This window comes from Pseudomonas reactans (assembly GCF_013387025.1).
In the GTDB taxonomy this organism is placed as follows: domain Bacteria; phylum Pseudomonadota; class Gammaproteobacteria; order Pseudomonadales; family Pseudomonadaceae; genus Aquipseudomonas; species Aquipseudomonas reactans.
This window is the reverse complement of sequence record NZ_JACAQP010000040.1, coordinates 17,808-75,478: the sequence shown is the minus strand read 5'-3', so window position 1 is coordinate 75,478 and position 57,671 is coordinate 17,808. Positions and strand designations below refer to the sequence as shown.

General features: G+C 62.4%; 50 protein-coding genes (1 of these 50 only partly in view). 29 read left to right on the top strand and 21 right to left on the bottom strand.

The genetic code is table 11. The annotated features are described in order from the left end of the window. The 8 genes in view from nuoG to nuoN are tightly spaced (at most 49 nt apart) and all read left to right on the top strand, a layout consistent with a single transcriptional unit that may run on beyond the window. Nucleotides 1-433 carry the 3' end of an NADH-quinone oxidoreductase subunit NuoG gene (gene nuoG, locus HX793_RS27720; protein ID WP_177052057.1) on the top strand. It extends 2,282 nt beyond the left edge of the window, so only the last 433 of its 2,715 coding nucleotides appear in the window; its start codon lies beyond the left edge, outside the window; the stop codon is at nt 431-433. Beyond that, complete coding sequence (nuoH, locus tag HX793_RS27715) at nt 430-1,437, top strand: NADH-quinone oxidoreductase subunit NuoH (protein WP_017137518.1); 1,008 nt, start codon at nt 430-432, stop codon at nt 1,435-1,437. Before nuoG ends, nuoH begins: the two co-directional genes overlap by 4 nt. Nucleotides 1,438-1,448: 11 nt before the next feature. Then, nucleotides 1,449-1,997 carry an NADH-quinone oxidoreductase subunit NuoI gene (gene nuoI / locus HX793_RS27710; RefSeq protein ID WP_177060893.1) on the top strand — a complete coding sequence of 183 codons (549 nt, stop codon included), beginning with the start codon at nt 1,449-1,451 and terminating at the stop codon, nt 1,995-1,997. A gap of 9 nt (nt 1,998-2,006) precedes the next feature. Beyond that, entirely contained in the window at nt 2,007-2,510 is a 504-nt protein-coding gene (gene nuoJ, locus HX793_RS27705; RefSeq protein WP_016974946.1) for an NADH-quinone oxidoreductase subunit J, read from the top strand. 2 nt (nt 2,511-2,512) lie between these two features. Then, on the top strand, nt 2,513-2,821 hold the full coding sequence (nuoK, locus tag HX793_RS27700; RefSeq protein ID WP_003174727.1) for an NADH-quinone oxidoreductase subunit NuoK: 309 nt from the start codon (nt 2,513-2,515) through the stop codon (nt 2,819-2,821). Continuing rightward, nucleotides 2,818-4,671, top strand: a complete 1,854-nt coding sequence (gene nuoL, locus HX793_RS27695; RefSeq protein ID WP_177095177.1) for an NADH-quinone oxidoreductase subunit L — start codon at nt 2,818-2,820, stop codon at nt 4,669-4,671. The genes nuoK and nuoL overlap by 4 nt, the downstream gene beginning before the upstream one ends. 49 nt (nt 4,672-4,720) lie before the next feature. Beyond that, nucleotides 4,721-6,253: an NADH-quinone oxidoreductase subunit M gene (nuoM, locus tag HX793_RS27690; RefSeq protein ID WP_010209575.1), complete on the top strand. Its 1,533-nt coding sequence runs from the start codon at nt 4,721-4,723 to the stop codon at nt 6,251-6,253. A 7-nt stretch (nt 6,254-6,260) separates the two neighbouring features. After that, nucleotides 6,261-7,724, top strand: a complete 1,464-nt coding sequence (nuoN, locus tag HX793_RS27685; protein WP_016974944.1) for an NADH-quinone oxidoreductase subunit NuoN — start codon at nt 6,261-6,263, stop codon at nt 7,722-7,724. Between the two features lie 239 nt (nt 7,725-7,963). On the opposite strand, the gene tagF is transcribed toward nuoN, so the two are convergent. The 16 genes from tagF to HX793_RS27605 form a co-directional block, all read right to left on the bottom strand. After that, a complete protein-coding gene (tagF, locus tag HX793_RS27680) occupies nt 7,964-8,524 on the bottom strand; it encodes a type VI secretion system-associated protein TagF (RefSeq protein WP_177095175.1) in 561 nt (186 codons plus the stop codon). 9 nt (nt 8,525-8,533) lie between these two features. Next, entirely contained in the window at nt 8,534-12,097 is a 3,564-nt protein-coding gene (tssM, locus tag HX793_RS27675) for a type VI secretion system membrane subunit TssM (protein ID WP_177095173.1), read from the bottom strand. A 2-nt stretch (nt 12,098-12,099) separates the two neighbouring features. Then, entirely contained in the window at nt 12,100-13,371 is a 1,272-nt protein-coding gene (icmH, locus tag HX793_RS27670) for a type IVB secretion system protein IcmH/DotU (RefSeq protein WP_016974941.1), read from the bottom strand. A 15-nt stretch (nt 13,372-13,386) separates the two neighbouring features. Next, entirely contained in the window at nt 13,387-14,718 is a 1,332-nt protein-coding gene (gene tssK, locus HX793_RS27665; RefSeq protein WP_177095165.1) for a type VI secretion system baseplate subunit TssK, read from the bottom strand. Between the two features lie 27 nt (nt 14,719-14,745). After that, nucleotides 14,746-16,149, bottom strand: a complete 1,404-nt coding sequence (gene tagH / locus HX793_RS27660) for a type VI secretion system-associated FHA domain protein TagH (RefSeq protein ID WP_177095157.1) — start codon at nt 16,147-16,149, stop codon at nt 14,746-14,748. An 18-nt stretch (nt 16,150-16,167) separates the two neighbouring features. After that, nucleotides 16,168-18,129, bottom strand: a complete 1,962-nt coding sequence (locus HX793_RS27655) for a type VI secretion system Vgr family protein (RefSeq protein ID WP_177095155.1) — start codon at nt 18,127-18,129, stop codon at nt 16,168-16,170. Between the two features lie 6 nt (nt 18,130-18,135). Continuing rightward, nucleotides 18,136-20,775 (bottom strand): type VI secretion system ATPase TssH, encoded by a 2,640-nt coding sequence (gene tssH, locus HX793_RS27650; protein WP_177095153.1) that lies wholly within the window; start codon nt 20,773-20,775, stop codon nt 18,136-18,138. Then, nucleotides 20,768-21,787, bottom strand: a complete 1,020-nt coding sequence (gene tssG, locus HX793_RS27645; RefSeq protein WP_256354436.1) for a type VI secretion system baseplate subunit TssG — start codon at nt 21,785-21,787, stop codon at nt 20,768-20,770. Before tssG ends, tssH begins: the two co-directional genes overlap by 8 nt. Beyond that, on the bottom strand, nt 21,772-23,649 hold the full coding sequence (gene tssF, locus HX793_RS27640; RefSeq protein ID WP_177095151.1) for a type VI secretion system baseplate subunit TssF: 1,878 nt from the start codon (nt 23,647-23,649) through the stop codon (nt 21,772-21,774). Before tssF ends, tssG begins: the two co-directional genes overlap by 16 nt. Further along, nucleotides 23,646-24,164, bottom strand: a complete 519-nt coding sequence (gene tssE, locus HX793_RS27635; RefSeq protein ID WP_016977616.1) for a type VI secretion system baseplate subunit TssE — start codon at nt 24,162-24,164, stop codon at nt 23,646-23,648. Before tssE ends, tssF begins: the two co-directional genes overlap by 4 nt. A gap of 85 nt (nt 24,165-24,249) precedes the next feature. Beyond that, nucleotides 24,250-24,732, bottom strand: a complete 483-nt coding sequence (locus tag HX793_RS27630; RefSeq protein WP_016978511.1) for an Hcp family type VI secretion system effector — start codon at nt 24,730-24,732, stop codon at nt 24,250-24,252. Between the two features lie 22 nt (nt 24,733-24,754). Beyond that, on the bottom strand, nt 24,755-26,254 hold the full coding sequence (gene tssC / locus HX793_RS27625) for a type VI secretion system contractile sheath large subunit (protein WP_033896856.1): 1,500 nt from the start codon (nt 26,252-26,254) through the stop codon (nt 24,755-24,757). 78 nt (nt 26,255-26,332) lie between these two features. Further along, nucleotides 26,333-26,833 carry a type VI secretion system contractile sheath small subunit gene (gene tssB / locus HX793_RS27620; protein WP_016979439.1) on the bottom strand — a complete coding sequence of 167 codons (501 nt, stop codon included), beginning with the start codon at nt 26,831-26,833 and terminating at the stop codon, nt 26,333-26,335. Nucleotides 26,834-26,870: 37 nt separating this feature from the next. Continuing rightward, nucleotides 26,871-27,884, bottom strand: a complete 1,014-nt coding sequence (gene tssA, locus HX793_RS27615; protein WP_177095142.1) for a type VI secretion system protein TssA — start codon at nt 27,882-27,884, stop codon at nt 26,871-26,873. Between the two features lie 78 nt (nt 27,885-27,962). Then, nucleotides 27,963-28,988, bottom strand: coding sequence for a catalase family peroxidase (locus HX793_RS27610; protein ID WP_177095132.1), 1,026 nt, complete (start codon nt 28,986-28,988; stop codon nt 27,963-27,965). 51 nt (nt 28,989-29,039) lie between these two features. Continuing rightward, entirely contained in the window at nt 29,040-29,957 is a 918-nt protein-coding gene (locus HX793_RS27605) for an anti-sigma factor family protein (RefSeq protein ID WP_256354435.1), read from the bottom strand. A gap of 482 nt (nt 29,958-30,439) precedes the next feature. On the opposite strand from HX793_RS27605, the gene HX793_RS27600 reads away from it, so the two are divergent. After that, entirely contained in the window at nt 30,440-30,991 is a 552-nt protein-coding gene (locus HX793_RS27600) for an RNA polymerase sigma factor (protein ID WP_016979443.1), read from the top strand. A 42-nt stretch (nt 30,992-31,033) separates the two neighbouring features. Here HX793_RS27600 and HX793_RS27595 read toward each other — a convergent pair whose 3' ends face one another. Next, entirely contained in the window at nt 31,034-32,071 is a 1,038-nt protein-coding gene (locus tag HX793_RS27595; RefSeq protein ID WP_177095130.1) for an AraC family transcriptional regulator, read from the bottom strand. A gap of 203 nt (nt 32,072-32,274) precedes the next feature. On the opposite strand from HX793_RS27595, the gene HX793_RS27590 reads away from it, so the two are divergent. The 8 genes from HX793_RS27590 to HX793_RS27555 all read left to right on the top strand — a co-directional run bounded on the left by HX793_RS27590 (nt 32,275) and on the right by HX793_RS27555 (nt 39,261). Further along, nucleotides 32,275-33,216, top strand: a complete 942-nt coding sequence (locus HX793_RS27590) for a SphA family protein (RefSeq protein ID WP_177095128.1) — start codon at nt 32,275-32,277, stop codon at nt 33,214-33,216. Between the two features lie 143 nt (nt 33,217-33,359). Then, entirely contained in the window at nt 33,360-34,286 is a 927-nt protein-coding gene (ctlX, locus tag HX793_RS27585; RefSeq protein WP_177052037.1) for a citrulline utilization hydrolase CtlX, read from the top strand. Between the two features lie 16 nt (nt 34,287-34,302). Beyond that, nucleotides 34,303-35,349, top strand: coding sequence for an ornithine cyclodeaminase (gene ocd, locus HX793_RS27580; protein ID WP_016979447.1), 1,047 nt, complete (start codon nt 34,303-34,305; stop codon nt 35,347-35,349). Between the two features lie 246 nt (nt 35,350-35,595). Further along, entirely contained in the window at nt 35,596-36,375 is a 780-nt protein-coding gene (locus tag HX793_RS27575; RefSeq protein WP_177095126.1) for an ABC transporter substrate-binding protein, read from the top strand. A gap of 137 nt (nt 36,376-36,512) precedes the next feature. Further along, nucleotides 36,513-37,214: an ABC transporter permease gene (locus HX793_RS27570; protein ID WP_177095123.1), complete on the top strand. Its 702-nt coding sequence runs from the start codon at nt 36,513-36,515 to the stop codon at nt 37,212-37,214. Next, entirely contained in the window at nt 37,211-37,924 is a 714-nt protein-coding gene (locus HX793_RS27565) for an ABC transporter permease (RefSeq protein ID WP_016974877.1), read from the top strand. The genes HX793_RS27570 and HX793_RS27565 overlap by 4 nt, the downstream gene beginning before the upstream one ends. Nucleotides 37,925-37,927: 3 nt before the next feature. Further along, nucleotides 37,928-38,758: an ABC transporter ATP-binding protein gene (locus HX793_RS27560; RefSeq protein ID WP_016974876.1), complete on the top strand. Its 831-nt coding sequence runs from the start codon at nt 37,928-37,930 to the stop codon at nt 38,756-38,758. 5 nt (nt 38,759-38,763) lie between these two features. After that, entirely contained in the window at nt 38,764-39,261 is a 498-nt protein-coding gene (locus HX793_RS27555) for an Lrp/AsnC family transcriptional regulator (RefSeq protein WP_016974875.1), read from the top strand. 108 nt (nt 39,262-39,369) lie between these two features. On the opposite strand, the gene HX793_RS27550 is transcribed toward HX793_RS27555, so the two are convergent. The 4 genes from HX793_RS27550 to HX793_RS27535 all read right to left on the bottom strand — a co-directional run bounded on the left by HX793_RS27550 (nt 39,370) and on the right by HX793_RS27535 (nt 43,534). Then, nucleotides 39,370-40,200 (bottom strand): TIGR03915 family putative DNA repair protein, encoded by an 831-nt coding sequence (locus tag HX793_RS27550; protein WP_177052022.1) that lies wholly within the window; start codon nt 40,198-40,200, stop codon nt 39,370-39,372. Then, nucleotides 40,197-41,417, bottom strand: a complete 1,221-nt coding sequence (locus HX793_RS27545; RefSeq protein ID WP_016974873.1) for a putative DNA modification/repair radical SAM protein — start codon at nt 41,415-41,417, stop codon at nt 40,197-40,199. The genes HX793_RS27550 and HX793_RS27545 overlap by 4 nt, the downstream gene beginning before the upstream one ends. 177 nt (nt 41,418-41,594) lie before the next feature. Then, nucleotides 41,595-42,932, bottom strand: coding sequence for a lysine N(6)-hydroxylase/L-ornithine N(5)-oxygenase family protein (locus tag HX793_RS27540; protein ID WP_016974872.1), 1,338 nt, complete (start codon nt 42,930-42,932; stop codon nt 41,595-41,597). 119 nt (nt 42,933-43,051) lie between these two features. Then, on the bottom strand, nt 43,052-43,534 hold the full coding sequence (locus HX793_RS27535) for a sigma-70 family RNA polymerase sigma factor (protein WP_016974871.1): 483 nt from the start codon (nt 43,532-43,534) through the stop codon (nt 43,052-43,054). Between the two features lie 256 nt (nt 43,535-43,790). On the opposite strand from HX793_RS27535, the gene HX793_RS27530 reads away from it, so the two are divergent. The 12 genes from HX793_RS27530 (at nt 43,791) to HX793_RS27475 (ending at nt 57,520) form a co-directional block, all read left to right on the top strand. Continuing rightward, the gene (locus HX793_RS27530) at nt 43,791-44,960 is read left to right on the top strand and encodes an efflux RND transporter periplasmic adaptor subunit (protein ID WP_177052020.1); all 1,170 of its coding nucleotides are present in this window, start codon (nt 43,791-43,793) and stop codon (nt 44,958-44,960) included. Between the two features lies 1 nt (nt 44,961). Then, on the top strand, nt 44,962-46,932 hold the full coding sequence (locus HX793_RS27525; protein ID WP_177052019.1) for a MacB family efflux pump subunit: 1,971 nt from the start codon (nt 44,962-44,964) through the stop codon (nt 46,930-46,932). Next, complete coding sequence (locus HX793_RS27520) at nt 46,925-48,328, top strand: efflux transporter outer membrane subunit (RefSeq protein WP_177052017.1); 1,404 nt, start codon at nt 46,925-46,927, stop codon at nt 48,326-48,328. Before HX793_RS27525 ends, HX793_RS27520 begins: the two co-directional genes overlap by 8 nt. A 104-nt stretch (nt 48,329-48,432) precedes the next feature. Then, on the top strand, nt 48,433-49,176 hold the full coding sequence (locus HX793_RS27515; RefSeq protein WP_016974868.1) for an alpha/beta hydrolase family protein: 744 nt from the start codon (nt 48,433-48,435) through the stop codon (nt 49,174-49,176). Nucleotides 49,177-49,283: 107 nt separating this feature from the next. Then, on the top strand, nt 49,284-50,051 hold the full coding sequence (locus HX793_RS27510; protein WP_015884774.1) for a FadR/GntR family transcriptional regulator: 768 nt from the start codon (nt 49,284-49,286) through the stop codon (nt 50,049-50,051). 212 nt (nt 50,052-50,263) lie between these two features. Next, nucleotides 50,264-51,466 carry an ABC transporter substrate-binding protein gene (locus HX793_RS27505; RefSeq protein WP_177095121.1) on the top strand — a complete coding sequence of 401 codons (1,203 nt, stop codon included), beginning with the start codon at nt 50,264-50,266 and terminating at the stop codon, nt 51,464-51,466. 58 nt (nt 51,467-51,524) lie between these two features. Next, the gene (locus HX793_RS27500; protein WP_016974865.1) at nt 51,525-52,385 is read left to right on the top strand and encodes a branched-chain amino acid ABC transporter permease; all 861 of its coding nucleotides are present in this window, start codon (nt 51,525-51,527) and stop codon (nt 52,383-52,385) included. A gap of 1 nt (nt 52,386) precedes the next feature. Then, a complete protein-coding gene (locus HX793_RS27495; RefSeq protein WP_177060936.1) occupies nt 52,387-53,397 on the top strand; it encodes a branched-chain amino acid ABC transporter permease in 1,011 nt (336 codons plus the stop codon). After that, nucleotides 53,394-54,143 carry an ABC transporter ATP-binding protein gene (locus HX793_RS27490; RefSeq protein WP_177060937.1) on the top strand — a complete coding sequence of 250 codons (750 nt, stop codon included), beginning with the start codon at nt 53,394-53,396 and terminating at the stop codon, nt 54,141-54,143. Before HX793_RS27495 ends, HX793_RS27490 begins: the two co-directional genes overlap by 4 nt. Continuing rightward, on the top strand, nt 54,143-54,838 hold the full coding sequence (locus HX793_RS27485) for an ABC transporter ATP-binding protein (RefSeq protein WP_177095119.1): 696 nt from the start codon (nt 54,143-54,145) through the stop codon (nt 54,836-54,838). Before HX793_RS27490 ends, HX793_RS27485 begins: the two co-directional genes overlap by 1 nt. Before the next feature lie 13 nt (nt 54,839-54,851). Then, nucleotides 54,852-56,120 (top strand): Zn-dependent hydrolase, encoded by a 1,269-nt coding sequence (locus HX793_RS27480; RefSeq protein ID WP_016974862.1) that lies wholly within the window; start codon nt 54,852-54,854, stop codon nt 56,118-56,120. Beyond that, the gene (locus HX793_RS27475) at nt 56,117-57,520 is read left to right on the top strand and encodes an amidase (protein WP_177095118.1); all 1,404 of its coding nucleotides are present in this window, start codon (nt 56,117-56,119) and stop codon (nt 57,518-57,520) included. The genes HX793_RS27480 and HX793_RS27475 overlap by 4 nt, the downstream gene beginning before the upstream one ends. The last annotated feature ends 151 nt before the right edge of the window (nt 57,521-57,671 follow it).

The following is a 57,671-nucleotide window of genomic DNA, read 5'->3' as shown; positions in this document are numbered from 1 at the left end:
GAACAAGTTCCAGGACGAAGTCGGTGGTCACATCCGTGCTGGCGACCCGGGCACGCGCCTGATCGAAAGCACCGGTGATTCGCTGAACTGGTTCTCTGCTGTACCGCGTCCGTTCAACCCGGCCCAAGGCACCTGGCAGGTTGTGCCGTTCTTCCACCTGTTCGGCAGCGAAGAAAACTCTTCCAAAGCCGCACCGGTGCAAGAGCGCATCCCAGCCGCCTACGTTGCCCTGGCCAAGTCCGAAGCCGACCGCCTGGGCGTCAACGATGGTGCCCTGCTCAGCCTGAACGTGGCCGGCCAGACCCTGCGTCTGCCGCTGCGCATCAACGATGAGCTGGGCGCTGGCCTGGTTGCACTGCCGAAGGGTTTCGCTGGCATTCCAGCGGCGATCTTTGGCAAAACCGTTGACGGTCTGCAGGAGGCAGCGCAATGACTTGGTTCACGCCGGAAGTAATTGACGTGATCATTTCGGTGGTCAAGGCCATCGTGATCCTGTTGGCCGTGGTCGTCGCGGGCGCCCTGCTCAGCTTCGTCGAACGTCGCCTGCTGGGCTGGTGGCAGGACCGTTACGGTCCGAACCGCGTTGGCCCATTCGGTATGTTCCAGATCGCGGCCGACATGCTGAAAATGTTCTTCAAGGAAGACTGGACCCCGCCATTTGCCGACAAGGTGATCTTCACCCTGGCACCGGTCGTGGCCATGAGCGCCTTGCTGATCGCCTTCGCGATCATCCCGATCACCCCGACCTGGGGCGTGGCGGACTTGAACATCGGCTTGTTGTTCTTCTTCGCCATGGCCGGTTTGTCGGTCTACGCGGTGCTGTTCGCCGGTTGGTCGAGCAACAACAAGTTCGCCCTGCTGGGCAGCTTGCGGGCTTCGGCCCAGACCGTGTCCTACGAAGTGTTCATGGGCCTCGCGCTGATGGGCATCGTGGTGCAGGTCGGCTCGTTCAACATGCGCGACATCGTCGAGTACCAGGCGCAGAACCTGTGGTTCATCATTCCGCAGTTCTTCGGCTTCTGTACTTTCTTCATTGCTGGCGTCGCCGTGACTCACCGTCACCCGTTCGACCAGCCGGAAGCGGAACAGGAACTGGCCGACGGCTACCACATCGAATACGCCGGCATGAAATGGGGCATGTTCTTCGTCGGTGAGTACATCGGCATCATCTTGATCTCGGCCCTGCTGGTCACGCTGTTCTTCGGCGGCTGGCACGGTCCGTTCGGCATCCTGCCGCAGTTGGCGTTCTTCTGGTTCTTCCTGAAGACCGCGTTCTTCATCATGTTGTTTATCCTGCTGCGCGCTTCCATTCCGCGTCCACGATACGACCAGGTGATGGATTTCAGCTGGCGCTTCTGCCTGCCACTGACCCTGATCAATTTGCTGGTGACGGCTGCCGTTGTGTTGTTGAACACGCCAGCCGGCGCGGTTCAGTGAGGATTTGACCCATGTTCAAGTATATTGGCGACATCGTTAAGGGTACCGGTACCCAGTTGCGAAGCCTGGTGATGGTTTTCGGCCATGGCTTTCGCAAACGCGACACCCTGCAATACCCGGAAGAAGCGGTGTACCTGCCGCCGCGCTATCGCGGCCGTATCGTGCTGACCCGCGACCCCGATGGCGAAGAGCGTTGCGTAGCCTGCAACCTGTGCGCCGTGGCGTGCCCGGTGGGTTGCATCTCCCTGCAGAAAGCTGAAACCGAAGACGGTCGCTGGTACCCGGACTTCTTCCGCATCAACTTCTCGCGCTGCATTTTCTGCGGCCTCTGCGAGGAAGCTTGCCCGACCACCGCAATCCAGCTGACACCGGATTTCGAGATGGCCGAGTTCAAACGTCAGGACCTGGTGTACGAGAAAGAAGATCTGCTGATCTCTGGTCCCGGTAAAAACCCTGATTACAACTTCTATCGTGTTGCAGGTATGGCCGTTGCCGGTAAGCCGAAAGGCGCCGCACAAAACGAAGCCGAGCCGGTCAACGTGAAGAGCTTGCTGCCTTAAGGAAGAAAGATGGAATTCGCTTTCTATTTCGCGTCCGGTATTGCAGTGGTGTCCACGCTTCGCGTGATCACCAACACCAATCCTGTGCACGCCCTGCTCTACCTGATCATTTCGTTGATCGCCGTGGCCATGACCTTCTTCGCACTCGGCGCACCGTTCGCCGGTGTGCTGGAAGTGATCGCCTACGCCGGCGCCATCATGGTGCTGTTCGTGTTTGTGGTGATGATGCTCAACCTGGGGCCGGCTTCGGTCGCCCAGGAACGCGTCTGGCTCAAGCCCGGCATCTGGCTCGGCCCGGTTATCCTCGCAGCCCTGCTGCTGGGTGAACTGCTGTATGTGCTGTTCGCTCACCAAAGCGGCCAGGCCATCGGCCACACCACCGTAGACGCGAAAGCCGTGGGCATCAGCCTGTTCGGCCCGTACCTGCTGGTGGTCGAACTGGCTTCGATGCTGCTGCTCGCCGCAGCCATCACCGCCTTCCACTTGGGCCGCAACGAAGCCAAGGAGCAATGACGATGCCTGCTATCCCTTTGGAGCATGGTCTGGCGGTCGCCGGCATCCTGTTCTGCCTTGGCCTGGTCGGCCTGATGGTTCGCCGTAACATTCTGTTCGTGTTGATGAGCCTGGAAATCATGATGAACGCCGCTGCACTGGCCTTCATCGTTGCGGGTGCACGTTGGGGCCAGCCGGACGGACAAGTCATGTTCATCCTGGTGATCAGCCTGGCAGCCGCCGAGGCCAGTATCGGCCTGGCGATCCTGCTGCAACTGTATCGTCGCTTCCACACGCTTGATATCGACGCTGCCAGTGAGATGCGCGGATGAACATGATCTTTCTGACTTTCGTATTCCCCCTGATCGGTTTCCTGCTGCTGTCGTTCTCTCGTGGACGCTGGTCGGAAAACCTCTCGGCCTTGATCGGCGTGGGCTCCATTGGCCTGTCGGCCATTGTGGCCGCCTACGTTATCTGGCAATTCAACGTGGCGCCGCCGGAAGGCGGCCACTACACCCTGGTGCTGTGGCAGTGGATGTCGGTGGAAGGCTTCAAGCCTAACTTCGCTCTCTATGTCGACGGCCTGTCGATCACCATGCTCGGCGTGGTGGTGGGTGTGGGCTTCCTGATCCACCTGTTCGCGTCCTGGTACATGCGCGGTGAAGCCGGTTACTCGCGCTTCTTCTCGTACACTAACCTGTTTATCGCCAGCATGCTGTTCCTGGTGCTGGGCGATAACCTGTTGTTCCTGTACTTCGGCTGGGAAGGCGTGGGCCTGTGCTCGTACCTGTTGATCGGTTTCTACTACAGCAACCGCAACAACGGTAACGCGGCACTCAAGGCCTTCATCGTCACCCGGATCGGCGACGTGTTCATGGCCATCGGCCTGTTTATCCTGTTCCAACAGGTGGGCACGCTGAATATCCAGGAACTGCTGGTGCTGGCACCGCAGAAATTCCAGGTTGGCGACTTCTGGATCACCCTGGCCACTCTGATGCTGCTGGGCGGCGCCGTGGGTAAATCCGCGCAACTGCCGCTGCAAACCTGGCTGGCGGATGCGATGGCCGGTCCTACCCCTGTTTCCGCACTGATCCACGCCGCAACCATGGTCACCGCCGGTGTCTACCTGATCGCCCGTACCCACGGCCTGTTCACTCTGGCTCCGGATATCCTGCATCTTGTCGGCATCGTCGGCGGCGTGACCCTGGTCCTGGCCGGCTTCGCCGCGCTGGTGCAGACCGACATCAAGCGCATCCTCGCCTACTCGACCATGAGCCAGATCGGCTACATGTTCCTGGCCCTGGGCGTTGGTGCCTGGGACGCGGCGATCTTCCACCTGATGACCCACGCTTTCTTCAAGGCCCTGCTGTTCCTCGCTTCCGGTGCGGTGATCGTTGCCTGCCACCACGAGCAGAACATCTTCAAGATGGGCGGCCTGTGGAAGAAACTGCCACTGGCCTACGCCAGCTTCATCGTCGGTGGTGCCGCCCTGGCCGCCCTGCCGTTGGTGACTGCCGGCTTCTACTCGAAGGACGAAATCCTCTGGGAAGCCTTTGCCAGCGGTAACCAGAACCTGCTGTACGCAGGCCTGGTGGGTGCGTTCATGACCTCGCTGTACACCTTCCGCCTGATCTTCATCACCTTCCACGGTGAAGCCAAGACTGAAGCACACGCAGGCCACGGCATTTCGCACTGGTTGCCATTGTCGGTGCTGATCGTGCTGTCGACCTTCGTCGGCGCCATGATCACCCCGCCGCTGCACGGTGTACTGCCGCAAAGCGTCGGCCATGCCGGCGGCGAAGCCCAGCACAGCCTGGAAATCGCCTCGGGCGCCATTGCCATCGCCGGTATCCTGCTGGCCGCCCTGCTGTTCCTCGGCAAGCGTCGCTTCGTGACCGCCGTGGCCAACAGTGGCATTGGCCGCTTCCTGTCGGCCTGGTGGTTCGCTGCCTGGGGCTTCGACTGGATCTACGACAAACTGTTCGTCAAGCCTTACCTGGCCATCAGCCACGTACTGCGCAAAGACCCGCTCGACCAGACCATCGGTTTGATCCCACGTGCTGCCAAGGCCGGTCACACCGCCCTGAGCCGCAGCGAGACAGGCCAATTGCGTTGGTACGCCGCGTCTATGGCTGCCGGTGCAGTTCTGGTGATCGGCGCCATTGTTGTGGTAGCGGTGTGACTATGAACATTGCCAACTTTGCGAACTTGCGAAAGGAAACGAGCCTGTCATGATTCTGCCCTGGCTAATCCTGATCCCCTTTATCGGCGGCCTGCTCTGCTGGATGGGTGAACGCTTCGGCGCCACCCTCCCCCGCTGGATTGCGTTGCTGACCATGTCCCTGGAACTCGCACTCGGCCTCTGGCTGTGGGCCCATGGTGACTATTCATTTGCTCCAGCACCGGGTGTCGATCCGACTTTCGCGCTTGAATTCAAGCACGTGTGGATCCAGCGCTTCGGCATCAACGTGCACCTGGCCCTCGATGGCCTGTCGCTGTTGATGATCCTGCTGACCGGCCTGCTGGGTATCCTTTCGGTACTCTGCTCCTGGAAAGAGATCCAGCGTCACGTGGGCTTCTTCCACCTGAACCTGATGTGGATCCTGGGCGGCGTTGTCGGCGTGTTCCTCGCCCTCGACCTGTTCATGTTCTTCTTCTTCTGGGAAATGATGCTGGTGCCGATGTACTTCCTCATCGCGCTCTGGGGTCACAGTTCTTCGGACGGCAAGAAAACCCGGATCTATGCGGCGACCAAGTTCTTCATCTTCACCCAGGCTTCCGGCCTGATCATGTTGGTGGCGATCCTGGGCCTGGTACTGGTCAACTTCAACAACACCGGCGTGATTACCTTCAACTACGCCGACCTGTTGAAAACCAAGATGTCCCTCACCACCGAATACATCCTGATGCTGGGCTTCTTCATCGCGTTCGCGGTGAAGCTGCCGGTGGTGCCGTTCCACTCCTGGCTGCCGGATGCCCACGCCCAGGCGCCTACTGCCGGTTCCGTGGACTTGGCCGGTATCCTGTTGAAGACTGCGGCCTACGGCCTGCTGCGCTTCGCACTGCCGTTGTTCCCGAATGCCTCGGCCGAGTTCGCGCCGATCGCCATGACCCTGGGTCTGATCGGGATCTTCTACGGTGCGTTCCTGGCCTTCGCACAAACCGACATCAAGCGTCTGATTGCCTTCTCGTCCGTGTCCCACATGGGTTTCGTACTGATCGGCATCTACTCCGGCAGCCAACTGGCGCTGCAAGGCGCAGTCATCCAGATGTTGGCCCACGGTGTTTCGGCCGCTGCCCTCTTTATCTTGAGTGGCCAGTTGTACGAGCGCCTGCACACCCGTGACATGCGTGAAATGGGTGGCGTGTGGTCGCGCATCGCGTACCTGCCGGCGATCAGCCTGTTCTTCGCTGCAGCGTCCCTGGGCTTGCCGGGCACCGGCAACTTCATCGGCGAGTTCCTGATCCTGATGGGTGCCTTTGTGCAAACACCTTGGATCAGTGCGATTGCTACCTCCGGCCTGGTGTTTGGTTCGGTCTACTCGCTGATCATGATCCACCGCGCCTACTTCGGCCCGGCCAAGTCCGACACTGTCCTGCAAGGGATGGATGCTCGCGAACTGATCATGGTGCTCGGCCTTGCGGTGCTGCTGATCTACATCGGCGTGTACCCGCAACCGTTCCTGGACACTTCTGCCGCGACGATGCATGGCGTGCAGCAGTGGTTCGGCACCGCCTTCTCTCAACTCGCTTCGGCCCGGTAAGAGCGCTATGGAATTCACGATCCAACACTTTATCGCGCTTGCGCCGCTGCTGATTACCAGCCTCACCATCGTGGTGGTGATGCTGGCAATCGCCTGGCGCCGCAATCACTCGCAAACGTTCCTGCTGTCCTGTGCCGGCCTCAACCTGGCCCTGCTGTCGATCATCCCGGCCCTCAAGGTCGCGCCATTGGCGGTCACGCCGTTGATGATGGTGGATGACTTCGCCCTGCTGTATATCGCGCTGATCCTGGTCGCGACCCTGGCCTGCGTCACCCTCGCCCACGCCTACATGGGCGAAGGCGGCACCGGCTACCCAGGCAACAAGGAAGAGCTGTACCTGCTGATCCTGCTGGCTGCGGCCGGCGGTATCGTGCTGGTCAGCGCGCAGCACCTGGCGGGCCTGTTCATCGGCCTGGAACTGCTGTCGATCCCGACCTACGGCCTGGTGGCCTACGCCTTCTTCAACAAGCGCTCCCTGGAAGCCGGCATCAAGTACATGGTGCTGTCGGCTGCCGGTTCTGCGTTCCTGTTGTTTGGTATGGCCCTGCTCTACGCCGAAGCCGGCAGCCTGAGCTTCACCGGTATCGGTCACGCCCTGGCCACCACCCACATGCCTGCGCCAATCGCCCAACTGGGCCTGGCGATGATGTTGATCGGCCTGGCGTTCAAGCTGTCGTTGGTGCCGTTCCACCTGTGGACCCCGGACGTGTACGAAGGCGCCCCGGCGCCGGTGGCGGCGTTTCTGGCCACCGCGTCGAAGGTTGCTGTGTTTGCGGTGATGGTGCGTCTGTTCCAGATCTCGCCTGCTGCCAACACCGGCGTGCTGAGCACCGTGCTGACCGTGATCGCCATCGCGTCGATCCTGTTCGGTAACCTGCTGGCCCTGACCCAGAACAACCTCAAGCGTCTGCTGGGTTACTCCTCCATCGCCCACTTCGGCTACCTGCTGATCGCCCTGGTAGCGAGCAAAGGCCTGGCCGTGGAAGCCATGGGCGTGTACCTGGTCACCTACGTGATCACCAGCCTGGGCGCGTTCGGCGTGATCACGCTGATGTCCTCGCCGTTCAAAGGCCGTGACGCCGACGCCCTGTACGAATACCGCGGCCTGTTCTGGCGCCGTCCGTACCTGACCGCCGTACTCACCGTGATGATGCTGTCCCTGGCCGGCATTCCGCTGACTGCGGGCTTTATCGGCAAGTTCTACATCGTCGCCACCGGCGTTGAAGCCCACGAGTGGTGGTTGGTTGCCTCGCTGGTACTGGGCAGCGCCATCGGCGTGTTCTACTACCTGCGCGTGATGGTCACCCTGTACCTGATCGAGCCAAACCTGCGCCGTGTGGACGCCGAGCTGCATTGGGAACAGAAGGCAGGCGGCGTAATGCTGCTGGCCATCGCCCTGCTCGCGTTCTTCCTGGGTGTTTACCCACAACCGTTGCTCACCCTGGTGCAGCACGCGGTGCTGGGCGTTTGATCGCTTAGCGGGATGCAGTCAACAAAACGGCGCCTTCGGGCGCCGTTTTGCGTTTCTGGGAGTGATATCTGTGGTGGCCGGACTTGTTGTGGTGAGCGGGCTTGCCCCGCGCGGGGCTGCGCAGCAGCCCTATCACGCCACCGCGTTTTTTCAGACACACCTCAGGGTCGGTTTTGGGGCCGCTTCGCAGCCCAGCGCGGGGCAAGCCCGCTCACTACAATCAGCCCTTCGCCACAGTGTCAGCGCACATCAATGCCACCGAGCATATCGGCAAAGGTCTCAGCATCGGGCAATCTCTCCCCTTCCCACATCGTCGGTGCAACGCGCGGTGAGCCGTCGGTCCAGAACAGCACGCGCACGGCTGGGTCCATACGCGTGCTCGATTCATTGATCTGTGTCGGTAATGGCAGCGCCATCAGCAACTCATCAAAGGCCTCCAGCGAAAACGCCTCGCTCAAGGCTGACAGCGCAAGCCTTTCCACCTCACCGTACCAGGCAGTATCCAACGGCGATATAACGCCAACTGCCGCAGCAACGGTCAGTGGAAAATAGCGCCCCACCCGATCCACACTGGGAATCATCACCCCGGCCCAGCCCAGTTCACCACACACACCCGCCGTCAACGCAAAGTGCCAGATCGGGCTGCACAGGTACACCTCCAGCCATTGCTCGACCAACCGCTCACGACTGCACTGCAAGCCGGCCTGTAACCAGGCGTCCCACGGGTGCAAGAATTCCGCTGGCAAACGACGACTGACAAAGTCTCCCAAACTGGGGACCTTGCCAAAAAATCCATTCATGGCTGTTTCCTAAAAGCTGCCCGGGCAATGGAACTGCTCGAGGCTGTCGCGGCGGAACGGGTTGATCACACTGCTGGCTCGCAACAGATACGCCACCCGATGGCCTTCCAGGTTGAAGGTCAGTTGCAGCTGTTCGCCCTGGGTGTTCACCACGGCCTTGTCCATCATGCGCAGCCAACCCCAGGGGCCGTCGCTGCGCAGTGGGCTGGCCAGAACTGGCGTAGCGTCCAGGCGCACAAGGCCGCCGGACTTACCGCTGGGCAGCGAGATACTGACAAAGTCGGGCACAGTACCGGCGTCAAACACCACCGGCTGACCATCGATATCCAACGTGACCTTGCTCAGTGCCGGGTCTGCCCCCAGGGTTTTCAAGTCGAAGCGCATGGATGGCTGGCGCGCACCGGCCACGAAGAACATGTCGCGCAGCCTGGCACCACGCTGGAACTGATTAAGCACATCCTGGGAGATGTTCAGTGGCGTCACACCAGTTGATCGCCAGCGCCACTGGCTGCCACTCATGTCGACATACGCCGCGAGGTTCTTGCTGAAAAAATCATCCATCAACCCACCCGGGCCGAAAAACTTGCCGAAGTCATCGGCGGTGGCATCGCGGGCCGAGCTGCGCACCAGCGGATAACGCCCATCAATGGCCGCTCGACAGAATGGTGCACCCGTCGCTTCCCATAACGCATTCAACCGGGCTTTTTCATTGCCGAGGGTCAGCGCCGTGCCACCCGACTCCACATCGCGCAGCAGCGTTGACAACGGCGCAGGCTGCGTGTCACCCGAGCGTTTCAAGCGCCCCAACACCTCGTTGGAAGGTGCCGGCGCAGCACTGCGGCGCGCGGCGTCAGCGCTGTCGAAGAATTGCCCGGCGTCCTTCAGCGACGCCAACACCTCATCCACCGGCTGCGGGCCGGCGCCGTTGCCTACCAGGCGATGCAGCGTAGCGAAATGCGGGTCCACCGGGTTGGCCGACGCGTCCGCCACCGGTGCCAGGCTATCGCCACCCAGCGCCGATTGCAGCTTTTGCGTGGCCGCAGCGATCTTGTCGCGCACGCGCTGATCGGTGTCCTTGACTGTCGTCGAGGTCAACGCCCCCTCCAGCGTGGTTTCCTTCGACACCGCCACCAGCAACGCGCGCAACGGTGAATCGCTGGCGGCGAGCACATTGGTCACCAACGAGGCCTGGCCAAGGCTGGTTAACGGTGCCAGGTGCACATCCGCGAGGAAACTGTCCCATTGGCGGATGTAGTCGGCGTAGTACAACTCCAGCACCGCCGCCTGCATGGCCGGGTCGGCGCCGGCAATCTGCGCCGACTCCTGGCGGTCCAGCACCCAACTGTCCTTGGCCATCTCGGCCACAGCCTGCGGGGTCTTGCGGGTCAGTTCTCGGTAGCCGGCGATGCTGTAGACGCCACTCACCCCTCGGGACAACGGCTCGCCACTGGCACGGGTCATCAGCGACGAAACATCCCGCCCCACCGCACTGTTCACACTCAGCTCGGGCAGGTGCTGCTGGTCGACCTGGCGTTTCACCCGGTTATAGATGCGCTGGGACAACGGCATGCTCGCCAGCGCCAGGCGCACCTTGGCCACCAACGCGCTATCCAGCTGCACCGGCTCGGCCTCGTCGTCGGCCTCCAGCAGCGCCGCGATATGATCCGATAGCTGCTGCAACTGCGCAGGCGTGGCCTGGGGCAGTTCGCGACGCCAGTCCACATCGACCCAGGCTTGCACCGACGGTGCATCGAAGAACTGCCGCTCACCCAGCATCAGGTAAGCGCGCAAGGTTTCGTAGAGAAACTCCTGATTGCTCGCGTCGCCACGGCGCAAGGCGTTTTCCATGTTGGCGACGATATGCGGCAACAAGGTGCTGCGCAGCAAGCGCCGATACAACGTGACTGCGCCCGCACCCAGCTTGTTGCCCTGATACAGGCCCATGCGGCTGAGCAACGGCACACTGCGGTCGCCGTCGCTGTAGCCGCTGGGCAACGCGCGCGCGGCATTCAGCAATGGCAGGGTCACCAGCACATCGCCTTCGGCCGGCAGTGCCTTAGCCAATTGTGCGACATTGGTAGCGGCATTGGACGCATCGGCGATCAGTTGCAGGTTGCGGGTGTAGCTGATGGTCATGCCGACCAGCAGCAGGACAAACGCCATACCCGCCGCCATGCGCCCCGCCCGGCCGAGCAAGCGTCGGCGCCGTTGTTCCTGGTGATTGACCCCGGCGAGCCCGGCTTCCTTGAAGATCACTTCGCGCAGCAGGCGGGTGATGAAGTAACTGCGCCCGCTGGCGACATTCGCCGCCAACACCTTGCGACCCAGGCCGAAGGAGGCGGCCAGCGAGGTCAGCACCCGATCGATCGGACTGCCTTCCTGGGTGCCGCTGGTGAAATACACACCACGCAGCAGCGCCGCCTCCTGGTAGCGGTTGGCTTCGAAGACCGTATTGAGAAAACGCGTGAGGCCGTCGCCCAGGCTGGCGAACTGTTGCGGGAAGCTGTAGAGCAAGGCGCGTCGCGACAGGTCGCGCTCCTGCTGCAAACGCTCCAGCACACGCCGTTGCAACTGGCGCTCCAGGGCATCGAACTCGCCCGGGAACGACGCCAGGCCCGTCTCCGCCTGGGGTGGCTGGACCAACGGGAAGGTCACGCCCCACACCTGCGCACGTTCGTCCCGACCGAAGGTTTCGAAGAACTCCGAAAAGCCCGCGAGCAAGTCGCACTTGGTGATGATCACATACACCGGGAAGCGCAGGCCCAGGCGCTCGTACAGCTCATTGATGCGCGCACGGATCGCCACGGCCTGGGCCTGACGCTGAGCGTCGGTCTGTTGCAGCAGGTCGCTGACGCTCAAGGCCACGATCACACCGTTGACCGGGCGTTGGCGACGGTACTTTTTCAGCAGGTCGAGGAAGCCACCCCACGCGGCCTTGTCGACTTCGGTATAGCTGTCCTGGGTGGTGTAGCGCCCGGCAGTGTCGAGCAGCACCGCTTCATCGGTGAACCACCAATCGCAATGCCGCGTGCCGCCGACACCGCCGATGGCACCGCTGCCCATGGCCTCGCGCAGGGGAAATTGCAGCCCGGAATGGGTCAGCGCCGTGGTCTTGCCGCTGCCTGGCGCGCCGACGAACATGTACCACGGCAATTGATACAGGTACTGCCCGCTCATCTTCCAGCCAGGATTGGCCTTGCGCAGCACCGCCATGGCCGAGCGCATGCGTTCGCCCAACTCAGCCACTTCGGCCTGGGACTCACGCACGCCGGGCGCCACCACTGGCGCTTCGGCCACGCCGGCCATCAAGCCGCGATTGGCGCGCCAGGCTCGCCACAGACGCCAGGCAAAATAACCGGCCCAGATCAATACAAACACCGCGATCAAGCCCCAGCGCCGCGACTCCGGCGCCAACGGCTCGCTGCCGTTGAACGCCAGCAGCGGGCCCTCGTACCACACCAGCAACGACAGCAAAGCCACACCGATCAACGACAACAACCAGGGCTTGAGCAGCCACAGGATGAAGCGCTCCACCGGGGACCATAACAACGAAAACAGCGTCGAAAAATTCATGGCTATTGCGCCTGGGAAGGGATCAATACGGTGATATCGACGCGGCGGTTACGCGCGCGATTCGCCGCTGAATCGTTGGGCACCAGCGGTTCGGTTTCGCCACGGCCTTCGCTGCGGTAACGCTCCACCGGCCCGGCCCGCTGCGCCAGCAAGCGTGCGACGGTCTTGGCCCGCGCCTGGGACAGGTCGAAGTTGGAGCCCAGCCGTGAGGTCGCCGAGGGCCGCACGTTGTCGGTATGCCCGACCACCACCACATCCCCCGGCACCGTGGCCAGGGCATCGCCGATGCGTGCGAGCAAGCCGTCGAAGTTGCCCGACACTTCGGCGCTGCCGGAGGCAAACACCCCATCGCCGCGCAAGGTGATCACCGAGCGGTCGGCGCTGTCTTTCACCGCCACCAACCCCTGCGCCACTTCCGGCGCGAGGAACCCGGCCAGGCGCACGGGCGCAGGTGTCGTGGGCACCGCCACTTTGAGCGGCGAGGCCACACGGATCGAACCGAGCTGGGCGAACACAGGATCGGACGCACGGTTGAGCAGCCAGCTGTAGGTCAATTGCACACTCAACAGCAGCACCGCCGCCACCGACGCCAACACCCACAACGGGACCCGCCGCAGCATCGAGGCCTGCGGTGCTTCGGCACCGCGCCAACGCGGTGACAAGTCCTGTTCCCGAGTGCCGCGTTGCTGGTTGATCAATTGCAGCAGGCGTTCACGCAACAACCCCAACTGATCCATGCCGCGATCCAACACGCGATAACGCCCTTCCAGGCCCAGGGCCATGCACAGGTACATCAACTCCAGCACGTCGATATGGGTACGCAGGTCCTGGCTCAGGCGCTGCAGGATCATGAAGAACTTCTCGCCGCCCCACGCCTCGTTGTGGAAGGTCACCAACAGGCTGCGGCTGCCCCACACACCGGCGCCCCACGGCGTGCTGGCGATGGTTTCGTCGACCAGGGTGCACAGCGCGTAGCGCGCGGCCGCCACGGTTTCCACATCCACTTGGCTGGCGCGGGCCTGAGTTTCAAAGGCCTGCACCGCCTGGATCAGGCGCTGGCGCAGGCCTTCCATGTCCGGCATGGTGGTGAGGCTGCGCAGCGGCACCACCAGATCCAGCAGCGGGTTGGCCGCGCGCACCAGCGGGTTGAGCCCCTGCCCCTGTAACACCACGGCTTCGCGCTGTACCGGTGTCACAGGCGGCACTGCCCTGCGTCCGCCTGGCGTGGGAATCAGCAAGGTGCGATCCGGGTCGCCTTCAAAAGTGTCGTTCACGTCAGTCACCTTGCCTTAGTTGCGGATCGCCCAGAACTGCATGTCCAGCCCTGGGAACACCCCGGCGATATGCAGGGCAAAGCCGGCCGACTGGCTCAGCAATTGCCAATATTCGCTGCTGCGATCGAGTTCGAAATAGGTAAAGCCGGCGTGGAACGGCAACTGCCGTGGCGCCACCGGCAAGGGGCGCAGACCGATACCCGGCAATTGCAGGTTGACCAGGTCGCGGATCTTTTCCACCGAGCCGATCTTGACCTGCGGCGGGAAACTGTTGCGCACGCTCTCGGCGGACATCTGTGCCTGCACCGCGAGGATGAAGGTGGCCGAACGCAGCAGGTCCTGGTCAGGCAGCACTGCCACGCGAATGCCGTACTGGCGCTCTTCCAGAGGGATGGCGATGGCGCGTGCATCCATCACCGTCGACAGCGCGCGGCGCAGGTCGCGCATTACCGGGGCGAAGGTTTCCGCCAGGGCCGCATGGCGGTACGCCGGGTAGGCAGCGGCGCGCTTGTCATCGCGGGTAAAAGTCGCCAATTCACCGGCCAGGCTCGCGAGGTCGCGGTACAACTGCTCGGGATGCAGACCGGTCATCGCGGCCAAGTGGCGCACCAACGGCAGGCTGCGATTGAGCACCTGTAACAACAGGAAGTCGGCGATTTCTGCTGCGCCGCTGCCGTCGGGTTGGGTCAGGCGCGACGCCAGCGCCTCGACCCGTTGCTGCACCAGGCCCAGCAGCTCATCGACAAACGCTCCCAGGCGTTCGGCGGCGCGCATGTCCAGGCACGGCGGGCAGTAAGTGCGGTCGAGCACCACGCTTTTGTCGGCACGCTTTTCCACCACATGGGCGATGCCCAGGGTGGTGTAGGCATCCGCTACATCGCCTTCAAACGCCAGGCGCAGACGCAGTTTGCCGATGCTCATCAACGCGCTGCTGTCCAGGCCATTGCTGTCCCAGGCTTCGTACTCGCTGCTGCGATGGCGGGCAAAGTTTTCAAAGCTGGGGTTGTCATCCACTTCCGACACGCCAGGACGCAGGCTGGGCAGCGCCAGTACCACTTTCAAATCGCGGGCGTCGCCGGGGATCTCCAGGGGCAACGGCATTTCATCGCCGAAAGGCAGGCCAACCGGCGTGCCGTCAGGCAACACGCCGCTGAAGGACAACAAGGACAACTTGCCCATGGCCAACTGCTGCGGGTCGATTTCCAGCGTGGAAAAACCCCAGCTGTAAGCGCGCAAGGCACTGACGCGGGCTTCCAGTTGGGCCTGCAGGAAACGGTCATGTTGTTGCAGGTGCTGAGGCTGCAACAGCATGCCTTCGGACCAGACGACTTTGTTATTCCAGGACATGATTTCTTCTCAATAAAAGGGCTGGAGTCAGGAGCGCATCCGCGCGACCTGCTCCTCATAAGCCTTGGAAAACAGCTCACCAAACAGCCGCTGCAAATCCTCATCGGCATCCCGTGCCAGGTCTTCGTAGCGCTCTACCAAACGATCCCACAACCGCGCCTTGCGCCGCGCCGGCATCCACTTGTCCAGCGCGCCATGGGTGGTGCGGCGTTGCTCGACCCGTGCCGGATCAAAGCGCTGCACCACCGCGCCAAGGGCCGCGCGCATGCCGGCGATCACCGCCAGTTCGTGGGCCTTGAGGTCTTCGAACGAGGCGTTCATCGCCTTGACCGGACGCATATAGGCCGGCGAGTCGCCACCGAGCATTTGAGTCAGGGCGCTGTCGGCGTCAGGAAAGAATTTGAGCGGGTTGTTGGAATAGGCGCCGATCATGGTCATGTCGATATGGCTTTCGCGCTTGGTCAGCGCGCGGGCCAGGAGCACATCCATAGTGCCGGTGGTGGTGGCGCGGAGCATTTCGCCGATGAGCTGGGCGAGTTCGGTGGGCGAGCGCGAGGTGTGCAGGTCCGGGATACCGAGGCCAGTCAACAGGGCCTGCAGGACAGCATCCCCCACTGTGGGAGCGGGCTTGCCCGCGATGGGCTCACGCACACCGAGGTTTTCCTGAACCACCGCGTTATCGTTCTTCGCGGGCAAGCCCGCTCCCACATTTAGATCCGGCAAAACCGCTGGTTCTGACGACAGGCCGAGCAACGGGTTGTAATCCTCCGGGATGACTGGCGGCTCTGCTTGCCACAACGGCGCGTTGAACGCCTGCAACTGCGGCGCCACGTGATCACTCTCGGTGCCGCGAAACGTTGGCGTTAGCGATGGATTCAACCCCAACGGGTCCGACAACGGCATCGCCCCGTCAAACAACGAGCCGCCCTCCAAGATGCGCGCACCGGCCAAGTCATCATGCAGCAGCACCGGCACCACCACTTCCGGGTCGCGTACCAACGGCCGTGGGACTTCCAGGGGTGGCAGCGGCGCGGCCACGGGCGGCGGGGGCGGCACAAACAATGGCGGCAGGATCCGCGTGGCCAGGGCGTCATCTTCAGGTTCGACGGCGGCTGGCTGCTCCAGGCGCACCTCCAAGGCGTAATCACCGATCACCAGGCGATCGCCCTCCTCCAGCACGCGCTCGCGCCCGTTACCCAGCGGACGCTCATTGACCAGGCTGGGATTGCTGCCGGTGTCAGTCAGGTAAAACTCGGCGCCACGCAGCTCGATGCGCGCATGCACCCGCGAAATGTATTTGCCAGGGTCATCCAGGGTCAGGTCATTGTCCGGCCCTCGGCCGATGGAGCCACCGACCTCGGTAAACCGGCAGATCACGTCACCGGGCATCGGTTGGTCGCGGTAGCTTTTGACCAGTAGGATCAGGTTCATAGCGGGCTCCTGTAAGGGTTATTTGCCATCGTCGGCCTCCTTGGGCGGCAACGGCACGCCGGCAGGCCCCGTGGCGGCCGACAGCGCCAGTGCCGTCGCGGCGGTGCCGGCCTGGGGCAAGGGGATGGGAATGGTCGAGGCGAGAATCATCGCCGGGGTGAGGGTGAGAAAGGTCGTGCCGACTTTCAGGGTGATGGTCGCCCCGGCTTCGATCACCACGTTCATGCCGCCCTTGATGTGCACGTCGAGACCGGCAGTAACACCGGTCTTCAACTTGCCGTCGATGATCATGTTGGTGCCGGCGGTCATCGACACGGCGCCTGTGGCTTTCTCGTTGCGATTGCCGCCCACCGAGGAATGCCGGTCACCACCGACTTTCTCGCGCAGGTCGTTGTCGACTTTTGAATGGCGGTCACCGCCGACCCAGTCCAGGGAGTCCTTGAGCACGCGCTGGTCGAGGTTCTTCTGGGCGTGCAGGAACACCTGTTCCGCGCCTTTCTTGTCTTCGAAACGCAGCTCGTTGTAACCACCGCCGCCCTTGGACGAGTTGCTTTTGATCGTCGAACGCGTGGCATTTTCCGGCAGCGCATAGGGTGGCAGGGTGTCGGCGTTGTAGACACTGCCGGTCACCAGCGGTTGGTCGGGGTCGCCTTCCAGAAAACTCACCACCACCTCCTGGCCGATACGCGGCGTGTACAGCGCGCCCCAGCGTTTACCGGCCCAGCCCTGGGCGACGCGAATCCAGCACGAACTGTTTTCATCGCGCTTGCCCTCGCGGTCCCAGTGGAACTGCACCTTGATGCGCCCGTATTTGTCGGTCCAGATTTCTTCGCCCTGCTTGCCCACCACCATGGCGGTCTGCGGGCCGTGCATCAGCGGTTTGCGCGACACACACGGTGCACGGAATGGCTGCTGGCGCGACAGGGCGACAAACTCGCAGGTGAGCACCGGCTCTGGATGGTCCGGCGGCGTCGGCTCATAGGTGTCCGACGACAACCGGTAACGCGCCTCCAGCAACAGGAACTGCGCGTTCTGCTCGCTGCGCGGGTGTTCGGTCAAGGTCATCAGCGCGCCCGGAAACAGGCCGCGCGCGCGGGTGGCGCCGCTGACGCGCTGGGTGCCGGTGTGCAGCGACTCGATCAGCGTGCGCGCAAAGGTTTCGCCCTGTTTGCGTTCGGTGTATTTGCCGGGGTAGTCGTACCGCTCATGACGCGATTGCGGGTAGCTGCCGGCCAGGGTCGACTTGGCCAGCAGGTTGGCGCTGGGCTTTTCGAAATCGAAGTCCTGCAGTGTGTAGCCGCCCGGCTCCACCTCGCCGCTCATGCGCCAGTCGTAGATCACTTCGCTTTCACGCATGGCGTGGTCTTCGGCGGGCATGAAACGCACCTGGGCGTACCCCGGCGCGGACGAATGGGCACCGTAAGAATCAGCCAGTACCAACGTGTGACGCCCGGCCGCGCTCTTGAAGAAGTAGTAGATGCCCTCCTGCTCCATTAGGCGGCTGACAAAATTGAAATCGCTTTCGCGATACTGCACACAGTAGGTCAGCGCCTTGTAGCTGGCGCTCAGGCCCGAGGTGTCGACATCCGCAATGCTGTAGGGCGCGAACACCTGCTTGAGAATGTCCGGCACACTCAGTTCCTGGAAAATCCGGCAGTCGCTGGCCAACGTCAGGAACCACAGCCACGGCCGCAGCACCGCCGTATATGTGGCGTAACGCCCCTGGCGACCGGTGAACGCAAAGTGACTGACGTGCCCGTTGAAGTAGCGGCTGCCGCCTTTGGGCAGGTCCACTGCGATGGTCATCTGGGTGGCCAGCAGGTCGTCGATATTCAAGTCGGCGCGCTCGCTGTACAACTCCAGCCGGTACTCGCTGAGCTGGGACAGGCCTTCCTGCGCCTGCATGCGTCGAAACAGCAAGACGTCGGTGCCCAATACGCTGGTGAGCTGTATTTCACGGTGAATCTGTAAGGTCGCCATAGTCGGTTACCGGTCGGCCTCGCAAAAGGCATAGGCAAACTCACCGTCTTCCACGCGGACCTGAACCTGCGTCGCGGGCGTGCCCTGCAGCAGGCGGTTGAGGAACTCGGTGCTGATCGCCGGCAACATCGAGTTGGTGAGAATCGCGTCGATCATCCGCCCACCGCTTTCCAGCTCGGTGCAGCGGCTGGCGATCAACTCAACGACGTCGTCGCTGAAGGTGAACGGAATCTTGTGGCCCTCGGCGATGCGCTTCTGGATACGCCCCAGTTGCAGGCGGATGATGCTGCCAAGCATGGCGTCGCTCAGCGGGTAATACGGGATGACCACCAGGCGCCCGAGCAGGGCCGGCGGAAACACTTCGAGCAAAGGCTCGCGCAGCGCCTTGGCGATGGTGTCCGGCGCGGGCATGCTGGTTTGCGGATGGCGGCACAGGCGGCTGATCAATGCGGTACCGGCATTGGTGGTGAGCAGGATCAGGGTGTTCTTGAAGTCGATGATCCGGCCTTCACCGTCCTCCATCCACCCCTTGTCGAACACCTGGAAAAACAGCTCGTGCACGTCCGGGTGGGCCTTCTCCACCTCGTCCAGCAGCACCACGCTGTAAGGCTTGCGTCGCACCGCTTCTGTGAGCACGCCGCCTTCGCCGTAGCCCACGTAACCGGGCGGCGCGCCCTTTAGGGTGGAGACGGTGTGCGCCTCCTGGTACTCACTCATGTTGATGGTGATGACGTTCTGCTCGCCGCCATACAGCGACTCGGCCAGGGCCAGCGCGGTTTCGGTCTTGCCCACCCCGGAAGTGCCGGCGAGCATGAACACGCCCACCGGTTTGCCGGGATTATCGAGGCCGGCGCGGGAGGTCTGGATGCGCCGTGCGATCATTTCCAGCGCATGGTCCTGGCCGATGATGCGCTGGCCCAGGCGCTCGGCCAGGCGCAGTACGTTTTCAATCTCGTTCTTGACCATGCGGCCCACGGGAATGCCGGTCCAATCCTGCACCACCGAGGCCACGGCCTGTTCGTCAACGCTGATCAGTACCAGAGGATGTTCGCCCTGCTGCGCAATCAGTTCGTCCTGCAATTGGCGCAACTCGGCCAGGCCGGCTTCGCGGTCATCGGACTCGGCCAATTGACTGCGCAGGCGCTGGATCTGTTCCACCAGCGCCAGCTCGTTATCCCAGCGCCCTTCCACTTCGTCCAGGCGTTCACGTTCACTGGCCAGCAAGGCTTCGACCGAGACGCGACGGCTGGCGGTGTCCACGCCAATGGCGGTCTCGCGCTCGATGATTGCCAGCTCGGTTTCCAGGGACTCGATACGGCGCCGACTGTCATCCACCTCGGCCGGGGTCGCGTGCAAGCTGATGGCGACGCGAGCACAGGCCGTGTCGATCAGGCTGACGGCCTTGTCTGGCAGCTGGCGCGCCGGGATGTAACGGTTCGACAAACGCACCGCGGCTTCCAGCGCCGAATCGAGGATGTGCACCTGATGATGGTTCTGCATGGTTTCGGCAATGCCGCGCAGCATCAGGAGCGCGCGGGCTTCATCCGGTTCGTCCACCTGCACGGTCTGGAAACGCCGGGTCAGCGCCGGGTCTTTCTCGATGTGCTTCTTGTATTCGGCAAAGGTCGTCGCGCCCACCGTGCGCAAGGTGCCTCGGGCCAACGCCGGCTTGAGCAGGTTGGCCGCATCGCCGGTCCCGGCAGCACCGCCCGCGCCGACCAGGGTGTGGGTCTCATCGATGAACAGCACCACCGGCTTGACGCTGGCCTGCACCTCGTCGATCACCGAGCGCAGGCGCTGTTCGAACTCGCCTTTCATGCTTGCGCCGGCCTGCAATAGGCCGACGTCGAGGGCCAGCAGTTGCACGTCCTTGAGGCTGGGCGGCACGTCGCCACGGGCGATACGCTGGGCAAACCCCTCGACCACGGCGGTCTTGCCGACGCCCGCCTCGCCCACCAGGATCGGGTTGTTCTGGCGGCGACGCATCAGGATGTCGATCACCTGGCGAATCTCTTCATCGCGACCGACGATGGGGTCCATCTTGCTCGTACGCGCTTGCTCAGTGAGGTCGACGGTGAAGCGCTTCAGGGCTTCCTGCGGTTTGGTCGGGGCCAGTGCGCCGAGGTCTTCACCGGGTGTTTGGTAGCCATCGCTGGCGGTCATCAGTGCTTCGGGGGAGCCCTCAAGCACGTCTGCAAATCGTTCGCTCAAGTCATCGATACCGACTTTATTGAACTCACGGGAGACCCCGTACAAGCCGTTGCGCAAGCTGGGGGTTTTCAGCAGTGCCAACAGCAAATGGCCGGAGCGCACCTGGGATTCGCCGAGCATCAACGTGGCGTAGACCCACGCACGTTCGACGGCCTCTTCCACTTGCGAGGACAGGTCGGTGACCGACGTCGAGCCACGCGGCAAGCGGTCGAGGGCCGCCGTCAGGTCGCGGGCCAGCACGGCCGGGTCGATGTCGTAATGACGGATCAACCGCAGCAGGTCCGAGTCGGTCAGTTGCAGGATCTGCTGCAACCAGTGCACCAGCTCCACGTAGGGATTGCCGCGCAGTTTGCAGAACACGGTGCTGCTTTCAATCGCCCGGTAGCACAGGCTGTTGAGTTTGCCGAAAAGCGCGACGCGACTGATATCAGCCATGGGCAGGTCCTTGAGGGGTATGGGAGAGGCGCGGGTTGATCAGCAACTGCCGATCATCCTGCTCGGGGGCCTGGCTGCTCAGCCAACTGGTCCAGCCCAGGGGCGCAGAACCGAGGCGCAAGCCAGGCAGTTGTTCTTTCTTGACGATCAGGTTGACGTCCCAGTCCAGCGCCAGGCCGACGTATTGGCGCACCCAGTCCTGCACGCGCTGCAGGCTGTCGCCACCGGGCAGCAGGCGACGGGTTTGCGCCAGGTCAAGGGGGCCGATCAACAGGCGGAACTTGTGCTGGGTGTTCCAGACTTTCTTGCCCATTACGGTGGTCTGGCCGAGTACGGCAGCATCGGGGCCGCTGCGCAGGGCGCACAGGCCGTCGGCGGGCAATTTCATCCAGTGGCCGACAAACTGCTCGACCCGCACCGGCACGCCGAGGTAGTCGGTCAGTAGCGCAGCCAAGCCCTCGGCATTGCGCGTCTGCGGGCCCAGGCGTCCGGCGAAGTGCAGCTTGGCCACGTCGGGCACTGCGTTACGGTCCAGCAATGACGCTTGGCCGATGCCGATCAGGGAGCCCAGGTACTGCGCAAAACGGTCCGCTCCTGGCCGGTCCAGGCTCACCGCTGGCTGGGCGCTGGCCCAGGCGCGGTAGAACAGGCTGATCATGCGGTGGTGGAACACGTCGCAGAACGCCGCAAGTGTGGGGTCGTTGCGGTTGCGTTGGCGGTCGCGGATGTATTCGGTGAGGTGAATCGGCAACGGGCCGTTGGCGCCCATCAGGCCAAAGAAATTCAACAACAACTTGGGCGCAGTGCCCGGCGTAAGCGCAGCGATCATCGCCGGCTCGAACGCCAGCGACGGCTGCTGCCCGAAACGCACGGCTTCATCCGCCGGGCGCGCGGCCTGGCCGATGCGCGGCAAGTGCGCAAACGCGCACTCCAGCTGACGCAGCGCGCCGTAGAAATCGAAGCGCGCCGGGTGCGCCTCCAGGGCGCCGAGCAGGGTCAGAGGATCTCGCATCTGCCCACCCGCGCCGGCCAGTGCATGATCACGCCACGCGTGGTGCTCTTGATCAGCGTTTCGGTGAATGAATTGAGCGACACGTACTTGGCAAAAAACTGCTCCAGCACCGAGCCCAATACAAAGACGCCGGCGCCTTCAAACGCTGCTTCATCCAGGGTCACGCTGACCTGCAAGCCCCGCCCATAGGTGATCGGCCCCGGCAAAGGCAGGCGTCGCACGATGCTTTCGGCAGTCACCGAGCGCAGGCCTTCGATCTGCTTGTGGGCGGCTTCGTCTTCGATACGGCAATACAGGCGAAGCAGATCACGCAAGGCACTGGCGCCCTGCTCTTTGTCCTGGTCCAGCAACGACAGGTAATTGAGGGACAAATGGCTGACCAGGCGCCACGCCGTTTCGCCCTCGGCATAGGATGGCGCCGGCACGGTTGGCCCGACCAAACAACGCACGGCCTGCACCGGCGCGCCGGACTCGACGCTGAAGTCGGTGCGGCCACTGCCCACCGGCATGCTCAACACCAGGTCGCGGTTGCTGCACAGGGTGTCGATGCCCAACTGGCGCAGGTCGCTGCGGTGCGGGGCTTCCTGGGCGTCCACCAGGGACAGGAACAACTCGCTGCCGATGTAGCTGGAGCGCGGGCCTTGGCGGTGCTGTTGCTCGGACAACACCCGCGCATCCCGGCGCACTTGGTAAAAGGCGTTAGGCGGCTTGCGGGCGTGCAGGTCATTGGCGCGGTAGAACGACTCGAAGGTCTGGCTGGCTTGCGCACCACTGCCATAGCCGGTCACACCTTCGATCTGGTAGATCTCGTAATCCATCGGCCGCGTGCGGTCCGCAATCACGTGGTATTCCGCCTGCTGGTCGGACAGGTGCACACGCTCGGCGCGCATCGGGAACAGGTTGATCGCCGGCGTGCAGTAAAGGCCGAAATTGGCTGCGCTGAGGCTTTGTTCCAACAGCGGGTCGAGCTTCTTGAACAGCACGATCACGTCCAACTGTTCAGCGCTGCAGCGGCTGACGCTGTTGGCCAGTCCCACCACGTCGGCAAACATGAAGCGCTGCGGCATGGCGAAGTATTCCTGCAACAGCCGATAGCCCTGAAACTGACGCGGGCCGGTGGGCAGCAACGCTTCGCTGTCGCTGTAGCCCAGGCTGCGAATCGCGCTTTTGGGCAGGAATTGGTGCCAGTCGACATGCTCCTGCACCGGCATCACCAGCACGCCGGCGGCCTGGGCCAGCAGGTGTTCGAGGATGCGCGACGGCATGGCGTCGCCGCCACGGATGTGCAGCGGCAGGTTATCGAGGGACAGGTCGCTGAAAGTCAGGCCGGCACCAACCCTGAGGCGTAGGCGCAGGGCTGCCTTGACGCCGCCCAGGCGCGACAGATCGACGCCGGCCACTTGCGCGCCGCAGGCAAAGTAGCGCGCCTCGACCAGCTCGACGGGCCACAGGGTCACATCGTGAGCGGTGCGAAATTCGCAGGCGGTCTGGTCGCCCTTGCCCAACTGGCTGTGCAACGCGGTATCGCGTGGCACCTTGAACCCAGAGGCCAGACTGCCCTCGCCCATGTCCGGCTGCAATTGCACCACCGCCATCGACGGCGTGGGCGCCAGGTATTGCGGGTACACCAGCTCCAGCAAGTGGTTGGTAAACCGTGGGAACTCGGCGTCGATCTTCAACTGCACCCGCGCCGCCAGAAAGCTGAACCCCTCCAGCAACCGCTCCACATACGGGTCGGCACAGGCATAGGTTTCCAGCCCCAGGCGTCCGGCGACCTTGGGGTAGTCACGGGCGAACTCACCGCCGACTTCCCGCAGGTGAGCCAGTTCACGTTCGTAATAGCGCAGCAGTTTGGCGTTCACCGCACGTCCCTTGTCTCGATATCGAAGAGCCTGGCCTCGCCTGCTTCCAGGTCGAGTTCGGTCTTCAGGTACAGGCGCTCGGGCAACGGTTGGCCCCAGAGTTCGCCATGAATCTCAAAGGCCATCTGGTTAGGACTGGCCGTGGCCCCCGAGGGCGCAACAGGCACCACCCGCACGCTGTTGCGTAAAATCCGCGGTTCGAAATCCCAGATTGCCTGGCGGATGCGCCGCCCCAGCTCTTCCCGGTCCAAACCGGCGGCGGTCTTGCCGGCAAGGTCCGGCAGACCAAAATTGACCACCGACTGCATCGCCAGCGGATGTGCGCTCAAGTCGCGAAAACTGCCCAGGCTGGTGCTGTTGAGTAGCCAACCCAGGTCACGCAACACCGCCTGGCGCAAGCCGCGCATGGACAGCACGCGCTTGTCCCGTGGCTCCACGGCCTGCTCGGTGTCGTCATCGCTCAGGCGGTCGAGCAAGGACGGTTGCAGGCGTTCGCGACTGGTGAGTTCAGCCATGGTTAAGGCCTTGAGTAAGGTTCACGAGGTTCTCCACTGTGGCGAGGGAGCTTGCTCCCTCCCCACATCCACCGGGGTGCCGGCATCAAATCTTCTGGTTCTTTTCCAGGTCCCACTTCTTCGGCGTGCCGGTGATCACGGTGTCGCCGGTGAAGGAGTCGAACTCGTAGCTGATGGTGGTGAAGTTGATCGAGATGGTTTCGCTCGGGCGCTCGCCGTTGCTGCTGGCGGAGTAGGAGCTGATGATCGCGCTGCCAAGGATCAACTTGAGGAATACCTGTTGCTTCTTGTCCGGGCCGCCGGTCTGGATGAAATGGATCTCGGCATCACCCAGGCTCTTGCCGCACACGGCCTGCATGAACAAGTCGGCGGAAGCCAGGTCGGTGACCTTGGTCATGGAGATTTCCGAGAACGATGGGTTGCTGGTGTCGCGGTCGGCGCCGCCGCCACTGGTGGAGATCGCCCGGCCAACACCCATCTGGATCGCATCGATGGTGATCCAGTCCTTGTGCCCGTCGACGGTGGAGGTGCCTTTGATCTGGGTGCCTTTGAAGTTCAGCAAAATCATGGTGGTTACCTTTCAGGGTTGATCAGTTGGATTTGGTGGACGGCAGCTTGGAGACCAGGCGCAGGGACACGGTCAGGCCTTCGAGTTGGTAATGCGGGCGCAGGAAAAACTTGGCGCCGTAGTAGCCGGGGTTGCCTTCGATTTCTTCCACCACCACTTCAGCGCCGGCCAGTGGCTTACGCGCTTTGTCGGCATCGGTGGCGGTGGCCGGGTTGTGTTCCACGTAGCGGCCGATCCAGTTGTTGAGCCAGATCTGCATGTCGTCGCGCTCTTTGAATGAGCCGATCTTGTCGCGCACGATGCACTTCAAGTAGTGGGCGAACCGGCAGGTGGCGAACAGGTACGGCAGGCGTGCGGCCAGGTTGGCGTTGGCGGTGGCGTCCGGGTCTTCGTACTCGGCGGGCTTGTGCATCGACTGCGCGCCGATAAAGGCCGCCAGGTCGCTGTTCTTCTTGTGCACCAGAGGCATGAAACCGTTCTTGGCCAGTTCCGCTTCGCGACGGTCGCTGATGGCGATTTCGGTCGGGCAGGTCATGTCGACACCGCCGTCATCGGTCGGGAAGGTATGCACCGGCAGCCCTTCCACCACGCCACCGGATTCGATGCCGCGAATCTGCGAGCACCAGCCGTAGTGTTTGAACGAGCGGTTGATGTTCACCGCCATGGCATAGGCGGCGTTGGCCCAGGTGAAGTCCTTGGCGCCAGCGGCATCGGTGGTTTCTTCGAAGTCGAATGCTTCCACCGGGTTGGTCTTGGCACCATAAGGCGCACGGGACAGGAAGCGCGGCATTGCCAGGCCCACGTAACGCGAATCCTCACTGGCGCGGAAGCTGCGCCAAGCCGCGTGTTCCGGGGTCTGGAAGATCTTGGTCAGGTCGCGCGGGTTGGCCAGTTCCTGCCATGACTCCATCAGCATCACGCTGGGGTCGGCGGCCGTAATCAGCGGGCAATGCGCCGCCGCGCTGACGCGGGCCATCTGGGTCAGCAGCTCCACGTCCGGCGCGCTGTTGTTGAAGTAGTAATCGGCCACGAATGCGCCATAGGGCTCGCCGCCGAACTGGCCGTATTCCTCTTCGTAGAGTTTCTTGAAGATCGGGCTCTGGTCCCAGGCGACGCCCTTGAACTTGCGCAACGTCTTGTGCACTTCGTTCTTGGAAATGTTCATGACCCGGATCTTCAGCGACTCGTCGGTCTCGGTGTTGTTGACCAGGTAATGCAGGCCGCGCCAGGCGCTTTCCACACCCTGGAATTCCTCGTGGTGCAGGATGTGGTTGACCTGCTCGGTGAGCTTCTGATCGAGGGCGGCGATCAGGCCTTCGATGGTGCCCAGCACGTCGTGGGGCATCAGTTGAGTGCCTTGCAACGCTTGCTCGGCCAGGGTGCGCACGGCGGTTTCCACCGCTTCCTTGGCCTTGTCGGTCTTGGGCTTGAACTCTTTTTGCAGCAGGCTGGCGAAGTCGCCGGCGTCGAACTCAGTGGTGACCAGCGGCTGTCCGGCCTGTTCCGATTGCGGGGTGGACATGACGGTTTCCTCGAATTTTGGGCAAAGCATCCCCGTACCGGGGCAAACGAGGCACCGGCAGAGTCAGCGGTTATTCAGTTATTCGCTTGGTTTTGGCGCAGTGCTCAAGGCCTGCATCACGCTCGGGTCGGCGAGCAGTTTGGCCAGCAGCTCCTCGGCGCCGACCTTGCCGTCCATGTAGGTCAGCAGGTTGGACAATTGGCTGCGTGCGGTGAGCAGTTGGTTGAGGCTCGGCACCTTGCGGGCAATGGCCGCCGGGCTGAAGTCGTCCATGGTTTCGAAGGTGATCTCCACCGGCAGGTTGCCCTCGCCGCTCAGGGTGTTGGGCACCTGGAACGCCACGCGCGGTTTCATCGACTTGAGGCGCTCGTCGAAGTTGTCGATGTCGACTTCCAGGAACTTGCGCTCGGCCACCGGCGGCAACGGCTCGGCGGGTTTGCCGGAGAGGTCGGAAAATACCCCCATCACAAAGGGCAACTGCACGGTTTTTTCCGAGCCGTAGATCTCCACGTCGTATTCGATCTGCACACGTGGCGCCCGGTTGCGAGCGATAAACTTCTGACTGCTTTCTTTGGCCACAGGACAAGCTCCGGTGAGTGGGGTTGATACAAAAGGGTCAGTTGTCGCTGTTGCGAATACCGCTGACCAGCGCCAGTTGCGCAAGACCGTCGGGAGCCAGGTCTTGCAGCAATTCCATGAAATTCTTGTCGATCAGTTTCTTCGCCCGTTGCAGCAAGAACGGCACGGGACTGGCCGGTTCGTGGGTCTGGAAATAGGTGCACAGGCGATCGAGCGTCTGGCGCGCGTCTTCGCGGCTGTTGATCTCGCCACGGCTGGGTAGCGGCTGGAGGGCCGGGGCATCGGCCGTAACAACCGGTGCCGGCACATCCAGTCGCGGACGGCGGATCACTTCACCGGCACGCCGCAACAGTGTGGCCAGGCTGCTCAGATCGATAGCGCGGCCAACACCGACTTTCTCGGTGAGCAACTGCTCGATCTGCACGCTCAGCGCCAGGGCTTGGGCCAATGCGGTTTCGGTGGCGTCCAGCGCCAGCGGGTCCGCCTCGGCCAACGCGCCTTCGATCACGGCCAGGCTGAGGTCACCGCTGGGCTCGGTGATGGCCAGGTCGATCTGGCGCAGGTTCAAGCTGCCCACGCTGCGCGCGGTGATCAACGGCGTGCCCAGCAGGTCGCGCAACAGCCCGGACGGCTCACAGAGAAACGCCAGGATGTTGATGCGCAGCAGCGGGTCGTGATCGTCATCGGGATCGAGTTGAGGGTGCAGGCCCTCCCAGCACTGTTCCAGCAACCCGTGGATCAACTGCAGGCCCGCAACCAAGCCGGAGACGCCGTGCAGGTTGAGCTGGGCGCGGGTCAGCCAGATGGCCAGACGCAGGTCGCGGCTGCGTTCCAGCAGCGGCAAGGCCAGCAACATCACGCGCTTCCAGTTCGGCTCGATGGCTTGGGTGATGGTGTCGCCGTATTGCACCTCGGGCTTGCCCAAGGCTTCCTCTTCCAGCTCAAGGAATTCGGGATCATATTCGACATTCAGGCCACCGCCGTCGGCTTCGCCGAGAGGCAAGGCAAGCGCGGTGAAATCCAGTGGTTGAGCGTCGGTGGGCAGGCCCATCGCAGTTCCCTCGTTCAAGTTGTTCTGGGAATAGAACAAGCGAGGGAAATGATTTATTCCGAGGGTTTGGAAAAATTCTTAATGCGTACTTTCTTCTTCGGCGCGCCGGCGATGGGACTCGGCATACGCCGCCTGGCGTGCCAGCAACAATGGATCATCCGAAGGCTGGATACCTGAGGGTAATTCCAGCGGGTTGAAGTCGATGTCGCGGCACGCACCGTCGACCTGGGATTGCTGGTCGTCGATCACCAGCACACCGGCATCGATCTGCCGACGCCCCTCGGGCCAACGCACGGTGGCATCGGTGGTGACATCGCCAGGATCGGCCAGGGTGATGATCAGGTGCCAGCGCACCGGCCCCTGCTCCAGTTGCGTGGCAAGGCCGAAGGCGAGGAAGTCGGGATCACCGCGCTGCGCGGCGGTCATCGCCTTGTAGGGTATCTCGGGCACCATGCTCCAACGCACGAAACGCTCCTGGCCCTGAGCGTTGATCATGCGAAAGGCGTTGACGCTGTAGTAAGTAGTGTTATCAAAACCGGAAGAGCCTGGATGGGCCGCAAGCCATTGTTCGAAGGGGCGCATCTCCGGATGGGCGCGCTTGAAGGCCTGCATCTTTTCCGGGTCAGGAACATTATCGCCATAGGTGGGCATCGAGGCGCGCAACTGCTGGTAAAGACCTTCGGGCGTGTTGACCGGGAACACCGGCACGGAATTCATCGCCATGTACCAGGCGTCGCCCGCAGCGCCCGCCAGGCGCAGCGCCATGCTGCGGATCATGCCATGCGCGTCCGCCTGGGCCGGGTCACCCCCAGCAGCGGACAAGCGACCAATCAACGGCACCGTGCCGCGTTGCAATACGCCGGCGTGGGAAACCTCTGTCGCATTGCCATTACTTTCAAAGTGGCCGCTGATGCACAGGCCCTTGGCATGGTTACGCCGAAACCCGGGATGAGCACCGCCCGCGACCGCTTCCATCTCATCGACGATCTGTACGGCAGAGGGTGACGGCGAATACAGCAGCCATACGCACGTGCCAGCAATCACTGCGGCAGCCAGGGCGAAGGACAAACGGAGGTGTTTTTTCAGCGGAAAGGTTTTTTTCATCACGATATCTGGGATCACGGCATCGGGAACCAATGCCCGACCCCAGCATGGTTATTTCTGAAGGGCGGCGATCCACATCGGTGACGGCGCCCCGGCAAACAACTGGGCGGCACTTCGGTCGGCGACCAGTCGGGCAACGGCGTTGAGGTCCACACCTTCGGGCTCGCCGATCAGGGCGTAGCCCAGTTCAGACTGGCGCCACGTTACTACGTTCATTTGCGCGACGCTTTGCTGGGTGATGGACTGGTCAGGCTTGGGCTCTTTCATCACGCACAACGCGACCGGCGCACCACTGGCCGGCAGGTACACCAGCTGGATCAGCGCCTTGTTGTTGAAGCGCAGGCGCTGCACACGCTTGAATGTCAGGCCGGCGGAACTGAGGTCGGGAACGCGCAAGGCCAGGCCGTCGATATCCCGGATATCCGCGAGGGTCTTGGTGATGGCATCCGTCGGCTGCGCGCCGTAGGCCACGGTTTCCCGGGTGTACAGATGCTGGTAGGCAGCCGCCTGTTGCACCCATGGCGAGGCCTGGGCAACGGCCGGCGCGGCGGTCTCGATACCCGGCTTCAGCGCACCGCTGAATGCACCAACTTGAAGCACAAGGGCATAGCAGGCTGCACCCGCAACGAACGTCAGGGCAGGCCATGCAAATTTAGGTTGGAAGAATGCGAACAGGCGGGAGAAAACGCTGTCTGTCTTTTCGTCGGAAACTTCAGCGCTACGAGAGGGGGCGGGTTCAGCCGTATGCTGAGCCGCCAACGCCGCAATACTGAGCTTGAGACTTTCGGGCACCGGCGGCAGGTTCTGCCGGGCAAAGGCTTCCTCATAAGGCAGGCACGAGGCCATCAACCGGGAGACTCGTTCAGCCAGGTCCGGCGAAGCGTCTATGAGCCGCTCTAGCTCCTGGTTCTGTTGCGACGAAAGCTCGCCGTCAACATAGGCCATTAGCAAGGCATCATCCGCTACCATGGGTTTTTCTCTCCGTTTGTATTCATCATTTTCTGCAGGGTGATTCTCAGCCTTGTGGGCCAAAGCGGCGAGCCAGTGGGTAGCGACAAGCCATCATATTGATATCAGCTTCACGGTTGCAACAAGTCAAAAAACTTTAAAGCAAGCGGCGAATACTCGGTGACACGCACAAATACTTTAAGAGAACACCCTGGAATCTAAAATATTCCCAGGGCCTGATAAATCTTATATGTTTCACTCCGTGTCAGGGTATTTTTCCTGACACGGCTGCCAGAATCATTGGCCTGTAACCTGCATAAGCTGTCATTAACCTTTCAATGACGATCCAAATCGGTACACTTTGTCAGCATCTTGATACAATTCTTCGACACCCAGGACCCTCAGCACCGCAAAAAGGACGCCGCGACACAGGCATCCGCTACGGTATCGACCTCGTAGCCTGACCGCTCCATTTTAGGCATCAAGAAATAATAAGAGGAAATATGTCGATCACCGGTGCTGATTTACCCGCACTGCTCCCCGAACTGTTGCCACGCCTGTGGGCCTTTGCGCTGCGCATTTGCGGCGACAAGCATGATGCCGAGGACCTGGTGCAGCTCGCCTGTGTCCGCGCGCTGGAACGGGCCCATCAGTTGCAGCCCGACACCTCGGTACTGAGCTGGATGTTTTCCATCGTGCACTCCACCTGGATCAACGAACTGCGCTCACGCAAAGTACGCAGCCGTTCGCGCATGGACTGGAACGACGAATTCCTCGAAACCGTCAGCGACCCCGAGGCGCCCAACCCGGAGTCCGACCTGATGCACCGGCAGATCATCGAAGCCGTGGAAAAACTCCCCGATGGCCAGCGCGAAGTGATGCTGCTGGTGGGCGTGGAACGCTTCAGCTACAAGGAAGCCGCCGAAATGCTCGACCTGCCGATCGGCACCATCATGAGCCGTCTGTCCCGTGCGCGTCAGGCGATCGGCGCGCTTTTTGATTCGCCAAAAAGCAAACCTTTGCGCGCTCGACCGCAAAGCTCCTCCGCAAGCTGAAACCGCTCTACACCGGCGTCCTGAACGGGACCACCCTAAGGACTACGCCACCCCTCCTCCTTCGCCGCGAAATGCACTGGGACTCAACCCCGTCCACCGCTTGAACGCCCGCCGGAAACTGCGCACATCGCTGTAGCCGACTTCCTCGGTGATCCGCTCGATCGACAGCCCTGGATTGCCCAACAACCCCATGGTCCGCGCACGCCGCACTTGCTCCAGCAAGGCCTCGAAGGTCAATCCATGTTCAGTCAGGCGGCGACGCAGGGTGCGACCACTCATGTTCAAGTCACTGGCGACCTTTTCCAGCTGACTGCCCTGCAAGTCGCGGGAAATGGCGCGTTCAACCGCCTGGATCATGTCCATCTTCTGGTGCAACTGGGCACTTTCCAGCTCCAGCAACTCCACGGCCTGGCGCAGCGCCAGGGCATGATGGTTAGGCAGCCGCGCGTCCATCCAATGCGGCGCCAGCACCATGCGGTTGCGCAGGCAGCCGAAGCGTACGTCGGCACCAAACAGGCGCTGGTACTCGACCACGTAGGGCGGCGACGCGTGCACAAACTCCATGCGTAACGGCATGAACGCCGCCCCCACCAACGCCCGGCCGTACACCATGAGGCTGGCAAAGAACTCTTCGGCGGCAAACACCTGCACCTCGGCGTAAGGCAACAGGCATTCAACGTCGACAAACACCTCATCGGCGCCTTCGTGGGTTCGGGTGGTGGCGATGCCGCCGGAGGTGTGCTGATGGCGCTCGCCAATCGCAAAGGCGTCGCGCAAGGTCTTGCACAGGGAAATCACATGGCCGAGCAAGCCCAGGGTACCCAGCACGTTCTGGTTGCCGACCCACAAGCCCAGTCCTTGATCGGGCAAGACCTTGAGCGCGCGCTGGATCATCGCCACGGCCTGGCGATAGGAGATGCGCTGGGCCGGGTCATCCAGATCAGCCAGGGTGAAACCCAGGCCGCGGCACAGAGCCTCGGCACTGGCGCCCTTTTGCGCCACTACCTGCCCCAAGGTCTGCAGCAGGAACGGCGACACAAGCGCCAACTCGAAGTGCGGGTCTACAGCTTTCCTTTGCATGGATCACGGGTTCCTGACTGAGTACTTCAGTTCTTGTTTTAGAAACATTCTGACAATCATAGGCGCTTGCAAGATCTGCTGCACCCTGAGTGAAACCTGTCCGGCAAAGTCCCCCTATCTGGCCGCCAAAACCCTGCCCGGCCGGGCGTGCAGGGCTTATTTCTATGGCCAGCAGTGCCCTAACAATAATAACGAGGCCAGACATGAACCCCACCCGTGCGCTTCACCCGCTGCAACTCGCGCTGTTGAGCCTGATCAGCCTGCCGGCCCTGGCCACCGAAGGCGGCGTCGACAACATCGGCCCCGGCACCGATGGCTTCTACATCCTGCCACTGGATGTGAACAACCTGCCGGACCATATGTTCGCCTTCAACCTCTACTACAACCACTACGAGGCCAGGAAGCTGGACATCAGTTCCTTGGGCGGCAAGGTTTCCGAGGTACGTATCAAGTCCGACGCGATCATCCCGCGGCTCGACTACCTGAGCCCGGTGCGCATTTTCGGTGGGCGCCTGGGGGGCTATGTCGCACAGCCTTATCTCAAGCAGCAGGTGGCGCTGTTTGGTATGTCGGACACTCGCGAAAGCATGGGCGACACCACCGTGGCGCCGATCATCCTATGGGACTTGGGGCCCAGCCTCACCCTGGGTGCGGCAGTGGAAATCACCCTGCCTACCGGCGAATACGATGCGTCGCGACTGGCCAATACCAGCAACAATTTCTACACCTATAAACCGCTGGTTTCGGCGACCTGGATGCCTAACGACCGCACTGAGTTGTCGATCAAGACGACCTACAGTTTCAACAAGGAAAACCACGATACCGACTACCGCTCCGGGCAGATTTTCCACTTCGACTATTCGGCCAGTTATAAGGTGACCGATAACCTCAGCCTTGGTGTGAATGGCTATTACCTGAAACAGACGACCGACGATAAGCAGTATGGGCGTACGGTGGTGAATGTTTTTGGTGAAGCGGTGAATGATGGAGTGCGGGGCCAGGTATTTGCGATTGGGCCGGCGGTGTACGTTACGTTTTTGAAATATGCCAGTGCGGAGGTGCGATGGGCCAAGGAGTTTGATGTGGAGAATCGGCCGGAGGGGGACATAGTGTGGGCCAAGCTTACGATTCCGTTTGCTTTATAAGGCTTTGGTTCCTACAGCCGATTCGGCTGCCTCACCCCACTCTTCAGCTTTCCCCGCTGAACCGCCCACCGGTTTCAGCCGGGATTCACCCCGCACAACCCGCACAATAGCCCCACAGCTCAACCCCATGGATTCGTGCACCCATGCAAACTACCAATACTGTCTTGATGATTCGCCCGGCGCGCTTTGCCTTCAACCCGGACACCGCGATCAACAATCGCTTCCAACGCCAGCCCCTTGATCCGCTCAGCGCACAGCAGAAAGCGCTGGAAGAGTTCGACAGCTATGTCGACACCCTGCGCAACCACGGCGTGGAAGTGCTGGTGGTGCAGGACACCCCACAACCCCACACCCCCGACTCGATTTTCCCCAACAACTGGTGGAGCAGCCACGCCGACGGCAGCCTGGTGCTGTACCCGATGGAAGGCCGGAACCGACGACTGGAGCGCAACAAAGGCGTGCTGCGAGTGTTGGAACAGCGATTTACCGTCAAGGACACCATCGACCTCAGCCACCTGGAACAGCAGAACATCTTCCTCGAAGGCACCGGCAGCATGGTGCTCGACCGCCAGCACCGCATCAGCTACGCCTGCCACTCCGGGCGCACCCACCACGACGCCCTGCGCCAGTTCGCCGAACGCCTCGATTACCAGCTCTGCGTGTTCCACGCCGTCGACCGCCATCACGCGCCGATCTACCACAGCAACGTGATGATGAGCGTCGGCCGCGACCTCTCGGTGGTGTGCCTGCAAGCCCTGCCCGACGCCAGCGAACGCCAAGCCTTGGAAAGCTCCCTGCGCGACACCGGCAAAGACATCCTCGCCCTCGACTTCGACCAATTGGAAGCCTTCGCCGGCAACATGCTTGAAGTGCATGACCGCGACGGCCAGCCGCTGCTGGTGATGTCGGCCAGCGCCTGGGGCGCCCTGCAACCCGTCCAGCGCCAGCACGTGGAACGCCATACGCGACCGGTGGTGGTGAACATCGACAACATCGAACGCATCGGCGGCGGCAGTGCCCGCTGCATGCTGGCGGAAGTGCACCTGCCCGCCCGCGCCACCGTCCAATAACTCAAGGAGTCTTGCCATGACCCGCTATATCGACGTCAACGATCTCTGCTACCTGGTCTCGCAAAAAGGCCTGCAAACCTGCATCACCGAGATGGCCGAGTACATTCGCGCCGATTACCTGCGCTGGCAGGATTTCGAAAAATGCGCGCGCCTGGCCAACCACTCACCGGACGGCGTGATCGAGTTGATGCCGGTGTCCGACGCGTCGCTGTACGCGTTCAAATACGTCAACGGCCACCCGAAAAACACCCTGGCCGGCATGCTCACCGTGATGGCCTTCGGTGCCTTGGGCGATGTGGACACTGGCTTGCCGGTGCTGCTGGCGGAAATGACCTTGACCACCGCGATCCGCACCGCCGCCACCTCGGCGCTGGTCGCCCGCTACCTGGCCCGCGACAACAGCCGCAGCATGGCGCTGATCGGCAACGGCTCCCAGAGCGAATTCCAGGCCCTGGCCTTCCACGCCATGCTCGGCATCAATGAAATCCGCCTCTTCGACATTGACGCCAAGGCCACCGCCAAGCTGGCGGCCAACCTCAAAGCCTTCCCGGCGATCAAGGTAATCCTGGCCGGCAGCGTCGCCGAAGCGGTGAAAGGCGCGGACATCGTCACCACCGTCACCGCCGACAAGGCCTACGCCACCATCCTGACGGACGAGATGATCGAGCCCGGCATGCACCTTAACGCCGTCGGCGGCGACTGCCCCGGCAAGACCGAGCTGGACCGACGTATCGTCGAGCGCGCGCGGGTGATCGTCGAGTACGAACCGCAAAGCCGCATCGAAGGTGAAATCCAGCACATGCCGGAAGATTCGCCGGTCACCGAACTGTGGCAAGTGATCAACGGCCAGCGGCCTGGCCGCGAGAATGCGCGCCAGGTCACCCTGTTCGACTCGGTGGGTTTTGCCATCGAAGACTACTCGGCGCTGCGCTACGTGCTGGATGTGGCCAAAGCCTTGGACGTGGGCAGCACCCTTGAACTGGTGCCAGACCTGGCCGACCCGAAAGACCTGTTCGCACGCCTGGCCCAGCAGCCACGCGTACAGCAGAAAAAGCGCGCCTGAAAACGCTCTGGCCTGCCGCTTTGAGCCGAGGGCGGGCCAGATTCACCGTCATAAAAAGCCGATTCAGCGGGCGTCTCAGCCGATTCCGCTGCATTGCACGGATTAACAGCGCAATTCGCGCTTTATGCGAGGGGTAAACGACACAAAAAACGCACCACCATGGAGCATCCTCTCCCCCCCAATAAGAACGATTTGTTTCAATTCGATTACTGCCCTGACATCAATTACAAAATATAGGGACTTGACATGACTCCACTGCGATCACTCTTCGCCGCGTTGCTGTTGCCACTCTGCGCCACCGCCGCCCACGCCCAGGACTGGAAAGAAATCCGCTTCGGCGTATTCCCCGAGTATCCCCCCTTCGAATCCGTCGCCGCCGATGGCAACCTGCAAGGCTTCGATATCGAGTTGGGCAACGCCATCTGCGCCAAGCTGGAAGTGAAATGCACCTGGGTGCACAACGAATTCGACGGCATGATCCCGGCCCTGCGCGCACGCAAGTTCGACGCGATCATGTCCTCCATGGCCGTGACCCCGGCCCGCGAAAAGATCATCGACTTCAGTGACCGCCTGTTCCTCAGCCCCACTTCGGTGATCACGCGCAAAAGCGCCGACTTCGGCGACACGCCAGAATCCCTGAAGGGCAAGCAAGTCGGCGTGTTGCAGGGCTCGCTGCAAGAGGCCTATGCCCGTGCGCACCTGGCCAAGCTCGGCGCGCAGATCAAGGCGTATCAGTCCCAGGACCAGAACTACGCCGACCTGCAGAACGGCCGACTCGACGCGACCCTGACCGACAAGCTCGAAGCCCAGCTCAACTTCCTGTCCAAGCCCGAAGGCGCCGACTTCAAGACCGGCCCGGCCTTCAAGGACCCGACCCTACCGCTGGACATCGCCATGGGCCTGCGCAAGAACGATCAGGAGTTGCGCGCGCTGATCAACAAGGGCATCGCTGCGGTGCAGGCGGATGGGACCTATGCCGAGATCCAGAAGAAATACTTCGGCGATCAGGACATCTACCACGAGTAACAACACCGCCGACCGTGTGGGAGCGGGCTTGCTCGCGAATGCGGTGTGTCAGACACACATACAGCGACTGACATACCGCATTCGCGAGCAAGCCCGCTCCCACAGGGGTATGCCTGCGCCCTTAAGAGACTCCCTCCATGAACGACCTCCTCAACCTGCAGGGCTATGGCCCGATGCTGGCCCAAGGCGCCTGGATGACCCTCAAACTGTCATTCCTCGCCCTGGCCCTCAGCCTTGCCCTCGGCCTGATCGCCGCCGGCGCCAAACTCTCCCGCGCCAAATGGCTGCGCGTGCCGGCCACGCTTTACACCACGCTGATTCGCAGCGTGCCGGACCTGGTGCTGATCCTGCTGATTTTCTACAGCCTGCAACTGTGGCTCAACGACCTGAGCGAAGTGTTCGGCTGGGATTACTTTGAAATCGACCCGTTTACCGCCGGCGTCGTCACCCTGGGTTTTATCTACGGCGCGTATTTCACCGAGAACTTCCGGGGCGCGATCCTCAGCGTGCCGGCCGGTCAACTGGAAGCGGCGACCGCCTATGGCCTGAGCCGCTGGCAGCGCTTTCACCTGGTGCTGTTTCCGCAACTGATGCGCTGTGCCCTGCCGGGCCTGGGCAATAACTGGCTGGTGCTGCTCAAGTCCACGGCGCTGGTGTCGATCATCGGCCTGTCGGACCTGGTCAAGGCCGCACAAAATGCCGGCAAGACCACCAACGAGCCGCTGTACTTTCTGATCCTCGCCGGCCTGGTGTACCTGGTGATCACCACCCTGTCCAACCGCATCTTCAAGCGCCTCGAACGGCGCTACAACCTCGGCATCAAGGGGATGGCGCGATGATCGAACTGTTCCAGCAATACGGCCTGGCCTATCTGTTCAGCGATGGCGCGGGGTTGTCCGGCGTGGCCATGACGTTGTGGTTGTTCATCATCTCGGTGGTGTTGGGTTTTTTCCTGTCGATCCCGTTGGCGCTTGCGCGGGTTTCCGAGCACTTCTGGCTGCGCTGGCCGGTGGAGGTCTACACCTACCTGTTTCGCGGCACGCCGTTGTATATCCAGTTGCTGATTTGCTACACCGGGCTGTACAGCCTGGAAGTGGTGCAGGACAACGCCCTGCTCAACCAGTTTTTCCGCAATGCGCTGAACTGCACGCTGCTGGCCTTTGTGCTCAACACCTGCGCCTACACCGTAGAAATCTTCGCCGGGGCGATCCGCAATATTCCCCATGGCGAAATCGAAGCGGCCCGCGCCTATGGCCTGCACGGCTGGCGATTGAACCTGTTCGTGGTGGTACCCGCCGCGCTGCGCCGCGCATTGCCGGCCTACAGCAATGAAATGATCCTGATGCTGCACGCCACCTCCCTGGCGTTTACAGCCACCGTGGCTGACATCCTCAAGGTGGCCCGCGACGCCAATGCCGAAACCTTCCTGACGTTCCAGGCGTTCGGCATCGCTGCCCTGCTCTACATGCTGCTGTCCTTTGCACTGGTGGGCCTGTTCCGACTGGCCGAACGTCGCTGGATGCGTTTTCTTGTTCCTACCCGAGGCTAACCCATGAATCAGTCCGCGCAGGCCCTGGCCGCTTATCCCGTTGATGAACCCGTGGCCAAACCCGCCACCGCCGCGATCAAGCTGCAAGTCGAAGGCATCCACAAACGCTACGGCGAACACGAAGTGCTCAAGGGCGTTTCCCTGAATGCGCGCCATGGCGACGTGATCAGCCTGATCGGCGCCAGCGGCTCGGGCAAAAGCACGATGCTGCGCTGCATCAACTTTCTCGAACAGCCGGACGCCGGGGTGATCACCCTGGACGGCATCAGCATCGAAATGCGCCAGGGCCGCGCCGGCACCCGTGCGCCGCATCAAGATCAATTGCAAAACCTGCGCACGCGCCTGGCCATGGTGTTCCAGCACTTCAACCTGTGGAGCCACATGACCGTGCTGGAAAACATCACCATGGCCCCGCGCCGGGTGCTGGGCGTCAGCGCCGCCGAAGCGGAAAAACGCGCGCGGATGTATCTGGACAAGGTCGGCCTGCCGGGCCGAGTGGCGGATCAATACCCGGCGTTCCTCTCCGGTGGCCAACAACAGCGCGTGGCCATCGCGCGGGCCTTGGCCATGGAGCCGGAGATCATCCTGTTCGATGAACCGACTTCCGCACTCGACCCAGAACTTGTAGGAGAAGTCCTCAAAGTCATACAGACGTTGGCCGAGGAAGGTCGTACCATGCTGATGGTCACCCACGAAATGGGCTTTGCCCGCCAGGTGTCCAGCCAAGTGCTGTTCTTGCACCAGGGCCGGGTCGAGGAACACGGCGACGCCAGGATCCTCGACCACCCCAACAGCGAACGCTTGCAGCAATTTCTTTCCAACCGTTTGAAGTGAAACCCATGGATACCAAGGCCAACGGACCCCATTCTTCCCCCGCGCTGGACCGCATCGATGAAGCCATCATCGAAGTGCTGCGGCACCAGGGGCGTATCACCTACGAAAAGCTCTCGTCGCTGGTGCACCTCACGCCCAGGCCCTGCCTGGAACGGGTACGCAAACTGGAACGACGCGGGGTGATCCGTGGGTATGGGGCGATCATCGATGTGCAGATGGTCTCGCCAGGCCTGTCGTTGCTGGTGCTGGTGGCCTTGTCGAACCAGAGCGGGCGCTCGGCGCAAAAAGCGTTCGAAGCGTGTGTGAAGGCTTGCCCGCAGGTGTTCGAATGCCAGTTGATCAGCGGCCCGTTTGACTACAGCCTGCGCATGCGCTGCCGGGACATGGAGCATTACCGGGTGCTGACGGAGACCTGGTTGAACAATGATGAGTTGCACATTGATAAATTGGTGGCGCATCCGGAGTTGGCGGTGGTCAAGAACACCGCTACCGAACTGGCCTGAAACTCAGTCCACCCAACACTACATCCCCTTGTAGGAGCCGGCTTGCCGGCGATGGCGGCCTTGAATACGGCAGCCATTTCAAAGGCCTCATCGCCGGCAAGCCGGCTCCTACAGGGGGGTGTTGATGCGTTTGCCGGGCTTGGTGCCAATCAGCTTGGCCTGCCCATCCCGTTGCTTGCCCGTCCGCGCCTCGCTGATCAACCCCGGTATCAACTTGCCTTCCGGCAGGTTCTTCCAGAACCGGCTGGGCAAATGACCTTCCATCACCTTGGGGTTCAAGCGCGCCGGATTGAAGATGTGGCTGTAGTAGGTCAGCCACATCGCACTGTGCGGATCTTCGACATTCTGCGCCAATTGCCGCCACGCCTCGGGGCACTCGCGCTGATGAATCAACTGCTCACCGTCGTAATACACCCCGTCCAACGGCGTGGCGATCATCCAGCGATGGCGCCCCATGCGCCCGATGAAATGCTGGCTGGCCGATTTCAGGATGTCGTGGGCAGGCTCATGCCAGGCGACGTACTCGGGCAATTCCGGCCCCGCCTCGACGGGTAACGCGATAAACCGCACAAACGCATGCAGATGGTGTGCCTCACGGCTGACCTGCTTGATCCGCCGCTGCAACTCACTGCCCAGCTTGTCCCCCGCCAGCATTGCCGTGCGGTCACCATGACTGACGCGCCACAACACTTCATACAACAAGCTCCAGCGCTGTTCGCCGTGGTAACAGGCGGCCGACTCCAGCAACTCCAGCAGGGCCTTGGGCACCCGCGTCTGGTAAGGCCCCGAGCCTTCCGGAATCGCTACGTCGGTGGCAAACAGGTCGGCCACCTCGGCCTCGCCCCAGCTCACCTGGCTGGGGTCGACCTGATGGCTCAGCAGCCAGCGCGCCTGCTCGCGCCAGGTGCTGAACAGGTTGTCGCATTCCAGGCTGATCATCCCCACAGCCCCATTTGCTGCGGTTGCGGACGGTCACGCAGTTGTTCGCGCAGCAACACGCTGGTGCTGTCGGCCTGTTGCGGGTGGTAGTCACTGGTGATGAAAAACGGCTTGGCCTTGGCCAGCACGCAGCGCATGCGCGCCAGGTCTTCGAAGCGGATCTTGCGCTCGCGGCGCAGGTCCACCAGGCGCTGGGTGGTGCGCAGGCCGATGCCTGGGATACGCGCGATCAAGGTCGGTTCGGCCCGGTTCAGGTCCAGGGGGAACACCTCACGGTTTTCCAGGGCCCAGGCCAACTTGGGGTCGATATCCAGCGCCAGGTGGCCGGGACCTTTGAACAGTTCATTGGCGTTGAAACCGTAGCTGCGCAGCAGGAAATCAGCCTGGTACAAGCGATGTTCACGCATTAACGGAGGCGCGGCCAGGGGCACGCTTTTCGGGCTGTTGGGGATGGGGCTGAACGCCGAGTAATACACGCGGCGCAGCTTGAAGTTGCCGTACAACGCCTCGGCACCGTGGAGGATGGTGCTGTCATCGGTGTCATCCGCGCCGACGATCAGTTGCGTGCTCTGCCCGGCCGGGGCAAAACGCGGCGCGCGGGGTTCGTTACGGACCGTCTGCTCGCCGGTATAGATGGTCTGCATGGCCTGCTTGATCGACACGATCTTTTTTTCCGGCGCCAGGGTCTGCAGGCTGGCCTCGGTCGGCAATTCGATGTTCACGCTCAGGCGATCGGCATACTTTCCGGCTTCGGCGATCAGCGCCGGGTCGGCATCGGGAATGGTCTTGAGATGGATATAGCCGCGAAAGTCATGCTCTTCGCGCAGCAATTTGGCGACCCGCACCAACTGCTCCATGGTGTAGTCGGACGAACGGATGATGCCTGAACTGAGAAACAGCCCGCTGACGCAATTGCGTCGGTAGAAATCCAAGGTCAGGGTGACCACCTCCTCCGGGCTGAAACGCGCGCGGGGCACATCGCTGGAGCGGCGGTTGACGCAGTACTGGCAGTCGTAGAGACAGAAGTTGGTGAGCAACACCTTGAGCAGCGACACACAACGCCCGTCCGGCGTGTAGCTGTGGCAGATGCCCATGCCATCGGTAGACCCCAGCCCCGCCTTGCCTTCGGAGCTGCGCTTGGGTGCGCCACTGCTGGCGCAGGACGCATCGTACTTGGCGGCGTCGGCGAGAATGCTGAGTTTTTCGATCAACTGCATGAAGGGTTACCGATACTGGTTTTTTGTACAGTACCAATAGCCACTCCTTGCCACAAGTGCCGTCTGTAGGAGCGAGCTTGCTCGCGAAGGTCGTCAACGATAACGCAGCCATTCAGAATGAACGCGTCGTCTGGACGTGTTTCGCGAGCAAGCTCGCTCCTACAGAGGGGGTGAGTATCAGCTAGCAGTTGCCAGGAGCAGGTCCTGCACCGAACGCCCTTTGCCGCGCCCACGGTCCAGCGCATACAACGACGCGGCAATCTCATCCGCGCGAATCGGCAGCACCGACAGCAAGGTATCGCTCAAGCCGTGGCTGGCCTGGCTGAACCCTTGGATGTAGATGCCCGCGTTGCAACGCTCGTCAGTGACGATGCGGTAGTCGCGCGCCACTTCGAAGTCACCCAGGTAGTCTTCCAGCGGCGCGAGCAAGGCGCGGTGTGTCTGGCGCTCATAGCCAGTGGCCAGGATTACCGCGTCGTAGTGGTTGATGCTGGTGTCGCCGTTGGCGTTGTTGCGCAGCACCAATTCAATGCCCAGCGGGCCTGGGGTGGCCTTCTCGACCACGGTCATGGTACGGAACGCCTGGCGCGCTATGCCGGAGACTTTCTGGCGGTAGAAGATGCCGTAGATACGCTCGATCAGGTCCAGGTCCACCACCGAATAGTTGGTGTTCTGGTACTCGGCGACCAAACGCTCACGCTCGGCGCCCTCTTGCTGGAACACCAGGTCGGTGAAGGCCGGCGAGAACACTTCGTTGACGAACGGGCTGTCATCCGCCGGCTTGAGCGCCGAACCGCGCAGGATCATGTCGACCTGCACCGACGGGAAGCTGTCGTTCAGGTCGATGAAGGCTTCCGCCGCGCTCTGGCCACCGCCGATGATGGCGATGCGCATGGCCTTGCCCTCGACACACGGCTGGCTGGCCATGCGCTCCAGGTACTGGGAATGATGGAACACCCGGCTGTCGCCCTTGAGCGCCTTGAACGCTTCAGGAATGCGCGGCGTGCCCCCGGCGCTGACTACCACCGAACGGGTGGTGCGCACATGTTGCTCACCCAGCGCATCGCGGGAAATCACGCGCAGCGCTTCAACCTGCTGCTGGTGCAGGATCGGCTCGATGGCCAGCACTTCCTCGCCATAGCGCGCCTGGGCCTGGAACTGCCCGGCGACCCAGCGCAAGTAGTCGTTGTATTCCATGCGGCACGGATAGAAGGTGCCCAGGTTGATGAAGTCCACCAGGCGGTCGTGGGCTTTCAGGTAGTTGACAAAGGAATACGGGCTGGTGGGGTTGCGCAGGGTCACCAGGTCCTTGAGGAACGAGATCTGCAGTTCGCTCTGGGTCACCAGGGTATTGCCGTGCCAGCGGTAGTCAGCCTGTTTGTCGAGAAACAGCACGTCCAGTTTGCCCTGGGCCTTTTCGCGCTCCTGCAGGGCGATGGCCAGCGCCAGGTTCGAAGGGCCGAAACCGATACCGATCAGGTCGTGAACCGCGGGCGAAGCAATTGCCTGTGTCATTCCAGTGTCCTCTGGATAAGCCCCTTGGCGGTGGGGCGGGAATACCTTCAAGACCTGAACAACAGGCCGTGTGTTGATAGGAAACGAGGACAGTGAAATAAAATTTAACTGATCATTGATCAGTGCGCTTCCCACTCGCGCATCCGCACCCGGCAGTGCTTCATGGCGTTGACGATGTGTTTCTCCACCAAGGCGCGGGAAATACACAGGCGTTCAGCGATCTGCAGATGGGTCAGGCCTTCGAGCTTGCGCAACAGGAAGCTGTCGCGACAGGCCGCCGGCAGCTCGGCCAGGGCGCGTTCGAGCAGTTCCAGGCGTTGGCCGTGGTCGTGGTTGGTGTGCGGCGAACTGCTGGCAAAGCGTTCTTCGGCATCCAGCACGTCCAGGGGTTCGACTTGGCGCAAGGCATTGCGCCGATGGCCGTCGATCACCAGGTTGAGCGCGGTACGGTATAAAAAGGCACGGGGTTGTTCGATGGGCGTGTCGCTGGAACGCTCCAGCACCCGGACATAAGCGTCATGCACCACATCCTCGGCCACCTGACGGTTGCCCAGCTTGGCGTTGAGGAAACACACCAGCTCGCGATAGTAGTTTTCCAACATGACTCCCGACCGCCGGGTGGCGGCATTAGGTCCCTGGGTGCAAATAAAGACAGCCTTCAGATGATGGCAGTTTGAGTGCCTGCAATTTATAGTAATTCTCATCTACTTTTAAAGCAGACTTGCATCAACGGATGATATTTTTTCTTCAAGGGAGCTGTAACTGCTTATGTAACCGCCTAAATCCCCGCGCAATTCTCTCGTTTACTTGTCAGCTCCCCGCAACTGCGGTCCGAACTTTCCTGGCTGGAACCAAAGCATGAAACGCCCTCGACCTGCCCGACGCGCCTTGCTTGTTATCGCGTGCCTGATCCCCATTTTCGCCATCGCGGCCTGGCAAGTGCTGCCGCCGGGGCGTGACACCCTCACCACGGTCACCGTTACCCGCGGCAGTATCGAAAACAGCGTGACCGCCCTCGGCACCCTGCAGCCGCGCCGTTATGTGGACGTAGGCGCCCAGGCCTCCGGACAAATCCGCAAGATCCACGTCGAGGCCGGCGACCAGGTCCAGGAAGGTCAGTTGCTGGTGGAGATCGACCCGTCGACGCAAAAAGCCAAGCTGGACGCCAGCCGCTACGCCATCGAAAACCTCAAGGCCCAGTTGCAGGAACAAAAGGCCCAGCACGAACTGGCTCGCCAGAAGTACCAGCGCCAGCAACGCCTGGCCGCCGGCAACGCCACCCGTGAAGAAGACGTGCAAACCGCCAAGGCCGAGCTGAGCGCCACCCAGGCACGGGTTGACATGTTCCAGGCGCAAATCCAGCAAGCCCAGGCCAGCCTGCGCAGTGACGAAGCTGAATTGGGCTACACGCGCATCTACGCGCCGATGACCGGCACCGTGGTCGCGGTGGACGCGCGGGTCGGCCAGACCCTCAACGCCCAGCAGCAGACGCCATTGATCCTGCGCATCGCCAAGTTATCGCCGATGACGGTGTGGGCTGAAGTCTCGGAAGCCGATATCGGCCACGTCAAACCGGGCATGACCGCGTATTTCACCACGTTGAGCGGCGGCAACCGGCGCTGGACCAGCACCGTGCGCCAAATCCTGCCGATCCCGCCCAAGCCATTGAATGAAACCCAGGGCAGCGGCAGCCCCAACAGCACCAGCAAAAGCGGCAGCGGCCGCGTGGTGCTGTACACCGTGCTGTTGGACGTGGACAACAGCGACAACGCGTTGATGGCCGAAATGACCACCCAGGTATTCTTCGTCGCCAGCCAGGTCAAGGACGCCCTCACCGCGCCGGTCGCCGCGTTATCGGGTACAGCGAATGCCAACCAGCAGATCGCCCAGGTCGTGGGCAAGAATGGCCGAATCGAGCAGCGCCAGGTGCAGGTGGGCATCAGCGACCGCCTGCGCGTCCAGGTGCTCGACGGTTTGAGCGAAGGCGATCACCTGCTGATCGGCCCGGCCGACGGCAACGGGGGTTGAGTTGACCACGCCCCTGATCGAACTCAAGCACATCCGCAAGTCCTACGGCGGCGGCGACAGCCCGCAGGTCGACGTGTTGCGCGGCATCGACCTGTCGATCCATGCCGGGGAGTTCGTCGCCATCGTCGGGGCCTCGGGTTCCGGCAAGTCCACGTTGATGAATATCCTCGGCTGTCTCGACCGTCCAAGCACCGGCGACTACCTGTTCGCCGGAGAAAACGTCGCCCATCTGGACAGCGACGAACTCGCCTGGCTGCGCCGCGAAGCCTTTGGCTTCGTGTTCCAGGGCTACCACCTGATCCCGTCGGGCTCGGCCCAGGAAAACGTCGAGATGCCGGCGATCTACGCCGGTATCAGCGCCGCCGAACGCCATGCCCGCGCCAACGCCCTGCTCACGCGGTTGGGCCTGGCCGAGCGCACCGGCAATCGTCCGCACCAGCTTTCCGGCGGCCAGCAACAGCGGGTGTCCATTGCCCGTGCGTTGATGAACGGCGGGCATATCATCCTCGCCGACGAACCCACCGGCGCCCTCGACAGCCACAGCGGCGCCGAGGTCATGACCCTGCTTGATGAACTCGCCAGCCAGGGCCACGTGGTGATCCTGATCACCCACGACCGCGAAGTGGCGGCGCGGGCCAATCGCATCATCGAGATTCGCGATGGTTTGATCATCAGCGATTCGGCCGACGGCAACGACGTTGCACCAGCACTAGCGAACGGAGCCCTGCAAGCCGTGGACCTGCGCCAACGCCTGGCCGACGGTGCCGAACACAATGGCGCGTGGAAAGCCGAACTGGTGGACGCGGTGCAAGCCGCCTGGCGGGTGATGTGGATCAACCGTTTCCGCACCGCGCTGACCCTGCTGGGGATCATCATCGGCGTGGCGTCGGTGGTGGTGATGCTGGCGGTGGGCGAAGGCAGCAAGCGCCAGGTCATGGCGCAGATGGGCGCGTTCGGCTCCAACATCATTTACCTCAGTGGCTCGTCGCCGAACCCACGTACACCGCTGGGCATCGTCACCCTCAATGACGTCCACGCGCTGGCGGCCCTGCCCCAGGTGAAGCACATCATGCCGGTCAACGGCAGCGAAGTCGGGGTGCGTTACGGCAACGTGGACTACATGGCCTACGTGGGCGGCAATGACACCAATTTCCCGGAGATTTTCAATTGGCCGGTGGTCGAGGGCAGTTATTTCACAGCCGCCGATGAGCGTGCCGCCGCCACCGTGGCGGTGATCGGTCATCGCGTGCGCGAGAAGCTGTTCAAGGGCGAGGTCAACCCACTCGGCCAGTACATCCTGATTGAAAACGTGCCGTTCCAAGTGATCGGTGTGCTGGCGGAAAAAGGCGCCGCCTCCGGCAACAAGGACAGTGACGACCGCGTTGCCATCCCTTACACGGCCGCCAGCGTGCGCCTGTTCGGCAGCTACAACCCCGAGTATGTGGTGATCGCGGCGGCGGATGCGCGCAAGGTCCACGAAGCCGAAGTGGCCATCGACCAGTTGATGAAAAAGCTGCACAACGGCAAGCGTGACTATGAGCTGACCAACAACGCGGCGATGATCCAGGCCGAGGCCCGTACACAGAACACGCTGTCATTGATGCTCGGTTCGATTGCGGCCATTTCCCTGCTGGTGGGCGGGATCGGCGTGATGAACATCATGCTGATGACCGTACGCGAGCGTACCCGTGAAATCGGCATCCGCATGGCCACCGGCGCACGCCAGCGCGACATCCTGCGTCAGTTCCTCACGGAAGCGGTGATGCTCTCGGTGGTCGGCGGATTGTGCGGCATCGCCCTGGCGCTGTTGGTCGGTGGCGTGCTGGTACTGGCCAAGGTGGCGGTGCAATTCTCCCTTTTGGCGGTGTTTGGCGCCTTTGGTTGCGCACTCGTCACCGGTGTCGTATTCGGCTTCATGCCGGCCCGTAAAGCTGCCCGGCTCGATCCGGTTAAGGCGTTGACCAGTGAATAAACCGTCCCTCTACCTGCCCGCCTTGTGCGTGTTACTCAGCGCCTGCTCCGGCAACCCACCAGCGCTCGACAGCGGAATTGCAGCGCCTGCCGCCTGGCAATTTGCCGAACGCGACGCTGCCCAAGCCACCAACCAGCAATGGTGGACACAGTTTGGCAGCCCGCAACTCAACCGCCTGGTGGACCAGGCACGGCGTGACAGTTTCGACGTCGCCGCCGCCACCGCACGCGTGCGTCAGGCCCAAGCCAGCGCAGTGATCGCGGGTGCGCCGCTGTTGCCGGAAGTGAAGCTCAACCTCACCACCAGCCGTCAGAAATTGTTACGGGGGCCGGGTGGACCAGACCTTGACGCATCACAAAGTAATGACGCCGTCGACAACTTTGGCGCCAACCTCACCGCCAGCTACGAAGTGGATTTCTGGGGCGGCCGCGCCGCCGCCCGCGACAGCGCCCTGCAGACGCTGCACGCCAGCGAGTTTGACCAGGCCACCGTAGAGCTGACCTTGCTCAGCAGCGTGGCCGACCGCTACGCACAGACCCTTGCCGCGCAGCAGCGCCAGCAGATTGCAGAACTGAACCTGGCCAATGCGCGTAACGTGCTCGACCTGGTGCAGACCCGCTATGACGCCGGCTCCGCCACCGCCCTGGAACTGGCCCAACAAAAAAGCCTGGTGGCCAGCCAGCAACGCCAACTGCCGTTGATTCAGCAACTGGCCGAAGAGTCGCGGATCACGCTGGCTGCCCTCCTCGGCCAACCCGTCCAAGCCCTGGACCTTGGCAGCGAACCGTTTCAAGCCTTGACCTGGCCTGCCATCGGCGCTGGCATGCCAAGCCAACTGCTCAGCCGCCGTCCCGATATCGCCAAGGCCGAGGCGCAACTGGCGGCGGCGCAAGCCGACGTCACGGTGGCCCGCGCGGCCATGCTGCCCGCCATCACCCTTGGCGCAACCCTGGGGTCCGACGCCTACAAGGCCGTGGATATCCTGCGCAGCCCTTACTACACGCTGACCGCTGGGCTGGTGGCGCCGATCTTCAACAACGGCCGTTTAAGTGCTGAACGCGATAAGGCCCGCGCGCGCCAGGATGAACTGCTGCAAACCTATCGCGGTGCGATCATCAACGGCTTTGCCGACGTGGAAAAATCCCTCAGCAGCATCACCCGTCTCGACCAGCAGCGCGAATGGCAAAGCGAAGAACTGCAACAGGCCCAGACCGCCTTCCAGATCGCTGAAAGCCGCTACCATGCAGGCGCCGAAGACCTGCTCACGGTACTGGAAACCCAGCGCACGCTGTACGCGGCGCAAGACCAGAACGTGCAACTGCGACTGTCGCGCCTGCAGGCCAGTATCGCCTTGTACAAAGCCCTGGGTGGCGGCTGGCAGATGCAGATCCGATAAACAAAACTCCGCTTTCGTACACCAACTGTCTTCTCGCCCTACATTCTTCGAGCAAAGGTCCTTGGTAAAAAAACCGTACTCACACGGTTGCCCAGGACCTCTTGATGACTGTCGCAAAATACCTGACGTGCGCCTGCCTCTGGGTGACGGCAAGCGCTGCCCAAGAACTGATTCCCCCCACCGCCATTGACTGGTTGCTGGATTGCCCCTTCCCTACGCTTGATCGCCTGGACCCCGAAGTGCTGGGGCGCACCCAATGCGGGGTCGTGAGCGTACCGCGCAATTATGCTGCGCCCCGGCAAGGCAACCTGCGCCTCCACCTGACCCGCGTCGGCGCCCGTGACCCGTTGAACCGCGAAGGCGTGGTGTTTGCCTTGCCCGGCGACGCGCCTAAACGCGATAGAGGCGGCACCTTTGTCATTCAGCTGAGCAGCCTCTGGGGTTCCTACTCCAACCCGGCATATCGCACACTGGTCAACCGCTACGACGTCATCGAACTCAGCCCTCGCGATCTCGGCAACGACAATGGAATCGAACAGTCCGCTCAGGACCTGGAGTTTGTCCGCACCCAACTGGGCGACGCCCGACTGCTCTACCTGGGCAATGCCGATGCCGCCCGCCTGGGCAGCCGTTACGCCGCCCTGTTCCCCGAACGGGTGGCGCGCATGGTGCTGGTCAATGCGCAGCAGCTCGAATTGCCAGCGACCCACGTTGAACAACTGCGCCTGAAGGATACGGCCAAACAAGACACCAACAGTTGCATCAATCGCTGGGTGGGGGATTTTCTGGTGTTCGGCAAGCAGCCACCGAGGTCAACGCGTTGCCTGGATTCGGGCAACGGTGAGTAGCCACCCGATTGCGACCTGTTGCCATCGAAAACGACACTCGCCGTTGACGCTGTAGCCCGATCGTTATTAAGTGCTATTTATCCGCATTAATACGATAAATCGAACCTATGCTAAGCCGCCCGTTACGACGCAAACGCCAGAAGCTGTCCGATGTGATTGTCGAGTCGGTCAAGCGCTCCATCGTCACCGACGCCTTGAAGCCCGGTGACCGCCTGCCCACCGAACGCGAGCTGATGGAAAGCTTCCAGTGCTCCAAAGGCTCGGCCCGCGAAGCGCTCAAGGCGCTGGAAGTGGAAGGCCTGGTGAGCACTCGCACCGGGCCCAGCGGCGGCGCCTACCTGAACCAGGCCGGCACCGAACCGGCCAGCCGCGCGTTGCGCAACTACCTGCACTTCCAGCACCTGGACGGCGAACAGGTGTACCAATTGCGTAAAGTCATCGAAGTGGAACTGGCGGTGTCGGTGCTTGGGCGCTTGAGCGAAGACGACTACCAGGCCCTGCAAGACAACGTGGATTTTTGCAGCGCGCCCGAAGACAGCGAAGCAGGCCAGCGTGAACAGCGTCTGGCGGAACTGGAATTCCACAACCTGCTGGCCAAGGCCTGTCCCAACCCGTTGCTGAGTTTCATGGCGCAGTTCCTCAACGATCTGCTGCGCGACCTGGTGGTGCTGAAAAAAGCCTACAAGCCCAAGCGCAAGCAATTCGACGCCGCCAACCTGGACTATCACAAGCAGTTGCTGATCGCCTTTCGTGCCGGGGATGAAAGCGCGGTGCGCAGCTTGATGCATGAACACATGTGCGATGCCGAACACCACATGACCGCCCTTGAAGGCCAAGTCAGCCCGCATTTTCTACTGGAGTTCGATCACTCTTAAAAAACACCACAGACCCAATGTGGGAGCGGGCTTGCTCGCGAAGGCGGTGGGTCAGCAAAGCATCCGGTGGCTGATGCACCGCATTCGCGAGCAAGCCCGCTCCCACAGTTTCTGCCCGCGTTTCACCTCAATAAAAAGGCCTGCCCACAGGCCCTTGCTCCACCGTATCGCCATTGCCACTCCTGCCAATAACTAAACCAGGGAGTCACCCCATGCAGCGTCGTACGTTGTTGAAAGCCAGTCTTACCGCAGCCGCCGCCCTCAGCCTCCCGCTGAGCGTCCGGTCTGCATTCGCCGCCGAGCCCTTTACCTTTTACGGCCTCAAGTCCATGTCTGGCGCCTTTGCCAGCTATGGCAAGTTTGCCGACATGGGTTCGCGCCTGGCGGTGGAACAGCACCCCGAGCTGCTCGGCCGCCCGCTGAACTACAAGGTGATCGACACCGAAGGCAACGCCGGCAAAGCGGTGCGCAAGGTGCAGGAAGCCATCCAGCAGGACGGCGCGCGGTTCTTCCAGGGCTGCACCCTGTCGTCGTCGGCACTGGCGGTGGCCAAGGAGGTGGACAAGGTCGGCGGTGTGTTCATGACCCCGGTGGGCGCCGATGAAGTCACCGGCAAGGACTGCAACAAGGCAACCTTCCGCTGGTCGGTGCCAACCTACGGTGCGATCCGCGAAACCATGGTGCCGCTGATCAAGCTGCTGCCGGACGCCAAGCGCTGGTACACCATCACCCCGCAATACGTGTTCGGCGAAGCGCTGCTCGAAGGCGCGAAGAATGTGCTCAAGGAAAACGGCCTGGAACACATCGGCAACAGCTACCACTCGTTGCAGGAACAGGAATTTTCCGGTTACCTGACCAACGCCATCGCCGCCAAGCCCGATGTGCTGGTGCTGCTCAACTTCGGCAGCCAGTCGTCCAACACCCTGCGCCAGGCGGTGAACTTCGGGATCAAGGAACGCATGAAAGTGCTGCTGGTGTGGTCCGCCGGCCTCGACCAGTTCCAGGAACTGGGCAGTGATGTGCTGGAAGGCGTGTACCTCGGCGCGCAGTACTGGCACCAGGTCGACACCCCGCTCAACCGTGAACTGGTCAAGCTCACCCAGGCCAAATACGGCATCAACCCTACCTACCCGCTGGCCGCCGACTACATCAGCACCAAGGTCATGCTCGAAGCCATTATTTCTACCGGCAGCTTCGACGGGCCGACCGTGGCCAAGGCCCTGCAGGGCCTGAGCTACGAAGGGCCCACCGGCAAGGAATCGATCCGCGCCGGCGACCACCAGGTGATCAAGGATTACTACCTGTTGATCGGCAAGGCCACCGCCGACATGGCCGACAAGGATGACCTGGCCAAGGTGCTCAGCGCCGGCCAGTCGTTCCCGCCGGTGGAAGCCACGGGCTGCACGCTCGGCTGATCCCCCTGAATTTGGTAGCGCAGGGCCGTGCAAGCGGCCTCCTGCAGAGGGTTCCTGCATGCTTAATCTTTACCTGTTCCAGATCCTCAACGGCCTCGGATTGGGAATGATCTATTTCCTGATCGCGGTCGGGCTGACGATCATTTTCGGCCTGCTCAACTTCGTCAACTTCGCCCACGGCGCGTTTTTCCTGCTGGGTGCCTACATCTGCTACACCGCCGTGAGCCTCACCGGCAACTTCTGGCTGGCGCTGCTGATTGCGCCGCTGGTGGTGGCCGCATTGGCCTGGGCCATCGAGCGGTTGTTGATCCAGCGGATCTATCACTTGCCACACATGTTCCAGATCCTGGTGACCCTGGGGATCGCGCTGATCATCCAGGAGGCCAGCGTGATGATCTGGGGCCCGGTGGGCAAAAGCGTCGCCGTGCCGGAACTGCTGCGCGGCGTGCTGGTGGTAGGCGACTTCGTCTACCCCTACTACCGCCTGTTTCTCATCGTGTTTTCCGGGCTTGTGGGCCTCGGCCTGTGGCTGCTGCTGGAACGCACGCGCTTCGGCGCCCTGGTGCGGGCCGGCAGTGAAAGCACCGAAACCGTGTCGTTGCTGGGCACCAACATTTTCCGCCTGTTCTCCATGACCTTCGCCCTCGGCGTAGCCCTGGCTGGCGTCGCGGGCGTGCTGTTCGCCCCGTTGCGCGGCGCCCAACCCTTTGTCGGCCCCGAGATTCTCGGCGTGGCCTTCGTGGTGGTGGTGATCGGTGGCATGGGCTCGTTCAGCGGTGCGCTGGTCGGCGGTTTGCTGGTGGGCGTGGTGCAAAGCCTGATGACCACACTCTGGCCCCAGGGCGCGAGCCTGATGATCTACGGCGCCATGGCCGTGGTGATTCTGGTCCGTCCCTACGGCCTGTTTGGGAGAGCCTGACATGAGCGAGAAAAACCCCCTGCCGTTTGCCAAGACGCAATCGCGCGCAATGTTGCTGTGGGTGTTGGCGGTGCTGATCGGCCTGCCCTTGATACTGCCCTCGGCGACCCTGGCCACCGAGATCCTGATCTTTGCGATGGCTGCCCTGGCCTGCAACCTGCTGCTGGGCTACACCGGCCTGCTCTCCTTCGGCCAAGGCATCTTCTTCGGGGCCGGCGCGTATTGCGCGGCGTTGCTGATGATCCACCTGCAACTGGGCCTGTTCACGGCGTTGCTCGGCGCCGCCGTGGCCGGTGGTTTCCTGGCGTTGCTGGTGGGCGCCCTGGCGATCCGGCGCACCGGCATCTACTTCGTGATGCTGACCCTGGCGTTCAGCCAGATGGCCTACTTTGTCGCCTACACCCTCAGCGACTGGACCGGCGGCGACAACGGCCTGCTCAGCGTGCCGCGCCCGGAGATCCGCATGGGTGACACCGTGCTGCTGTCACTGGCCGACGCCCGTGCCTTCTACGGTTTTGTCGCAGTGCTGTTCCTGCTGATCTTCATCGGCGCCCGCCGGGTGATCGCGTCGCCGTTCGGCAGCACCTTGATGGCGATCCGCGAAAACGAAACCCGCGCCTCGGCCATCGGCTACGACACACGCCACTTCAAGATCCTGGTGTTTGTGCTGTCCGGCGCCGTCACCGGGATTGCTGGCGCGCTGTACGCCATGCTGCTGCATTTTGTGCCGCTGTCGAATATCGACCTGGCGATGTCCGAGAACATCCTGATCATGACCATCGTCGGCGGCACCGGCTCGTTGTTCGGCTCATTGCTCGGTGCCGGTTCCATCGTGCTGCTCGGGGATTTCCTCTCCGACCTGTGGCCGCGCTGGCTGATGCTGCTGGGGGTGATCCTGATCCTGGTGGTGATCTTCATGCGCGGCGGTTTGTGGGGCGGCCTGGCGTCGCTGTTCGAAAAGGTACGTGGCCATCGCAACACGGCCGTTGTCACCAAGGAGGAAGGGCTATGAGCATCCTTTTGGAAACCAGAGACCTGGTACTGGCCTACGGCGCGTTCCATGCGGTGAACGGGGTGAACCTCAAGGTCGAGGCCGGCACCATCCACACCATCATCGGCCCTAACGGCGCGGGCAAGACCAGCCTGTTCCACTGCCTCACCGGCGAGCGCCAGGCCACCGCCGGGGCGATTCATTTCGACGGCAAGAACCTGATGCGCAAGCCCGCCCACGGCCGCGTTGGCCTGGGCATGGCGCGCTCGTTCCAGCTCACCAGCCTGTTCCAGAACCTCAGCGTGCGCGAAAACCTGCGCCTGGCCGCCCAGGGCCGCGACGGCGCACGCGCCTTGAACTTCTGGCGCCGCGTCGACAGCAAGCGCGAACACCTGGAGATGGCCGACCAGGTGCTGGAACGCCTGCAACTCACCGCCCGTGCCGACACCCTGGCCGGCGAGTTGTCCCACGGCCAGCAGCGGGTGCTGGAGGTGGGCATGTCGATCTGCTCCAAACCGAAACTGTTGATGCTCGATGAGCCCACCTCGGGCATGGGCATCGATGACATCCCGATCATGACCCAGTTGATCAGCGACCTCGGCCGCGACCACACGGTCCTGCTGATCGAACACAACATGAGCATCGTCATGTCCATCAGCCAACGCATCACGGTGATGAGCCACGGGCAGATCCTGGTGGAAGGCACGCCGGAATTCGTGCGCGCCGATGAACGCGTGCGCACCGCTTACCTTGGGGAGGCTGCCTGATGCTGATCGTTGAGAATATCCATTCCTACTACCACAAGAGCCACGTGCTGGAAGGCGTGTCGCTGACCGTCAACCCTGGCGAATTGGTGACGCTGCTGGGGCGCAATGGCGCCGGCAAGACCACCACGCTGCGCAGCATTCTCGGCATCATCTGCCCGCGCCAGGGCCAGATCCACTTCAACGGCCAGGCGCTGGTGGGCCAGAAGATCTTCGAAATTGCCCGCCAGGGCCTGGCGCTGGTGCCGGAGAACCGTGGGATTTTCCGCCTGCTCACCGTCGAAGAAAACTTGCGCATCGCCGCACGCAAGACCAGCCGCTGGCAGTTGGAGGATGTGTACGGCATGTTCCCGCGCCTCAAGGAACGCCGTAAAAACGCTGGCCACGCGTTGTCCGGTGGCGAGCAACAGATGCTCGCCATCGCCCGCGCCCTGCTCAACGATCCCAAGCTACTGATCCTCGATGAACCCACCGAAGGCCTGGCCCCGGTCATCGTCGACGAGTTGGTGAAGATCCTGCGCAAGGTCAAGGACGATGGCCTGCCGGTGCTGCTGGTGGAACAAAACCTGATGGTCTGCGACAAGCTCGCCGACCGTCATTACGTGCTTGAACAGGGCCGTGTGGTCTACGAGGGCAGCGCCGAAGCCTTCCGCGCCGACCCGACCATCAAAAACCGTTATTTGGCCCTGAGTGCCTGACCGGAGACTGCTGATGAATAGTTTTGCGCAACCGCTCAAGAGCAACGCCCCGCTGATCAACCGCGACCGCCTGTGGCAATCCTTGATGGACCTGGCCCAGCTCGGTGCCACTGCCAAAGGTGGCGTTTGCCGCCTGGCGCTGACCGACCTGGACCGCCAGGCCCGCGACCTGTTTGTGCAATGGTGCGAGGCCGCCGGGTGCAGCGTCAGTGTCGACGCTATCGGCAATATCTTTGCGCGCCGCGCCGGGCGCAATCCGGCCCTGCCTCCAGTGATGACCGGCAGCCATATCGACACCCAACCCACCGGCGGCAAGTTCGACGGGTGCTACGGGGTAATGGCGGGACTGGAGGTCATCCGCACCCTGAATGATTTGAAGATTGAAACCCAAGCGCCGATCGAAGTGGTGGTGTGGACCAACGAAGAAGGCTCGCGTTTTCCGCCGTGCATGATGGGCTCCGGGGTGTTTGCCGGTAAGTTCGATTTGCAGGACACCCTCGACAAAGTCGATGACCAGGGCCTGTCAGTGGGAGCCGAATTGCAGCGCATTGGATACGCCGGCTCCCGCGCCGTGCTCGGCCACCCGGTCGGTGCCTACTTCGAAGCTCATATCGAACAAGGCCCGGTACTGGAAGACCAGGCCACTACCATTGGCGTGGTCATGGGTTGCCTGGGCCAGAAGTGGTTCGACCTGACCTTCACCGGCGTCGAAGCCCATGCCGGCCCGACGCCGATGCATCTGCGCAAAGACGCCCTGGTCGGCGCTGCCGAGGTGGTCAGCGCGGTTAACCGCATCGCCCACCAACAGCAACCCCACGCCTGCGGCACCGTCGGCTGCCTGAGCCTGCACCCCGGTTCGCGCAACGTGATTCCCGGCCAGGTGCACATGACCCTCGACCTGCGTCATCTGCATGCGGACAAGCTGCAAGCCATGGTTGATGAAGTGCGCAGCGTGATCGAGGCCACCGCCGCCAGGCACGGGTTGACGTATGAACTGACGCCAACCGCCGACTTCCCACCGCTGGACTTCGCCCCAGCCTGTGTCAACGCAGTACGGGAAGGCGCCGAAGCCTTGGGCTTGAGCCATATGGACATCGTCAGCGGTGCCGGCCACGACGCGATTTTCGTCGCTGAACTGGGCCCGGCCGGGATGATCTTTGTGCCCTGCGAAGGCGGCATCAGCCATAACGAAATCGAAAACGCCGCGCCGGATGACCTGGCAGCGGGCTGCGCGGTATTGCTGCGCGCCATGGTCAATGCGGCGCAGGGGGAAATCGCATGAGTGAGATCGGCCAACTGACGGCGGTGCAACTGCTGCAGCATTTTCGCGACAAGACCTTGTCGCCGGTGGAAGTCACCGAGGATGCCCTGCTGCGTATCGAACGCTTCAATCCGGTGGTGAATGCCTATTGCCACGTGGACCCGCAAGGCGCGCTGAACGCCGCGCGCGCCTCGGAACAACGCTGGCTCAACGGCCAGCCCTGCGGCCCGTTGGACGGCGTACCCTCTTCGATCAAGGACCTGACGCTGACAATCGGCATGCCCACCCGCAAGGGCTCGCGCACCTCGTCCGCCGACGGGCCATGGGACGTCGACGCGCCCTTCCCGGCCTTCATGCGCAAGGCCGGCGCGGTACTGCTGGGCAAGACCACTACCCCGGAATTTGGCTGGAAAGGCGTCACCGACAATCCGCTGTACGGCGTTACCCGCAACCCTTGGGACACCCGCACCACGGCAGGCGGTTCGTCCGGCGGCGCGGGCGCGGCGGCGGCGTTGAACCTGGGCGTGCTGCACCAGGGCAGCGATGCGGGCGGTTCGATCCGGATCCCTTGTGCCTTTACCGGCACTTTCGGGATCAAGCCGACCTTCGGTTATGTGCCGCAATGGCCGGCCAGTTCCATGACCATCCTGTCGCACCTGGGGCCAATGACCCGTACGGTGGAAGACAGCGTCTTGATGCTGCAAACCATCGCCCAGCCGGACGCACGGGATGGCTTGACCGGTGCTCCACGCACCACACCATGGCTGACGCCGGGTACGGATTTGAAAGGGTTGCGCGTGGCCTACAGTCCGAACTTCGGTTACGTGAAGGTCGACCCGCAAGTGGCCAAGGTGGTCGCGGAGGCGGTGCGAGGCCTGGAACAACTGGGCGCCCATGTCGAGCAGATCGACCCCGGTTTCAGTGACCCACTGGACGTCTTCAGCACCTTGTGGGCAGCCGGCGCGGCACGCCTGACCGGCGCCATGAGCGAGACACAAAAACAACTGCTCGACCCCGGCCTGCTGCGCATCGCCCAACGCGGCGAGCGTTTGAGCCTGGACGACTTCAGCGCGGCCCTTGAGGCACGCGCAGCCCTGGTAGCACGCATGGCGGCGTTCCATGAGCATTACGATGTGCTGGTGTCGCCGATGATGCCGATCACGGCATTCGAGGCCGGGCACGACGTACCACTCGGCTCCGGTTTACAGGAGTGGACACAATGGACGCCATTCACCTACCCCTTCAACCTGACGCAGCAACCGGCGGCATCGGTGCCGTGCGGGTTGGCGGCAAATGGCTTACCCGTAGGCTTGCATGTAGTAGGCGCGCGATTTGCCGACGAGCAGGTGTTGCGGGTGTGCCACGCCTACGCGAAGGCCTTCCCGAGCAAGCATCTCCAAGCCCCACAAACCCCAACCTGAAATGCTCACCTGTAGGAGCCGGCTTGCCGGCGATGGCGCCGTGTCAGACACCTCACCCGTCACCGACACACCGCAATCGCCGGCAAGCCGGCTCCTACAAGACCGCGTATCCACGATGCGAAGCGAGTCGCTTTTGATCTTGATCTTAGGC

Excerpts from the sequence above, each read along its gene's own strand:
- nuoH (WP_017137518.1), top strand. The coding sequence starts at position 430 with ATGACTTGGTTCACGCCGGAAGTAATTGACGTGATCATTTCGGTGGTC.
- nuoI (WP_177060893.1), top strand. The coding sequence starts at position 1,449 with ATGTTCAAGTATATTGGCGACATCGTTAAGGGTACCGGTACCCAGTTG.
- nuoJ (WP_016974946.1), top strand. The coding sequence starts at position 2,007 with ATGGAATTCGCTTTCTATTTCGCGTCCGGTATTGCAGTGGTGTCCACG.
- nuoK (WP_003174727.1), top strand. The coding sequence starts at position 2,513 with ATGCCTGCTATCCCTTTGGAGCATGGTCTGGCGGTCGCCGGCATCCTG.
- nuoL (WP_177095177.1), top strand. The coding sequence starts at position 2,818 with ATGAACATGATCTTTCTGACTTTCGTATTCCCCCTGATCGGTTTCCTG.
- nuoM (WP_010209575.1), top strand. The coding sequence starts at position 4,721 with ATGATTCTGCCCTGGCTAATCCTGATCCCCTTTATCGGCGGCCTGCTC.
- nuoN (WP_016974944.1), top strand. The coding sequence starts at position 6,261 with ATGGAATTCACGATCCAACACTTTATCGCGCTTGCGCCGCTGCTGATT.
- tagF (WP_177095175.1), bottom strand. The coding sequence starts at position 8,524 with ATGAATGGATTTTTTGGCAAGGTCCCCAGTTTGGGAGACTTTGTCAGT.
- tssM (WP_177095173.1), bottom strand. The coding sequence starts at position 12,097 with ATGAATTTTTCGACGCTGTTTTCGTTGTTATGGTCCCCGGTGGAGCGC.
- tssK (WP_177095165.1), bottom strand. The coding sequence starts at position 14,718 with ATGTCCTGGAATAACAAAGTCGTCTGGTCCGAAGGCATGCTGTTGCAG.
- tagH (WP_177095157.1), bottom strand. The coding sequence starts at position 16,149 with ATGAACCTGATCCTACTGGTCAAAAGCTACCGCGACCAACCGATGCCC.
- HX793_RS27655 (WP_177095155.1), bottom strand. The coding sequence starts at position 18,129 with ATGGCGACCTTACAGATTCACCGTGAAATACAGCTCACCAGCGTATTG.
- tssH (WP_177095153.1), bottom strand. The coding sequence starts at position 20,775 with ATGGCTGATATCAGTCGCGTCGCGCTTTTCGGCAAACTCAACAGCCTG.
- tssG (WP_256354436.1), bottom strand. The coding sequence starts at position 21,787 with ATGCGAGATCCTCTGACCCTGCTCGGCGCCCTGGAGGCGCACCCGGCG.
- tssE (WP_016977616.1), bottom strand. The coding sequence starts at position 24,164 with ATGGCTGAACTCACCAGTCGCGAACGCCTGCAACCGTCCTTGCTCGAC.
- HX793_RS27630 (WP_016978511.1), bottom strand. The coding sequence starts at position 24,732 with ATGATTTTGCTGAACTTCAAAGGCACCCAGATCAAAGGCACCTCCACC.
- tssC (WP_033896856.1), bottom strand. The coding sequence starts at position 26,254 with ATGTCCACCCCGCAATCGGAACAGGCCGGACAGCCGCTGGTCACCACT.
- tssA (WP_177095142.1), bottom strand. The coding sequence starts at position 27,884 with ATGGGCCTGCCCACCGACGCTCAACCACTGGATTTCACCGCGCTTGCC.
- HX793_RS27610 (WP_177095132.1), bottom strand. The coding sequence starts at position 28,988 with ATGAAAAAAACCTTTCCGCTGAAAAAACACCTCCGTTTGTCCTTCGCC.
- HX793_RS27605 (WP_256354435.1), bottom strand. The coding sequence starts at position 29,957 with ATGGTAGCGGATGATGCCTTGCTAATGGCCTATGTTGACGGCGAGCTT.
- HX793_RS27600 (WP_016979443.1), top strand. The coding sequence starts at position 30,440 with ATGTCGATCACCGGTGCTGATTTACCCGCACTGCTCCCCGAACTGTTG.
- HX793_RS27595 (WP_177095130.1), bottom strand. The coding sequence starts at position 32,071 with ATGCAAAGGAAAGCTGTAGACCCGCACTTCGAGTTGGCGCTTGTGTCG.
- HX793_RS27590 (WP_177095128.1), top strand. The coding sequence starts at position 32,275 with ATGAACCCCACCCGTGCGCTTCACCCGCTGCAACTCGCGCTGTTGAGC.
- ctlX (WP_177052037.1), top strand. The coding sequence starts at position 33,360 with ATGCAAACTACCAATACTGTCTTGATGATTCGCCCGGCGCGCTTTGCC.
- ocd (WP_016979447.1), top strand. The coding sequence starts at position 34,303 with ATGACCCGCTATATCGACGTCAACGATCTCTGCTACCTGGTCTCGCAA.
- HX793_RS27575 (WP_177095126.1), top strand. The coding sequence starts at position 35,596 with ATGACTCCACTGCGATCACTCTTCGCCGCGTTGCTGTTGCCACTCTGC.
- HX793_RS27570 (WP_177095123.1), top strand. The coding sequence starts at position 36,513 with ATGAACGACCTCCTCAACCTGCAGGGCTATGGCCCGATGCTGGCCCAA.
- HX793_RS27565 (WP_016974877.1), top strand. The coding sequence starts at position 37,211 with ATGATCGAACTGTTCCAGCAATACGGCCTGGCCTATCTGTTCAGCGAT.
- HX793_RS27560 (WP_016974876.1), top strand. The coding sequence starts at position 37,928 with ATGAATCAGTCCGCGCAGGCCCTGGCCGCTTATCCCGTTGATGAACCC.
- HX793_RS27555 (WP_016974875.1), top strand. The coding sequence starts at position 38,764 with ATGGATACCAAGGCCAACGGACCCCATTCTTCCCCCGCGCTGGACCGC.
- HX793_RS27550 (WP_177052022.1), bottom strand. The coding sequence starts at position 40,200 with ATGATCAGCCTGGAATGCGACAACCTGTTCAGCACCTGGCGCGAGCAG.
- HX793_RS27545 (WP_016974873.1), bottom strand. The coding sequence starts at position 41,417 with ATGCAGTTGATCGAAAAACTCAGCATTCTCGCCGACGCCGCCAAGTAC.
- HX793_RS27540 (WP_016974872.1), bottom strand. The coding sequence starts at position 42,932 with ATGACACAGGCAATTGCTTCGCCCGCGGTTCACGACCTGATCGGTATC.
- HX793_RS27535 (WP_016974871.1), bottom strand. The coding sequence starts at position 43,534 with ATGTTGGAAAACTACTATCGCGAGCTGGTGTGTTTCCTCAACGCCAAG.
- HX793_RS27530 (WP_177052020.1), top strand. The coding sequence starts at position 43,791 with ATGAAACGCCCTCGACCTGCCCGACGCGCCTTGCTTGTTATCGCGTGC.
- HX793_RS27515 (WP_016974868.1), top strand. The coding sequence starts at position 48,433 with ATGACTGTCGCAAAATACCTGACGTGCGCCTGCCTCTGGGTGACGGCA.
- HX793_RS27510 (WP_015884774.1), top strand. The coding sequence starts at position 49,284 with ATGCTAAGCCGCCCGTTACGACGCAAACGCCAGAAGCTGTCCGATGTG.
- HX793_RS27505 (WP_177095121.1), top strand. The coding sequence starts at position 50,264 with ATGCAGCGTCGTACGTTGTTGAAAGCCAGTCTTACCGCAGCCGCCGCC.
- HX793_RS27500 (WP_016974865.1), top strand. The coding sequence starts at position 51,525 with ATGCTTAATCTTTACCTGTTCCAGATCCTCAACGGCCTCGGATTGGGA.
- HX793_RS27495 (WP_177060936.1), top strand. The coding sequence starts at position 52,387 with ATGAGCGAGAAAAACCCCCTGCCGTTTGCCAAGACGCAATCGCGCGCA.
- HX793_RS27490 (WP_177060937.1), top strand. The coding sequence starts at position 53,394 with ATGAGCATCCTTTTGGAAACCAGAGACCTGGTACTGGCCTACGGCGCG.
- HX793_RS27485 (WP_177095119.1), top strand. The coding sequence starts at position 54,143 with ATGCTGATCGTTGAGAATATCCATTCCTACTACCACAAGAGCCACGTG.
- HX793_RS27480 (WP_016974862.1), top strand. The coding sequence starts at position 54,852 with ATGAATAGTTTTGCGCAACCGCTCAAGAGCAACGCCCCGCTGATCAAC.
- HX793_RS27475 (WP_177095118.1), top strand. The coding sequence starts at position 56,117 with ATGAGTGAGATCGGCCAACTGACGGCGGTGCAACTGCTGCAGCATTTT.